Below are 48,358 nucleotides of genomic sequence, written 5' to 3'. Positions count from 1 at the left end.
CCACGCACACGGGGGCCCGGCCCCGGCGGGGCCGGGCCCGCCCTCCCCCGCACCCTCGCCCCCCACCCCACCCGCGCCGCCCGGCCCCCCGCCGGGCGGCGCGGCGCGTGCGCCGGCCACCCCACCCCGGCGCTCGGCTCTTCCTACTCCCTTGGCGCAGCCGGCCAGTTCGTGAGCGGGCAGGGTGCGGAAGTCCGCGCCCTCCGCGTCGAGCGCCACCCGCGACAGCGGCCCGTGTGCCCGCCGTCAGGCGCCGGCGACGAAGGCGTCCTCGCCCATCCCCCCGCGTACCACCGTCAGTTCCTCGGCGACGACGGCGCGCACCACCTGGGTCCTCACCTCTACGCCGTCCTCCAGGACGACCCCGGCGTTGACCCGTCGCCAGAGCCGCGAGCGGGAGCTCTCGGCGGTGGCCACCTCCGTCACGAGCCCGAAGACGGCCACGGTGCCCGCCCCGCCCAGCCGCGCCTGGATGGGACGCGGCCCCACCCGTACCGCGCCCCGCTCGCTCCGCCACCGGCCGGGCGAGCGTCACGGGTTGTGCCGAGTGGGTGACGCGGCGCCGGATCGCGGTCGATGATGGCTGCCATGACACAACGGCAACGGGTGTGGGCCTGGGGTGGCGTGGCGCTCGGCGCGCTGGTGGCCCTTGGGCTGGTCGTGCTCGTCGTGGTGGCCGACCTGGACACGGCGGGTCAGGTCGCGGGCATCGTCGGCACGATCGCGGGGCTGGCCGCACTGGGCGTCTCGGTGTACGCGCTGCGCCAGCCGCCACCCGCACCCGCGCCCGCTCCGGCGGGCCCCACCGTCACCGCCGGCGGGCCCCGGTCCGTCGCCACGGGCGGCGCGGTCGCCGGCACCGTCTCCACCGGCGACGGCCCCGCCCCCGCATCACCGGCACCTCGGCCACCCGGCGCCCACCCGACAGGGCCCACGCCCGCCGGCCCCACCCCGCCCGCTCCGGCGCCGTCCGGAGCGCCCCCGGCCGTCCCGGGCGGCGCGACGCACGCCACCGGCGAGCGGTCGGTGGCGGTCGGCGGGGACCTCACCGGCACCGTCTCCACCGGCGACACCAGCACCGCCGACGGTGACCGCCCATGACCCCCTGGCCCCGCCGCCGGACCGAGCGACCGGTCACGCCCCCGGCCCCCGCCGTCAAGGCGGCCCCCACCCTCACCCCGACCGTCCCCGTCGCCCCGCCGGCGACCCCCGTCACCCCCGTACCGGCCACGGCCACGACCGCCGCACACGCCGAACGCTCCCTGGCCGTCGGCGGGAACATCGCGGGCATCGCCTCCAGCGGTGACCACGCCACCAACCTCCAGATACACCTGCCGCCCGAGGCCTTCCGCCCGATGCGCGAGCTGGCCGCCCCGGCCGGGCTGGTCCGACTGCCGCCGACCCTGGACCGGTTCGTCGGCCGCGCCCGCGACCTGGACCGCCTCGACGCGTCCCTGGCCGGGCCGGGCGGGGTGGTGGTCCAGGCGCTGCACGGCCTGGGCGGTATCGGCAAGAGCACCCTGGCCGCGCACTGGGCCGCCACCCGCGCGGCGGACCACTACCCGATCTGGTGGATCACCGCCGACAGCCCGGCCGCCCTGGACGCCGGCCTGGAGGCGCTGGCCACCGCGCTCCAACCCGAACTGTCCGGCCTGCTACCGCTGAAGGCCCTGCGCGAGCGGGCGGTGCAGTGGCTGGCCGCGCACGACGGCTGGCTGGTCATCCTGGACAACGTCAACGACCCGGCCGACATCCGCCCCCTGCTGGAGCGCACCCGCGGCGGCCGGTTCCTGGTCACCAGCCGTCGCACCGTCGGCTGGCGCGGCCTGGCCACCCCCGTCCCCGTGGACGTCCTGGACCCCGCCGAGGCCGTGGACCTGCTCACCCGCATCCTGCCCGGCACCGCCGACCCGGACGGCGCGGACGCGCTCTGCGCGGAACTGGGCTGTCTGCCGCTGGCCGTGGAACAGGCCGGGGCCTACATCGCCGAGGCCGGCATCACCCCGCGCGCCTACCTCGACCTGCTGGCCGCCTACCCCGCCGCCATGTACCAGCACAGCGCCGAGGGCACCGACCCCGCCCGCAGCATCGCCCGCGTCTGGCACGTCACCCTGGACCGGCTGGCCGGCGACCCCCTCACCGGCACCCTGCTGCGCACCCTGGCCTGGTACGCCCCCGACGATCTCCCACGCCACCTGCTCGACGGCATCGCCACCCCGCCCGAACTCACCCGCGCCCTGGGCCGCCTGGCCGCCTACGGCCTGCTCACCCTCCACCACGACACGGCGACCCTCAGCGTGCACCGCCTCGTCCAGGCCGTCGCACGCACCCCCGACCCCGAGGACCCGCACCGCCAACCCCGCGACGTCGACGCCGCCCGCCACCAGGCCACCCGCCAGCTCTTCCGCGCCACCCCCGCGTCCTGGGACGAGCCGACCCACTGGCCCGCCTGGCGCGCCCTGCTCCCACACGTCGAGGCGCTCATCGAGCACACGCCCCCCGACGCCGACACCCTGCACACCGCCAACCTCCTCAACCGCACCGGCCTCTACCTCAAGAGCCAGGGCGCCCTGGCCCGCGCCATCCGCTACTACCAGCGGGGCCTGGCCGACCTGACGAAGCTGCTGGGCGCCGACCACCGGGCCACCCTGGCCCACCAGAACAACCTGGCCAGCGCGTACAAGGCGGCGGGCGACCCGTGGCACGCGGTGGAGCTGCACGAGCGCAACCTCGCGGACCGCATCCGCGTCCTGCGCGCGGACCACCCCGAGATCTTCAACTCCCGCAACAACCTGGCCAGCGCGTACAAGGCGGCTGGCGAACCCCTGCGGGCCATCGCCCTGCACCGGCGCAACCTGGCGGACCGCGAACGGGTGCTGGGCGCGGACCACCCCGACACCCTCACCTCGCGCAACAACCTGGCCAGCGCCTACAAGTCGGCCGGCCAACCGCGACGGGCGGCCACGCTGCACGAACGCAACCTGGCCGACCGGGTACGGGTGCTCGGACAGCGGCACCCCTCCACGCTGATCTCGCGGAACAACCTGGCCGAGGCGTACCGGTCGATGGGGGAGGTGGGGCGATCCGTGGGGTTGCACGAGAGCAACCTCGTCGACCGCGAACGGGTGCTCGGCGCGGACCACCCCGCGACGCTGATCTCGCGCAACAACCTGGCCGAGGCGTACGCGGAGATGGGCGAGCCGCGACGGGCGGCCGAGCTGCACGAACGCAACCTGGCCGACCGGGTACGGGTGCTCGGGGAGGGGCACCCCTCCACGCTGATCTCGCGGAACAACCTGGCCGAGGCGTACGCGGGGATGGGTGAGCCACGGCGGGCGGCCGAGCTGCACGAGCGCAACCTCGCGAGCCGCTCGCGCCTGCTCGGCGAGGACCACCGATCCACCGTGACCTCCCGTGTCCACCTGGCCGAGGCGTACCGGGCGGCCGGCGATCTCCGGGGCGCCGCCGACCACTTCGAGCGGGCGCTGAGCGACGCGCGGCAGGTGTGGGACGCGGACCACCCCCGGATCGCCGCGATCGCCCGCGCGCTGAGCGCCCTACGCGCGGCCGGCCCGCCCTCCGACGACGGCCCCGCCCCCGGCCGGCGCTGACGGCGCCCGGCCGTAGCGGCGGCCGGCCCGACCGGTGGGTGGGCCCTCCCGTGTCCGTCAGCGCTCGGGGTCGAGCAGGCGCAGGTCGGCCGGGGTGTCGATGTCCGCGCACGAGGCGATGTCCGCGCACTCCACCAGCGTGAGCCGGGCCGCGTGCGCGCGCAGGAAGTCCCGCGCCCCGTGGTCGCCGTGGGCGCTGGCAGCCACCCGCGCCCAGTGCTCGCGCGCGAACAACACCGGATGCCCGCGCCGCCCCGCGTACGCGGCGGCCACCAGGTCCGCGCCCGCCCGGTGCGCGGCGAGCACCCGCGCCACCGCGCCCGCGCCCACCCCCGGCTGGTCCACCAGCAGCACCAGCACCGCCGACCGTACCCCGGCGGGCGGCCCCTGGCCCGTGTGCGGCCCGACGGTCGCGGCCGCCCGCACCGAGGCCAGGCCCGCGCGCAGCGAGGAGCCCATGCCGGTGGGCCAGTCGGGGTTGTCGCTCACCACACAGCCCGCCAGGTCGGCCCGCTCGCGCACCCGTTCGGCCGCCGCCCCGAGCACCACATGCACCGTGGGCGCGCAGCCCCCGGCGCGCGCCGCCCGCACCGCGCGCTCCACCAACGGCCGCCCGCCGTGGTCGAGCAGCGCCTTGGGGCGGCCGCCCAGCCGCCGCCCGCCCCCCGCCGCGAGTACCAGCGCGGTCACCGTGGACCGCGCCCCGCCACCAGCGGCTTCGCCTGTCGATGCCATGCCCCCTGCCTACCGCACGGCCCCCGCCGCGCGCGGGCACGCGCGGGTGGCGCGCCGGGCGGGCGCGGTGGCGCGCCGGGCGAACCACCCGCGCTCGCGCCCGCGCTCCGGGGCGCTGTCGGCCCGGTCCACCAGCGGGGTCTGCCGGCGCGGGTGCTCGGTTAAGGTCGGGGCGTGCGCAGGTGAAACGGGGAGGTCGAAGGTGGCTGAGGTCTTCAAGGCGCTGGGGGAGAAGGACCCGCGCCAGATCGCGGGCTACCGGCTTGCCGCCAGGCTCGGCTCGGGCGGCATGGGCAAGGTCTACCTCTCGTACACACCCGCCGGCCGACCGGTGGCGATCAAGGTGGTACGGCCCGACCTGAGCGAGGACCCGGAGTTCCGGGGCCGGTTCCGTCGCGAGGTGGCGGCGGCCCGGCGTGTCCACGGCCTGTACACCGCGCCGGTCATCGACGCCGAGACCGAGGGCGACACCCCCTGGCTGGCGACCGCGTACGTGCCGGGCCCCTCGCTCCAGGCGGTGGTCGCCGAGCACGGGCCGCTGCCCGTGCCCACCGTGCTGCTGCTCATCGCCGGGATGGCCGAGGCGCTGGCCGCCGTCCACGAGGCGGGCATCGTGCACCGCGACTTCAAGCCCTCGAACGTGATCCTGGCCGCCGACGGGCCGCGCGTCATCGACTTCGGCATCTCCCGTGCCACCGACTCCAGCTCGCTGACCGGCAGCGGCATGACCATCGGCACCCCCGCCTTCATGGCACCCGAACAGGCCGAGGCCACCGACATCACCACCGCCACCGACATCTTCGCGCTCGGTCAGGTCGCCTGCTTCGCGGCCTCGGGCACCCCGGCGTTCGGCGACGGCACCCCGCACGGCGTGCTCTACCGGGTCGTCCACAAGGAGCCCGACCTCGGCGGCGTGCCCGGGGAACTGCGCCCGCTGATCGCCCGCTGTCTGGCGAAGGAGGCCGCCGACCGGCCGAGCCCGGCGCAGATCATCGCCATGTGTCGGGCCGTCGCCCCCGGGGCGGAACTGCGCCGCGCGGAGGACTGGCTGCCCACCGTGGTCGCCGCCGACGTCGGCAGCCGCGCCGCCAGCCCCGCACCGCCTCCCGCGCCCCCACGCGACCAGACCCTGGCCGGCCTGCGGGTGAGGACAGCCGGCACCCCGGCCCCCGCGACGGGCGCGGGCCCCGCCAACGCGGCCGGGAGGCCGGCCGGGACAGCCGGGTCGACCGGTGGCGCGGCCGAAGGCGGCGCGGCGGGCGGCGCGTTCGGCCCCTCGCCGCAGGTGCCCCCCGGCGCCGACGTGCCCCGCCCCGGGCCACCGGCCGCCTCCGCCGACCGCTCCGCCGCCCCCGACCCGGCCGCCACGCCGGGCGACGCCGGGCCCCGTAGGCGCGCCGGTCGGCAGACGGCCGTCCTGGTGGCAGCCGCCGTGCTCGTGGTGGGCGCCGGCGCCGGCGCCGCGTACTACCTCGGTACGGACGACGGTGGTGCCACGCGGGAGGCGGGCCGGTCGAGCGCCCCGCGCACACCCGACGGCAAGCCCCAGGGCAAGCCCTCCCGCGACGCCTCCGACCCGGCCGGCGACGGGTCCGAGCCCACCGGCCTACCGAGCGGCTCGGGTGGCCAGGTGCCGGGCGGGACCAGCCCCAAGGGCGTCGACTACGACGACGTGTCGCTGCCCGACGGCTACCACCTCACGCTGGCCACCGCCCCGCTGCGGCCCGACGACTCCCCGGCCACGGCGGCCGACTTCCTCTACCGCAACCCGGCGATGCCCGGCGGCGGCAGCGTGCGCGCCGGCGCCGGCGGGAAGCTGGTGCTGCTGCGGGCCGACGAGTACGGCTCCGCCACCTCCTGCCGCGACACCACCCGGTTCACCTCCGAGGTCACCCTGGACCAGCTCGCCCCGGGCTCCCGGGTCTGCGTGCTGGCGGCCTCCGGCGACCTGGCCCTGATCACCTACCGGGGCGCGGCTCCGCCGGGCGATCCCAGTGACTATCTGAGCCTCGACGTGACGGTGTGGCGGGCCGCTTCGCCGCGTACGTGAAGGAGTCGGGGCGACCCCGTCAGCGGCGGTGGCGCCCATGGCGACTTCCGATAGGGTCACCGCTGTCACATGCACGCTTGAGGGGCAGCCCTGACGGGGCCGGGGGACGATAGGTCATGAACAGTGTGGATTCCGCGGGGGTCTTCAAGCCACTTGAGGGCGACGATCCGACCACGATGGCGGGCTATCGGCTGAGCGCCAAGCTGGGTTCCGGGGGGATGGGCAAGGTCTACCTCTCCTACACCCTCGGCGGTCGGGCCGTGGCCATCAAGGTGATCCGCCCGGAGTTCAGCGGGGACGCGGAGTTCCGCCGCCGCTTCCGGCAGGAGGTGAAGGCGGCCCAGCGCGTGCAGGGTCTGTACACCGCGCCGGTCATCGACGCCGACCCCGAGGGCCCCACCCCCTGGCTGGCCACCGCCTACGTGCCCGGCCCCTCGCTCGCCGAGTCGGTGGCCCAGCACGGCAAGCTCCCGGTCTCCACCGTGCTCTTCCTGGTCGCGGGCATCGCCGAGGCGCTCCAGGTCATCCACGGCGCGGGCATCGTGCACCGCGACCTGAAGCCCTCCAACGTGCTGCTCGCCGACGACGGCCCGCGCGTCATCGACTTCGGCATCGCCCGCGCCGCCGACGCGACCGCGCTCACCGGCAGCGGCGTGACCATCGGCACGCCCACCTTCATGGCCCCCGAGCAGGCCGCCGGTGGCAACGTCACCTCGGCCACCGACATCTTCGCGCTGGGCCAGGTCGCGGCGTACGCGGCGATCGGCGCCCCGGCCTTCGGTGAGGGCACCTCGCACGGCGTGCTCTACCGCATCGTGCACGAGGAGCCCGACCTGACGGCGCTGCCGGCCGAGTTGGCGGACCTGGTCGGCAGGTGTCTGCGCAAGGACCCGGCCGCCCGGCCCGCGCTCGCCGAGATCCTCCAACTGTGCCAACAGGCTTCGCCACACACCCAGTTGCGGCGCCCCGAGGACTGGTTGCCGGGTGCCGTGGCCGCCGACATCACCGGCCGCGTGCCGGCGCCGGCCCCGCGTCAGGTCCCCGCGCCGCCCTCCGTCGCGCCGGTGGCGGGCGCGGCCCCCGCCGCCCCGCCCGTGCCGCACCAGGCCCCCGCCGCCGCCTACCCGGCCCACCCGCCGCAGACCCCCGCGACGCCGCCGGCCCAGCCGCCGGCCCCGGCCGGTCCTCCCACGCCCGCCCAGCCGCCGACCCCCGCCGCCGCGCCGGCCACGCCCCCGTCGGCGCCGACCCCGCCGCCCGTCGTGCAGCAGCCCCTCGCACAGCAGCCGTACGGCTACCCGCAGGCCCAGGGCGCCGCGGCGGCACCGCCGTACGGCTACCCCCAGCAGCAGGCCGGCGGCCAGCAGGCGTACGGCTATCCGCAGTCGGGCGAGGTCGCCGGGCAGGGCGGGTACGGGCCGCCGGAGTTCGCCACCGCCGCCCTGTCCGCCCCCGCGCCCGGCGCCGGGTCGACCACGTCCGGGACCACCGTGCTGGGCCCGTCCGACGGGGGCGGCTCGACACCGGGCAGGCGTGGCCGGGGCAGGGTCGCCGTGCTGGGCGCGGTGGGGCTGCTGGTGTTCGCCGCCGCGGGCGGGGTCACCACGTACGTGCTGTTCAAGGACAAGGACGACGACAAGAAGACGTCGCAGGCCACCGAGAAGACGCCCCGGGAGTCGGCGGGCGCCTCGTCCCGGGAGCCCACCGACCAGGCCACCACGCCGTCCGACGACCAACCCTCGGACGACGCCTCTCCCTCCGAGTCGGCGCCCACCGTCGTCCCCGACCCCAAGCCGGTGACGTACAAGGGGATCAACCTCTCGGACGGCTACCACCTGTTCTTCGCCTCCGACCCCATCCAGCCCGAGCAGGGCAGCTCCGACAACGACCTGACCTACAACAACAGCTTCGGCGACCGGCAGCTCAGCACCTCCTCCAACGACAGCAAACTGGTCCTGCTGAACAACGCGCAGGAGGGCTCGCTCGACACCTGCCGCAACGAGACGCGCTTCGCCACCACGATCAACTTCGCCCAGTTGTCCAAGGGTTCGCGGATCTGCGTCCGCACCGGCTCCGGGCACATCGGACTGGTCACCTTCAACGGCCTCGCGCCTCAGACCGATCCGAGCGACTACGTCAAGCTCGACGTCACCGTCTGGCGCAACGCACTGGACGTCGCCACCGAGGACGGCTCCTGACCCGACCGCGTCCCCCGGCCGTTTTAGCCGGCTTTGGCGGCCAGATTTCGCCCTGTGTATAGCGCACCGTGCGGAGAGTGGCGTTAACTGAGCCGCGTCCTCCGCGCGTACTGGGACGCGGAGGGCCACGGGCGGACGCGGGAGATGAGGAGGCGGTCAGTGTTGCCAAGCGATGAAGCGCGGTGCGGTCAGCCATCCGACGTCTTGGTTGTGGAGGGCATCGTCACCGTGGGGCCCCGGCGGCCCGTCAGCACCGAGAGAGACCCGAAGGCGTCGGAGCTGGCGCGCGCGGTCTCGCAGCTGCGGTGCGAACTGGCGGCCTATCCGGTCGAGTTGCCGGACCGGTCGGTGGCCGACGAGGAGCTGAGGGCCGTGGAGGCCATGGTGCGCGAAGGGCGGGCGGAGGTGCTCCTGCTGCGGCGCTCGCTGCTGCTGATAGCGAGTTCGCTGGGCTCGGTGAGCGCGCTCGGCCCCTCGGTGTCGGCGGTCAAGGCGGCGATCGACGAGTTCGGTGCCGCACCACGCCACTGGGAGTATGCGACAGACCACTGAGTCCCACGACGGGCCGCCCCACCCCCGGGGCGGCCCGATGCGCGTGCCCGCGCGCGGTGGGCGTCAGGCGGGACCGGTGGCGGCCAGGGCCGTCGAGAGGTCGCGCGCGACCTCCTTGAGGAGCGGGACGATGCGGACCGTGGCCGCCTCCGTCACCCGGCCGGCCGGCCCCGAGATCGAGATCGCCGCGGCCGTGGGGGAGTTGGGCACGCTGACGGCCAGGCAGCGCACGCCGATCTCCTGCTCGTTGTCGTCCACCGCGTACCCCGTGCTGCGCACGGTCTCCAGCGCGGCCACGAACCCGTCCGGTGTCGTGATGGTCTTCTCGGTGGCGGCGGGCATCCCCGTACGAGCGAGCAGCGCGCGTACCTCCTCGTCGGGAACGGGCGCCAGCAGCGCCTTGCCCACACCCGTGGAGTGCGGCAGCACCCGCCGGCCGACCTCGGTGAACATCCGCACGGAGTGCCGGGAGGGCACCTGCGCGACGTAGACCACCTCGTCGCCGTCCAGCAGCGCCATGTTGGCCGTCTCGCCGGTCTCCTCCACCAGCCGCGCCAGATACGGCCGGGCCCAGGTGCCAAGGAGCCGGGAGGCGCTCTCGCCCAGCCGGATCAGCCGCGGACCCAGCGAGTACCGGCGGTTGGGCTGCTGGCGTACGTAGCCGGCGGCGACCAGGGTGCGCATCAGCCGGTGGATGGTGGGCAGCGGCAGGCCGCTGCTGGTGGCCAACTCGCTCAGCCCGACCTCGCCGCCGGCATCAGCCATGCGCTCCAGCAGGTCGAAGGCGCGCTCAAGGGACTGGACGCCACCCGAGGGTGCGGTGGCGGCGGGCGTGGACCGGGCGGACGACGGCACGTCGGCTTCCTTTCGGGGCGGAGATGGTCGGCTGGCGCGCCGTGCGGCGGGGCGGCCGACCGGCCATCGGCAGCCTACCCGCCGCCGAAGTTCCGCACCGAGCCGTCCACATGCTGCGATCGCCGGTAGCAACGGGTTTGTCCACGCCCCGCACGGGGCGCCGCCGGCACCGGACGACGGGCCCCGCTCCCGGCGTACGGAATCCGGCTTCCGCCGTGGTGTGTGACGGAGCCCGTGGTGGGTCGGGGTCGCGGCGTGCGGACGGTGACGTCCACGGGGCGCCACCCAAACCGCGGGCCCGACCCGACCGCGCCACCACCAACCCGGTCACCGCCTACGCCGGGCGCACCCTGCGGACCCTCGCGCGCTCCATGTGGCCGCGCGGCACATGGAGCGCCGAGGCCGGCGAACCGGGCGCTCTCACCGGCCGGTTGCTCACCCGCCCCTCAGCGCCGCTCCGACGGGGGTGGCCCGGTCGTGCGCCCGCCCGCCGTGCGAGGCGCGGCGCTACTTGGCGCCCAGGTGGAAGAGCAGGAACAGGAAGGCCGCGAAGATGTGCACGCCCACCAGGTAGAAGGTGACCCGGATGGTCAGGCCCCAGGGCGCGCGGTCCTCTTCGTTCATGACCGACCCTCCGGCGCGCTCCGCGCCGCCCTCCGCCGCGCCGGCGCCGGGTGGCGTGGCGGCCTCTGGGGTGGCGGTCTCGGGGGCGTCGGGGCCCGTCGCGCGCGCGGGGCGGGGCTCGGCGGTGGCGGGGCGGGGCGTCGCGTCCTCGGGCGGCGCCGACGGCGTCGGCTCCCCGGGGCGCGGGGTGCGCTCACTCATGCTCGACCAGTCCTTCCGATGACGCGGTGGTCGCGGTCGCCCAGACACAGGTCGGCGGCGCCGCTCTGCAACAGCGTGTGCACGAACAACAGCTCCGCGCCGCCGGCGGAGGCGGCGGCGATGCGGTGCGGGGTCATCGAGTCGAAGTGGGCGGCGTCGCCGGCGGCCAGCCGGTGCACGGCGTCGCCCAGCGCCAGCCGCAGCGAACCCGTGAGGACGTACAGCCACTCCTCCCCGGGGTGTACCCGCACCAGCTCGTCCTGGACGCCGCTGTGCGGCACGTGCACGCGCAGCGCCTGCATGGCCCGCCCGGAGCCGCCCGCGCGCCAGTACGTCCAGCCGCCGGCCGGCGACGCCTCCATCCGCTCGGCCCGCACGATCGGGTCCTGCTCGGCCGGGACCTCACCGAGGAGGTCGGATACCGTGATGCCGTACGTACGTGCCAGTGCGAGCAGCATCGGCAGCGAGGGCTGGCGACGCCCGGTCTCCAGTCGCGAGAGGTGCGCGGGGGACAGGCCGGCCCGCTGGGCGGCCGTCTCCAGGGTCAGCCCGGAGCGTCGCCGCAGGTCGCGCAGGCGAGGCGCGACCGTGGGCAGCTCCGCGGCGGGCTCGTCGGGGGGCGTGGTCATACGTCCGGTATAGCCCCACCATGCCCCGGGGGCAAAAGTTTTGCCTCAGAGGCAAAGAGCTCCCACGGCGACCGAGGGGACTGGTCCACACCCCGTGAACTCCTGGGAAACTTCCGTTACTTGTCGTTGACATGTCACGGTCTACGCGCGTCATGCTAGGGGTCATGAGGATTCCCCCACGCATCGCCCGCATCGGCGCTCTCGGCGCCCTCGCCTCGACCCTTCTCCTCGGTGGCCCGGCCGTCGCGGCCACCCCGACGATCGACACCGCGACCCCCGCCGCGTCGGCGACCCTCACCCGCGCGGCCGTCGGCAAGATCTGCGCCTCGAACCTGCCCGCGCAGGCCCACGACACCCTGCGCCTGATCGCCAAGGGCGGCCCGTTCCCGTATCCGCAGGACGGCACCGTCTTCCAGAACCGCGAGAACCTGCTGCCCCAGCACCCGCGCGGCTACTACCACGAGTACACCGTGAAGACCCCCGGCTCCTCCGACCGTGGTGCGCGGCGCATCGTGACCGGTGAGCGCGACCAGGAGGACTACTACACCTCCGACCACTACCGGTCGTTCAAGCTGGTCAACCACGGCTGCTGACGCCGCCGGCGCCCGTGGACCCACGGGCCCGTGACCGAAGCGGCGGTCGGCCCCACCCCCGACCGCCGCTTCACCTCCCGCCCGGCCCTTCGCCCCGCCCTCACCCGCCGCGTCTCCCTCTCGACGTGCCCGGCCCCGTGCTCCCGCCGCGTCCACGCCGCGCTCCCGCCGCGTTCATGCCGTGGCGTCCGCCCCGTTCGCCGTCCCGCGCCACCGCGTGCGCGCCGGCCCGGGTCCGGACCGGGGCGTCCCCGCGCGATGCCCGCCCCGTGCGAACGGCCCTCGCCCCGCGCGTCCCGACACCGTCGGCTCCACCGCTTCCGCCGGCCGCCCGGTCGCCGACCCGGCCGTCGCGCCCGGTGGCGTACGTCCCACGCGGGGCCGCCTGCCGGCGCTGGTCGGCCCCGTGACCTCGCCCGCCGCGTCCGTATGCCGCCCGTAGGGGGCCGACCCCGGCCGCCGCGCGCGAGCGGGTGCGATCCGGGTCGAGCTCCGCCGCCTGGCCGGAACGCACCTGGCGAGGGCGCCCCCGTGGCCGTGCCGGGGCCCGGCCATCGCGCCCGTCGAGCCGCGCCCGGTCGCGCCTGGTCGACCCGCCCTCGCCCTTGCCCCCGCTCTCGCGTCTCGCGGCGACCCCGGCGCCCGGTGCCCGCCGCCCGGCGCCACCTCGGCGCGCGGCGGCCGGGCGTACGCCGCGACCCGCCCGCGAGCGGCGTCCCGGACAGGGGAGTGGCGCGCGGGCGGGGCGACGGGGCGCACGGGCGGGGGTGGGCCGACGATGGAGGCGTTCGTCCGGTCGCGGGCGACGCCGGGCTCGCCAGTGTGTCGGTCGGCGGCCGGTCGGCGTACGTCAGACGCCCGGGGAGGGCGCGACAGTTGGCGCAGGTGTGTGGGTGTCGAGGGCGGCCGGTCCGGCGTGCCGGTTCGCCGCGCGCCGTCGGCCAGGGGCGGTGGGGGTCGCTGGGGCGGATGGCGCGTCCTGTCGGCGTACGGCGAGGCGGAGCGGGGCGACGTGGGGAGCGCGCACGCTTCCGATGGGAGCCGAGTGCGCCCCCGCGGGTTCGGATGTCAGTGCCAACCGATAGCGTTTCGGTAGAAAAACGTTCGAGGGGGCGTCAAGGACGTAAGGAGGAGGCATCGGTGACATATGGCCCGGGGGCGACCGATCCCGAGGTGGTCACGTGTGGTGAGGCCATGCTGCTGATGCTGGCCGAGCCGGGTGTACCGCTGGATCGGGCCACCCACTTCCGCCGCTCCGTCGCGGGGGCCGAGTCCAATGTGGCGGTCGGTCTGGCCCGGCTCGGGCACCGCGTGCGCTGGCTCGGCCGGGTCGGCGCGGACGCCGCCGGCTCGGCGGTCCTGAGCGAGCTGCGGGCGGACGGCGTGGACGTCAGTCAGGTGGACGTGGACGAACAGGCGCCCACCGGCCTGCTGCTGCGTGACTGTCACCCCGCCCGCGCCATCGACGTGCAGTACGTGCGCGCGGGCTCGGCCGCCTCCCACCTGGAGCCGGCGCACCTCCACCCCGCCGCGCTCGACGGCGCGCGGCTGTTGCACCTGTCGGGCATCACACCGATGCTCTCGCCCACCGCGGCGGACGCGACCCGCCGCCTGGTCGAGCTGGCCCGCGCGGCGGGCGCGCTGATCTCCTTCGACCCCAACGTGCGGCGCAAGCTGGGCGGCGCGGCCCAGTGGGCACAGATCGTGGGTCCCCTCCTCGCCGAGGCAGACCTGCTCTTCGCGGGCGAGGACGAGCTGGAGCTGCTGACCGCGCGGCCCGCCGACGAGGCCGCGGCCGACCTGGTCAAGGGTCGGGCGCGGGTGGTGGTCGTCAAGCGCGCGGACCACTCGGCCACGGCGTACACCGGCGCGGGCCGCTGGGACCAGGCCGCGTTCGCGGTCCCGGTGGTGGACCCGGTCGGCGCGGGCGACGCCTTCGCCGCGGGGTACCTCTCCGGCTGGCTGCGCGGCCTGCCCGAGCCGAGCGCGCTCGCCGAGGCGGCCTGTGTCGCCGCGCTGGCCATCCAGTCCCCGACGGACACGGCCGGGCTGCCCAGCCGGGCCACCCGCGACCTGGCGCTGGCCGGCCACACGGACGGGCGCGACATCGTGCACCGTTGAGCGCCGGCCGCCCGGGCCCGCCGGGCGCGCGGCCCCGGCGCACTCCGTTCGGCGAGCGCGGCACGCCAAACGGGGACCGTCATCCGTGAACGATCACCGTTCCTCGCACGTTGGAGCCGTTGGTGAGCTGTGTCGGGTCCCCGCGCGAGCGGGTACGGACGTATCAGGTCCCGCCGGCTCACCACGGTCCCGCCAGCGGGGCACAAGACCGACGCAGGACGATGCGAGATCTCCGCGAGCGGCGCACCGCCGCCGTCGGTGGTCCGCACTCCGGCCCGGCCCCGTGCCCCGTCCGGCGCGCCCCGCACCACCCCGACGCTCCGCGTGTCACCCGTCCCGTCCGCTGTCTACCCGTGTCCACCCGCCGCGCCGGCGCCTCCGGTGCCCGCGCGCCGCGGCGCCGTCACCCCCTCGTCCCGCTTGTCTCCTCACTCTCTGTCCCTACTCTCTGTCTCCTGTCCGTGTTGCCTGTCCATGTCCACGACACATCGAAGAAGGGCGGCGAACTGCCGTGTACCGCTGGGAGATCACCCGGGCCGCGCTCGAACAGCGGGTCTTCGCCATCATCCGCAGCGAGAGCTACGACCAGGCCGCGGCGACGGCCGACACCCTGCTCTCGGCCGGGATCACCAGCATGGAGATCTCGCTGACCACGCCGTTCGCGCTGGAGGCCATCACCACCCTCACCCGCGAGGTCGGCAGCGACGCGGTGATCGGCGCGGGCACCGTGCTGGACGCCCAGGCGGCGCGGATGGCGGTGGAGGCCGGGGCCATGTACCTGGTCTCGCCGAGCCTGGACGCCGAGGTCATCAGCACCGGACACCGGTACGGGCTGCCGGTCTTCCCGGGCGTGGCCACGCCCACCGAGATGGTGCGCGCGCTGGAGCTGGGCGCGGACGCGCTCAAGCTCTTCCCCGCCTCGGCGTACGGGCCCCGCTGGCTGCGGGACGTGTGCGCCGCGCTCCCGCAGGCGCCCGTGCTGCCCACGGGCGGCGTGAGCCTGGAGGCCGCGCCGGAGTGGATCGCCGCGGGCGCGGTGGCCTGCGGCATGGGCGCCGCGCTGGCCCAGGGCGACCGGGACGTGGTGGCCAAGCGCGCCGCGGACCTGCTGACGCGCCTGGCCGACGCCAGGGAGTAGCCGGCGTACGACACAGCACGCGGGCGCCCCCGCACCGTCCCCAGCGGCCCACCCACCCCGACCCTGGTCCAAGGCGCGGCCCGGGCCGGGCCCGTCCCGCGCCCGGCGTGAGCGTGGCGGGTGACCCCGCGCCCACCACCCGCCCGGCCGGCGTCGTGGCCTCGGGATCGCGACGGACCGGGCTTTGTCCGGACAATCGGACTTCACGACTTCCCGTCAACTGTCGGTGCGGATACCCTCGGCCCGTGGCGAAGCAAGCAGACGCACCGGGCGAACGCCGTGCCGCGGCGGCCGTGTCGTTCCGCGTGGATCGCGGCAGCCCCGTCCCGCTGTACTTCCAGCTCGCGCAGCAGCTCGAAGCCGCCATCGAGCACGGCCAGCTCGCCCCGGGCAGCCTGCTGGGCAACGAGATCGATCTCGCCGGCCGGCTCGGCCTCTCCCGCCCCACGGTCCGCCAGGCGATCCAGTCGCTGGTGGACAAGGGCCTCCTGGTGCGCCGGCGCGGTGTGGGCACCCAGGTCGTCCACAGCCAGGTCAAGCGCCCGCTGGAGCTGAGCAGCCTCTACGACGACCTGGAGGCCGCCGGCCAGCGGCCCGCCACCCGGGTCCTGCGGCACACCGTCCAGCCCGCCACCGCCGAGGTGGCCGCCGCCCTCGGACTGCCCGAGGGCGCGGAGGTGGTGCTGGTGGAGCGGCTGCGGCTGGCGCACGGCGAGCCCATGGCGCACCTGCGCAACCACCTGCCGGGCGGGCTGCTGGCACTGGAGAGCGCGGCGCTGGAGGAGACCGGGCTCTACCGGCTGCTGCGCGGGGCCGGCATCACGCTGCACAGCGCCCGGCAGTCCATCGGCGCCCGCGCGGCCACCACCGAGGAGGCCGAGCGCCTGACCGAGCCGGCGGGCGCGCCGCTGCTCACGATGGAGCGGACCACCTTCGACGACACCGGACGCGCGGTCGAGTTCGGCTCGCACACCTACCGGGCCTCGCGCTACGCCTTCGAGTTCCAGCTCCTGGTCCGCCCCTGACCCGCCGCCCGCACGGCGCCGCCCCGGCCGCCCGGGTGTGCCGGCCGCGCGGGCGGGTGTGCCGGAGCGGGCTCCACGACGTACGCTGGCCGGCCGCGTCCGGGGTCGGGCGCCGCCGCACCGGCGAAGATCGATTCGTCAGGATGTTCTGACATGGCATTGACGGTGGGCGGCGCACGCCGTTACAACTCCTCCAACCGCTCTCGCGGGCGCGCCGAAGGCGCGGGAGTACGCCGCTCACGGGACCCGCTGGACCCGCGCCGAGCAGCGGTGACGGATACTTGGGCGGCCGGGGCGGGTGAACGACACCCGGCCGCACCGTGACATCCAGTGGAGAAGGGCAAGTCCTCGTGGCAAGGGTTCGGACAGGGGTACGCGCCGTGAGCGCCGTGCTGGCAGCGGTGGTCGGCGCGACCCTGGCGGGATGCAGCAGTACGGGCGGCAAGCGTGCGGAGGAGCGGGCGGCCACGTCGGCGCACGGGCGCGCGGCGGTCGACACGCCGCGCTGGACCGTCGCGATGGTCACCCACTCGGGCGATGGCGACTCCTTCTGGGACATCGTGCGCAGCGGTGCCCAGCAGGCGGCGGTCAAGGACAACATCAAGCTCCTCTACGCGCACAGCGACGAGGGCCAGCAGCAGAGCGAGCAGGTGCAGAGCTACATCGACCAGAAGGTCGACGGCCTGATCGTCACGCTCGCCAAGCCCGACGCGATGAAGGCCGTCGTCGCCAAGGCCCGCAAGGCCGGCATCCCGGTGATCACGGTGAACTCCGGGTCGGCCGAGTCCAAGGAGTTCGGCGCCCTCACCCACATCGGCCAGGACGAGGTCATCGCCGGCGAGGCGGTCGGCGACGAACTGACCCGGCGCGGCAAGAAGCGCGCCCTGTGCGTCCTGCACGAACAGGGCAACGTCGGTCACGAGCAGCGCTGCGACGGCGCCCGCAAGACCTTCAAGGGCAAGCTGGAGAACCTCTACGTCGAGGGCACCAACATGCCCGACGTGCTCTCCGCCCTGGAGGCCAAGCTCCAGTCCGACGACTTCGACGCCGTCCTCACCCTCGGCGCGCCCTTCGCCGACACGGCCGTCAAGGCCAAGAAGCAGGCCGGCAGCGACGCGGAGATCGACACCTTCGACCTGAGCAAGCAGGTCGCCCAGGGGCTGGCCAGCGGTGACCTCGGCTTCGCGGTGGACCAGCAGCCCTACCTCCAGGGCTACCAGGCCGTCGACCTGCTGTGGCTGTACAAGTACAACGCCGACGTGCTCGGCGGCGGCCAGCCGGTGTTCACCGGCCCGCAGATCGTCACCAAGGACGAGGCGGACGAGCTGGCCCGGTACGCGGAGCGGGGCACCCGGTGAGCGGTTCCCTGGCCCACCCGGGTCCCCCGGCCGACCTGCCCGAGCCGGACGAGCGGCTGCTGCACCGCTCGCTGCCCCGTCGGTTGCTGGGCCGCCCCGAGCTGGGCGCGGTGGTCGGCGCCCTCGCCGTCTTCGTCTTCTTCTCGCTGGTCGCCGACAGCTTCCTGCAGCTCTCCAGCCTCTCCACGGTGCTCTACGCGTCCTCGACGATCGGCATCATGGCCGTCCCGGTGGCGCTGCTGATGATCGGCGGCGAGTTCGACCTGTCCACCGGCGTGGCGGTCACCACCTCCGCGCTGGTCTCGTCGATGTTCAGCTACCAGATGACGGCCAACGTGTGGGTCGGCGTCGGGGTGTCCCTGCTGACGAGCCTGGCGATCGGCTTCTTCAACGGGATCGTGCTGGTCCGCACCGGCCTGCCGAGCTTCATCATCACCCTGGCCACCTTCCTCATGCTGACCGGCATGAACCTCGGCTTCACCAAGCTGATCAGCGGCAAGGTCTCCACCAAGACCATCGGGGACATGGAGGGCTTCGAGTCGGCCCGCAAGATCTTCGCCTCACAGCACACCATCGGCGACGTGAACATCAAGGTCACCATCCTGTGGTGGCTGGGCCTGGTCGCCGTGGCCACCTGGATCCTGCTGCGCACCCGCGCCGGCAACTGGATCTTCGCCGCCGGCGGCAACGCGCACGCGGCCCGCGCGGTGGGCGTCCCGGTCGCCCGGACCAAGATCGCCCTGTACATGGGGACCGGGTTCGGCGCCTGGGTGCTCGGACAGCACCTGCTGTTCTCGTTCGACTCCGTACAGTCCGGCGAGGGCGTGGGCAACGAACTGCTGTACATCATCGCGGCCGTCATCGGCGGCTGCCTGATGACCGGCGGCTACGGCTCGGCGATCGGCGCCGCCGTGGGCGCGCTGATCTTCGGCATGACGAACAAGGGCATCGTGTACGCGCAGTGGGACGCCGACTGGTTCAAGTTCTTCCTCGGCGCGATGCTCCTGCTGGCCACGCTGCTCAACGCGTGGGTACGCAAGCGGGCGGAGGCGAGCAAGTGAGCGGGCGCGAGCGGCGGGCGCAGGGCCCCGACCAGGACGCGCACCGGGACCAGCGCCGGGAGCGGCCCACCGAGACCACGGGCACGGGCGCCGGCGCGAGCCCCGACCCGGGCCCGGCCGACGCGCCGCTGGTCGAGCTGGTCGACGTCAGCAAGTACTACGGCAACATCAAGGCGCTGGAGGGCGTCTCGCTCGACGTGCGGGCGGGGGAGATCAGCTGCGTCCTGGGCGACAACGGGGCGGGCAAGTCGACCCTCATCAAGATCATCTCCGGGTTGCACCAGCACGACGCCGGCACCTTCCGCGTCGACGGCGAGGTCACCCGGCTCGGCTCCCCCCGCGAGGCCCTGGACCGTGGCATCGCCACCGTGTACCAGGACCTGGCCGTGGTGCCGCTGATGCCGGTGTGGCGCAACTTCTTCCTCGGCTCCGAACCCACCAAGGGACGCGGCCCGCTGCGCCGCCTGGACACCGCCGCCATGCGCGAGACCACCCGCACGGAGCTGCTGCGGATGGGCATCGACCTGCGGGACGTGGACCAGCCGATCGGCACGCTCTCCGGCGGCGAGCGGCAGTGCGTGGCGATCGCGCGGGCCGTCTACTTCGGCGCCAAGGTGCTGGTCCTGGACGAGCCGACGGCCGCGCTGGGCGTCAAGCAGTCCGGCGTGGTCCTCAAGTACGTCGCCGCCGCCCGCGACGCGGGCCTGGGCGTCGTGCTGATCACGCACAACCCGCACCACGCGTACCTGGTCGGCGACCGCTTCGTCCTCCTCAAGCGGGGCGCGATGGCCGGCAGCCACGCCAAGGCGGACATCACGCTCGACGAGCTGACCCGCCAGATGGCCGGCGGCAGCGAGCTGGAGGAACTCAGTCACGAGCTGGCCCGCACCGCCACGCCCGACCTGCGCCCCGGAGCGGCCACGGCCGAGTGACCCGCCCGCCACCCGCGCCCCCCCCGCGCGGGTGGCGCGGGCGGGATTCCTGCCGGGTCCTGTCAGGTAACCCGCCCGTCGCCGCGTCCTTCGTCGTGTGCCACCGTGGCGGTGGTCGAGCGGCCTTCGGCGGCCAAGCGGGGCATCCGGCGCGTACCACCCCGCGCGGCCGAGGACAGCCGCTCCACCATGCGCCACGCGGCGCGAGTGAGGCACAATCGCCACGGCGGGCCACGCCCGTCACGCCCGACCGCACGCCCGAGGCCGCTGGCCTCTCACGAGACCCGCAGGGACGACGACTCTTGCGCGCACGCACCCGCAGCGACCGAACCCGCAGCGACCGAACCCCGGCACGACGCGGAGCTGCCGCCGCCCCCCACACCGGCGAGAGGGACGGCCGATGAGTCTGTACCGCGAGCGAGTGCACCGGGGCTCCGCCCGAGCCACCGTGCTGCGCACCGTCGGCACCCGCGAGCGACGCTCGCACCTGACCGCGCCCCGGGTGCCCACCGTCGGCATCGACATCGGCGGGACCAAGGTGGCGGCGGGCGTCGTGGACGCCGACGGGAACATACTGGAGCGGCTGCGCACCGAGACCCCGGACAAGTCCAAGAGCCCCAAGGTCGTCGAGGACACCATCGTCGAGCTCGTACTCGACCTCTCCGACCGGCACGACGTGCACGCGGTGGGCATCGGCGCGGCCGGCTGGGTGGACGCCGACCGCTCCCGGGTGCTCTTCGCGCCCCACCTGGCCTGGCGCGACGAACCGCTGCGGGACCGGCTCGCCGGACGCCTCGCGGTGCCGGTCATGGTCGACAACGACGCCAACACCGCCGCCTGGGCGGAGTGGCGGTTCGGCGCCGGGCGCGGCGAGGACCACCTGGTGATGATCACGCTCGGTACCGGCATCGGCGGCGCCATCCTGGAGGACGGCCAGGTCAAGCGGGGCAAGTACGGGGTCGCCGGCGAGTTCGGGCACATGCAGGTGGTGCCCGCCGGCCACCGCTGCCCGTGCGGCAACCGGGGCTGCTGGGAGCAGTACAGCTCGGGCAACGCGCTGGTCCGCGAGGCCAGGGAGCTGGCGGCGGCCGACTCGCCGGTCGCGTACGGGATCATCGACCGGGTCGGTGGCAACGTCCAGGAGATCACCGGCCCGATCATCACCGAGCTCGCCCGTGACGGCGACGCCATGTGTGTGGAGCTCCTCCAGGACATCGGCCAGTGGCTCGGCGTCGGCATCGCCAACCTCGCCGCCGCGCTCGACCCGTCCTGCTTCGTCATCGGCGGCGGCGTCAGCGCCGCCGACGACCTGCTCATCGGGCCCGCCCGGGACGCGTTCCGGCGTACGCTCACCGGGCGCGGGTACCGGCCCGAGGCCCGCATCATCAAGGCCCAGCTCGGCAACGAGGCGGGGCTGGTCGGCGCGGCCGACCTGGCCCGCCTGGTGGCCCGCAGGTTCCGGCGCGCCAACCGGCGCCGGGTCGAGCGGTACGAGCGCTACGCACAGGCAGGACGGCGATGAGTCAGCCCGAGACCGGCCACAGTCCGCGCGAGCGGCGCCCCTGGCGGCGCAACGTGAGCCTGTTCCTGCTGGTCGCCATCCCGGCCGGGTACATGGCCATCTCGGCCCAGAAGAGCCGGGGCAGCGGCGAGGACAAGCAGGAGAACGCGGCGGCCGTCGGACTCACCCAGGGCTGGCCGAGCAAGGTCCAGCGGCGCATCTACGACACGCCGATCCCGGCGTACTCCAAGAGCGTCGCCTTCTACGAGACCAACTCGTGGAAGACGAGCCGGATGTACGTCCAGTTCGTCACCAACCCCAGGGGGTTGGACAAGTTCCTCACCCGGCTCGGCGCCGACCGTGGTGTCCTCAACGACGGTCGCGTCACCATCGACGCCGATACGGCGGGCGTCGTCGGGTGGAAGCTGGACGCCGACCGGAAGTGGGCGGGCGGCGTCATCGACCAGCAGGACCCCGAGCCCACGCTCGACATCACGGTCGACCTCGACAACCCGGACCACCCCAGGGTGTACGTGGTCTCCACCGTCACGCCCTGAGCGCCGCCCGAACCCGACACCGCCCGCACCGGGCGGGGCCGGGCCCGGGCGCCGGTGGCTACAGCACGATGACCGATTCCGTGGAGCCGGTGCGCAACAGGTGGTCGACGTGGACCTGGTGGGCGATGAAACGCCCGTTGTCGACATTGGCCGCGATGGCCACCGGCGCCAGCGAGTCCCCGTCCGGCAGCCCCGCGTAGTAAAGCCCCGGCAACGCTCCGAGCAGGCCCTTCTCATGGACGGGCGCTCCGCGCTCGTCCAGCGCCGCGGCCGGCAGCACCCCGTAGTCGGGCCCGAACCCGGTGCACCACAGGACCGTCGTGATGGCGTGCTCCGTCAGGTCCAGGCGCGTGCCGAAGTCGCGCAGGTCCGCCAGGTCGACCCCGGGGGCCGGCCGCTGCTCGGGCACCGCGAAGCCCCGGCGCCGTATCCCCGCGTCGATGGTGTCGATGACCCGCTGGTAGGCACGGGCGGACCGCTCCGCCACGGCCAGCACGTTGTCCGCCAGGACCAGGGCGTGGCGCTCGGCCGCGCGGGCGGAGCCGACGAGGGTGACGCCCTTGCGCGCCAGCGTGCCCAGGTTCAGGTCGCCGCCGTCGGTCACGGCGGTCACCGGCAGGCCGGGCAGTACGTCGGGGCCGCCCGTGTTCTGGGTGACGAAGTCCCCGTACAGCCCGAGGGCGAAGATCCACTCGTGCAGACCGCGTCCGCGGTAGCGGCGCGGCCAGGCGCGGTGGCGGCCGACCGAGAGGAAGACGCGGCGCCCGGCGTCGGCGAGTTCGTCGGCGATCTGCTGGCCGCTGATGCCGGCACCCACCACGAGCACGGCTCCCTCGGGCAGGGCGGCGGGGTTGCGGTAGGCGTGCGAGTGCAGTTGGTGGACGGCCGGGTCGAGGTCGCCGGCCAGCGCGGGGGTGTGGGGCGCCGCGTAGCCGCCGACCGCCGCGACGAGGTTGCGGGACTCGACCACGTCGCCGGTGGACAGGCGGGTCCGGAAGCGCACCGCCGCGTCGGTGGCGGCGCCCGGCGGGCACTCGACGCGCTCGACGGGGGTGTGCTGTCGCACCGGGAGCCCGCGCTCCGCCGCGTACCGGCGCAGGTGGCCGGCCAGTTCCGGGCCGGACAGGGTGCCGCTCGGGTCCCTGTCGGGATAGTCCCAGCCGGGGAAGCGGACCGACCGGTTCCCGCTGCCCACGAGCAGGTTGTCCCACCGCTCGTGCGCCCACGCCTGGCCGATCTCGCCCCGCTCCAGCACGAGGCAGGGGCGGTCCAGGTCCTGTAAGGAGGCGGCCACACCGCACCCCTGTTGGCCGGCGCCGATGATGACGGTCTCCACGTACTCGGTGGTGCTCACGGTCGAACCTCTCTCTGGTCGTGCGGGTGGGAACACCCCGCCGTGTCCGGCTGGACCCGCTGTGTCCTGCCGGCGGGCGCGTCGGTGCCGCCGGGGCGGGGTGCGGGTGGGTGGGGGCATCGCGGGTGGGGCCGCGGGGCGTGCCGGGGTGGCGTCGCGGGGGTGCCGGCCCCGTGCCGTACGCGGACGGGGCCGGCGGGGCGCGTCGTGGCGCGGTCGACCCACGTGACGACGGCCACTTAGGCTTGCCTTAGTTAGATCTTGTCTGGTGAAGCCGACGTGATGTCAACTGGCTTCGTGACCCCTCACGCAGTCTCCATCGGTCAAGCGGCGGCGCTCTACGGCCTCGCGCCGTCCACGGTGCGGTGGTGGGAGCGCCAGGGCGTGCTGACCCCGCCCGCCCGGAACGGCGGTCGGCGCCGCTACGACGACCGCGACCTGCGCCGTATCGGCGTCGCCTATCTGTGCCGCGTGGTTGGGCGGATGCCGCTGGAGCAGGCCGCCGTCGTCACCTCGGGACAGGCCACGCTGGACGCCTGGCAGCGCACCGTCGCCGACCAGATCACCGCCCTCGACCAGCAGGTCGAGCGCCTTGAGGCCGCGCGGGCGTACCTGCGTCACCTGCTGAGATGCGAGGACGACGACATGGCGCGGTGTCCCGTCCTGGAGGGCGAGTTGACCCGGCACACCCCGCGTGGGCGGCTGTCCGACCTCGACCTCGTCACCGCCGCCCGCGCCGCCCACGCCGGCACGCGCCCCCTCGCCCGTGACGAGACCTCGCCGGACACCCTCGCCCGTGACGAAACTCCGTCCGACCCGCGCACGCGTGACGAAACCCCGCCGGCCGGGCCCGCGCGTACCGCGCCCCCGACGCGCTGCGCCGCCTGCCGGGCCCCGCTCCCGCACGCCCCCCGGGGCCGCCCCCGCACCTACTGCTCCCGCGCGTGCCAGCAGCGCGCGTACCGCGCCCGCCGCGCGGCCGGCGGGACCGGGCGCGGCCCCGACCGCCCCGACGCGGGGTGCGAACGGGACCTTTCCGGCGGGGCCAACGGCCGCCATGGGCAGGCGAGTAGGCCCGAAGGCGCCCGGTCCCACCCGTGGGGGTTCCGCGCTTCCGGTTCTGCCGTGGCGGGGGCGGGGGAGCCGCTAGGTTCGGACCAGTGATGTGTGATTTTGTGATACGTGAGAGGGTCTGACGGGTGAGCAAGACAGCACCGAACACCCTGCAATACCGCCTCGACGGGCCGGAGGACGGCCCCGTCCTGATCCTGGGACCCTCGCTGGGGACCACGTGGCACATGTGGGACCGCCAGGTCCCCGAGCTGAGCCGCCGCTGGCGCGTCCTGCGGTACGACCTGCCGGGGCACGGCGGCGCTCCCGCTCACCCGGCCTCGGCGGTCGGAGACCTCGCGGACCGGCTCGTCGCCACGCTCGACCAGGTGGGCATCGACCAGTTCAGCTACGCGGGCTGCGCGATCGGCGGCGCCATCGGTGCCGACCTGGCGCTCAGACACCCGCACCGCGTCGCCTCGCTCGCCCTGATCTCCTCCTCGCCCAGGTTCGGCACCGCCGACGCCTGGCGTCAGCGCGGCGTCGTCATCCGCACCAACGGGCTCGACCCCATCGCCCGCACGGCGCCCGAGCGCTGGTTCACCTCCGGCTTCGCCACCGCGCAACCGGCCATCGTGGAGTGGTCCGTCCAGATGGTGCGCACCACCGATCCGGGCTGCTACATCGCCGCCTGCGAGGCGCTCGCCGCGTTCGACATCCGCTCCCAGCTCGGCCAGATAGGCGTGCCGACCCTGGTCCTCGTCGGCGCCGACGACCAGGTGGCGCCGCCCGCCGACGCCCGGGTCCTGGTCGCCGGCATCCCCGACGCGCGGCTCGCGCTGGTGCCCGGCACCTCGCACCTGACCCCCGTCGAACAGCCGGCGGCCGTCACCGACCTGCTCGTACGGCACTTCGCCAGCTCGGGCCAGTCCACCCACACCACCGGCATGACCGCCATCACGGCGGCGGCGCCCAAGCCGGTGCTGCCCCCGCCGCCCGCGGCCCCCGCCGCGCCCATCGCCGAGATCGCCCCCGCCGGGCAGCCCGCCCAGATGCCCGCCGGCGCCCTCGACGCCCGGGCGCAGGGCACGAAGGTGCGCCGCGAGGTGTTGGGCGACGCCCACGTGGACGCGGCCGAGGCGGTCGCGGACGAGTTCAGCGCCGACTTCCACGACCTGGCCACCCGCTACGCCTGGGGCGAGGTCTGGAGCCGCCCGGCGCTGGACCGGCACGCCCGCAGCGTGGTCACCCTCACCGCGCTCACCGCCGGCGGCCATCTCGACGACCTCGCCCTGCACACCCGCGCCGCGCTGCGCAACGGTCTGACACCGGCCGAGATCAAGGAGGTGCTCATGCACACCGCCGTCTACTGCGGGCTGCCCGCGGCGGGCGCCGCGTTCGCGGTGGCCCAGCGGGTCATCCAGGAGGAGACCCGCCCCGAGTCGTAACGGCCGCCCGCCCGCTCCGGACACCGCCGCCCCTCCGGGCGCCGGGGCCCGGCCGCGCGCCCAACCGGGCGCCCGGCCTGGGTGGAGCGGCCGGGACGCCGTGGTGCCGCGCCGGGAGCGGCCACGGCGCGCGCGTAACGTGACGTACGCGATGACGGAGCGCCCCGCGCGGCACCAGGGGTGACGCGCGGTGCGCGTGGAGAGGAGCGGTTGGTCATGCGGCTCACCAAGCAGGGGCACTCCTGCGTCCGGCTGGAGAAGGACGGCCGGACGCTGGTGATCGACCCCGGGGCGTTCAGCGCGCGGGACGCGGCGCTGGGCGCCGAGGCGATCCTGGTCACCCACGAACACGTCGACCACTTCGACGCGGAGCGGCTGCGGATCGCCCTGGAGGCCGACCCGGCCACCCAGGTGTGGACCCTGCGCAGCGTCGCCGAGCAGATCGCGCCCGCCTTCCCGGGCCGGGTGCACACCGTCGGCGAGGGCGACACCTTCCGCGCCGCCGGTTTCGACGTCGAGGTGCACGGGCAGCTGCACGCCGTCATCCACCCGGACATTCCGCGCGTCACCAACGTCGGGTACGTCCTGGACGGCGCGGTCTTCCACCCCGGCGACGCCCTGACGGTGCCCGACCGCCCGGTGGAGACCCTGCTGCTGCCGGTGCAGGCGCCGTGGAACAAGGTCGGCGAGATCATCGACTACGTGCGCGCCGTGCGGCCGACCCGCGCCCTCGACGTCCACGACGGCCTCCTGACCGACCAGGCCCGCCCCGTCTACGACCGCATGCTGGGCCCGGCCGGGCCGGGCGTGGCCGGCGCCGACCACACCCGGCTCGCGGTGGGGCAGACCCTGGACCTGTGAGGCCCGTGGGCGGCTCGCGGCCGGTTGTCAGTGGTGGGCGGTAGGTTGGCGGCCATGCGCATCGCGACCTGGAACGTCAACTCGATCACCGCCCGCCTGCCGCGACTGCTGGCCTGGTTGGAGAGCTCCGGCACGGACGTGCTGTGCGTGCAGGAGACCAAGTGCTCCCTTGAGCAGTTCCCCTTCGACGAGCTGCGGGAGCTGGGGTACGAGGCGGCGGTCAACGCCACGGGCCGGTGGAACGGGGTGGCGTTGCTCTCCCGCGTCGGCCTGAGCGACGTCGTCACCGGGCTGCCCGGCGGCCCGGAGTACGAGGGGGCCCAGGAGCCCCGCGCGGTCTCGGCGACCTGTGGCCCGGTCCGCGTCTGGTCGGTGTACGTGCCCAACGGCCGCGAAGTCGACCACGACCACTACGCGTACAAGCTGCGCTGGTTCGAGTCGCTGCGCGCGGCGGTCGCCGAGGACGCGGCGGGGCCCCGCCCCTTCGCCGTGCTCGGGGACTTCAACGTGGCCCCCACCGACGAGGACGTGTGGGACATTGCTCCCTTCGAGGGCGCCACGCACGTCACGCCCGCCGAGCGCGCCGCGCTGGCCGCGCTGCGCGAGACGGGGCTGTCCGACGTGGTGCCCCGCCCGCTGAAGTACGACCGCCCCTACACGTACTGGGACTACCGTCAGCTCGGCTTCCCGAAGAACAAGGGCATGCGCATCGACCTGGTGTACGGCAACGCGCCGTTCGCGAAGGCGGTCGGCGACGCGTACGTGGACCGTGAGGAGCGCAAGGGCAAGGGCGCCTCCGACCACGCCCCGGTCGTGGTGGACCTGGAGGTCTGAGCCCGGGCGCACTACCGGCCGGCCCCGGCGTGTGTCCGGGGGCGCCCCGCGCCCGGAGGCGCCCCCGGCCGTGACCCGCCCGTGGCGCGTCGTCTCCGTGGCCGGCGCCGTGTTCTCACGGGGACAGCAGGCGCAGGTCGACGGAGTCGCCGAGGGCGCGTAGGCCCGCCTCGTTCGGGTGCAGGTGGTCGCCGCTGTCGTAGCCGGGGAGCAGGCGGCGCGGTCGGTCCGGGTCGCGCAGGACGGCGTCGAAGTCCAGGACGGCGTCGAAGGTGCCACGGTGGCGGCGGACGAAGGCGTTGACCGCCTCGCGTCGCGCGTCCACCGCCGGCGTGCAGTCGGCGAACCCCTCGCAGGGGGCCAGGGTCGCGGCGAGCACCCGCAGCCCCCGCCCGTGGGCCCGGTCGGCGATGGCGCGCAGCCCGGCGGTGACGGCGTCGGTCGTGGTGCCCGAGCGCACGTCGTTGACGCCCTCGAAGACGATCACGGCGCGCACGCCGGTCTGGGCGAGCACGTCGCGCTCCAACCGGTGCTGGGCGCTGACCCCGCCCACGTCGGCGCTCACGCCGTCGCCGGGATAGCGGTCGGTGACGACGCGGTTGGCGGCGATGCCGTGACCGAGCACCCCGTAGCGCGGCCCGGTCGGCCGGCCGAGCAGGCGGCGGGCCAGCACGTCGGGCCAGCGCCGGTTGGCCCCGGGCGTCGATCTCTCCCCGTCGGTGATCGAGTCGCCGAGCGCCACCACCGAGCCCGGCCCGCCCGCGACGTCCACGCCGGTCAGGTAGGGCCAGGTGGTGAGGGAGGCGGTGAAGGCCGGGCCGACGCGGTCGCCCGTGTGGTCGCCGCTGTCGGCGGGGCTGAGGTAGGAGCGCTGGTTGGCCTGCGCGTGCACCGGGGCGGCGGTGACGGCGCCGGGCAGGTGCAGGCTCACCAGCAGGTCGGCCTCCGGCGGCACGGCGAGGTCCACCGGGTCGCTGAACACCTGGGCGCCGGCCGCGATCCGCGCCTCGGGCCGGCCGTCGAACGTCAGCGGCACGGGTTCGGCCGCCGCCGTGGCCCCGGCCTCGCGCACCGCGAGGCTGGCGTGCGCGACGTCCACCGGGGTCGCGGCGAAGGTGTTGGCCAGCCTGATCCTGGCCCGTGGGCCGCCGAGGCTGGTGTGCACCACCAGGCGCAGCGTGCGGTTCCGCCACCCGCCACCCGGTTCCTCGCCGGGGCGCACCGGCGGCAGTCCGGAGGTGCTGGCCGCCCAGGTGCCGCTCCACTCGGTGGCCGTCTGACGCACCGCGAGGGCGAAGACGTGCAGGTCGGCGCCAGGGCCCGGGTCGGTGGGCAGGATGACGGCGGCGACCTCCTCGCCCGGCGTGAGCGGCACGCTCACGGCGTACAGCAGGGCTGGTTCCGCCCGCTGTCCGGTGGGCGAGTTGAGGTGGGGCAGGGCGAGCGCCCTGGTGGCGAGCGACCCGCCGCGCCAGTCGGGCGCGGTGAGGTCGTATCTCTGGTGCGAGCCGTCGCGGTAGCGCACCGTTCCGACGCCACCGGCGCCCGGGCCGGCGCTGCCCGGGGTGCTGCCGGTGACCAGGAAGGTGAGGGCGTCGCCGCGCCCGGTCAGCGCCACGGTCTGGCCGTCGGCCCGTACGTTGTCGGGGCTGCCGGGCACCGAACGCGGCCAGGTCAGCCGGGTCGCGTCCAGGGTCAACACCGCTCCGGGCGACCAGCCGGCCGCCGCCAGGTCCCGGGCCGACAGGGAGTGCCCCGCGCCGTCCAGGTCGGCCGCGCCGGGCCGGGCGTCGTCGCTGACGCCCACGTTGTCGAAGAGCCGCTCCAGGGGCGCGGGGGCCTCCCCCCGGCCGGCCGGGCGGCCCAGGCCCGAGGCCGGGGCGGTGGTGGCGCGGGCCGCCCGGGCGGGCCGGGTGGGCCGCGAGGTGGTCGCGAGGGCGTACGGCCGGGCGGCGGCCGTCCCGCCCCACGCGTCGGTGCCGGGGGCCGGACCGCCGGGGGGATGGTCGGCGTGCGCGGGGGCCGCGTACGGGCGGGTGCGGGGGAGCGGGGCGGGGTGCGCGAGGACGGTGGGGGCCGGGCCGGCGGGAGGCCGGGCGGCGGCCTGCGGAGGGGTGGCGTGGGTGGCGGCGTGCGCCGGGGCGCCGTGCGCAGCGGTGGCGTACGTGAGGGCGGCGGGAGGTGGGCCGGCGTGGGGCGGGGCGGGTTCGGCGCGGGCGGTGGCGCGAGGCGGGGCCAGGGCCAGTACCAGGGCCAGCGCCATCGCGCCCGCCAGCGCGGCGGCGGGGGAGCGGCGCCCGGCGCGGGCGCCCCGGCCGTGCCCGGGCTCGGGCGGCCGTCCGCCCGGGAGTCGGGTACCGCACACACGCGTCCCCTCTCGTCGTCGACGGGCGGCCACCGGCCGCGCGGTGCGGGGGACGGTGGCCGGCCCCACGGAGTGGCGGGCTCCGCGTCGCCCGGGGTGGGCCAGGGGTCGGGGGAGCGTGAGGGTCCCGGTGGCCGAGCGTGGCGCGCCGCCGCGCGCCTGTGGTGCGTACCCCCGGGTGAGTGCGACGCTGAGTGCTATGAACATCTCTTTCCTGGGCCCCTGGCGCAAGCGGCACGGCGCGGCGAGCGAAGCGGAACCGCCGCCCTCCGGGCCGGCCCAGGAAGGGTTGGCCGAACTGCTCGCGGAATGTGAACTGCTGCGGGCCCGTGCCGAGTCGGAGAACGTCGCGCTGGACGACACCCCGGCCTCCCTCGAAGCGCTCGACCAGTTGCAGCCGCGCTGGCGGGACGACCCGGAGGAGCTGCCCTGGCTCGGCAACGACGCGGGCCTCTACCTGGGCACGGTCATCGTGCGCACCGTCTCGGGCGCGCGGTGGGGCCTGGCCTCGGACGGCACCCCGCTGGTCGTGCTCGACAGCGGCCGGGAGATCGACGTGGCCGCGGCCGGCCTGACCTGGGCCGAGGACGGCGCGCCCGAGCTCTCCCAGCTCTACGCCGAGGTCGACGAGGGCTGACGACGGCCGCTCGCGCTCCCCCGTACCGCCCTGCCACCGCCTCCGCCGACGTCGCGAGCCGAGGGCGCCCCCCCCCGCCCGGCGCGCGCTCCGCGTTCCACGGGAGGCGCGGGTCGCCGGCGCGCTCTCAACTCCGCCGCGCCCTCAACCCCACTGCGGGTGGCGTGCCCGCAACACGCCTCGTGAGGGAGCATCAATGGCCCACATGATGCGTGTCATCCGCAAAGCCCCCTATGCGCGTGTATAGGTTGCTTTGACTGCGACACGCCTGAGAGTGGGTAGGGCTGCATATGGCCGTCGATCCTCTGATCGAACTGCGCGACGTCAACAAGTACTACGGGAAGCTGCATGTGCTGCGGGACATCGACCTGACCGTGGGGCGCGGGGAGGTCGTGGTCGTCATCGGCCCCTCCGGGTCCGGCAAGTCGACGCTGTGCCGCACGATCAACCGGCTGGAGAGCATCGAGTCCGGCACCATCACCCTCAGCGGCACGCCGCTGCCGGCCGAGGGGAAGGCGCTGGCCCAGCTCCGGGCCGAGGTCGGCATGGTCTTCCAGTCGTTCAACCTCTTCGCGCACAAGACCGTGCTGGCCAACGTGTCGCTGGCGCAGATCAAGGTGCGCGGGCGCGGGCGGGAGCGGGCCGACGCGCGTTCGCGCGAGCTGCTGGAGCGGGTGGGCCTGGTCGAGCACGCCGACAAGTACCCGGCCCAGCTCTCCGGTGGCCAGCAACAACGCGTGGCCATCGCGCGAGCGCTGGCGATGGACCCGCAGGCGATGCTCTTCGACGAGCCGACGTCCGCCCTCGACCCGGAGATGATCAACGAGGTCCTGGAGGTGATGCGACAGCTGGCCCAGGAGGGGATGACGATGGTGGTCGTCACCCACGAGATGGGCTTCGCGCGCTCGGCCGCGAACCGGGTGGTGTTCATGGCCGACGGCGCGATCGTGGAGGACCGCCCGCCCGAGGAGTTCTTCAACGCGCCGCGCAGCGAACGCGCCAGGGACTTCCTCTCCAAGATCCTCAAGCACTGAGCGGGCGGGCACCGACATGCGCAAGCTTCCCCCGGGCCGGGGACCGGCCCCCCGCGTGACCCGTCGTCGGCGCGCGCTGGCCGCGACCGTGCTGGCCGCGCTCGCCCTGGCCACGGCCGCCTGCGGCAAGGAGGGCAGCCCGCCGGCGAAGGGGCCGCGCCCCGAGGCGCTGCCCCGCTACCGCGTCGCCCAGGACGTCGAGCTGACCAACTCGGCGACCTGGCGGGGGGCCAAGCGGCGCGGGCGCCTGGTGGTCGGCGCCAAGGAGGACCAGCCGTACATGGGTGAGAAGGACCCGGCCACCGGCCGCTACAGCGGGTTCGACATCGAGATCGCCAAGATGATGGCCGCCTCGCTCGGCTTCGACCCGGGCCGCGTCAGCTTCCGTACCGTCGCCTCCGCCAACCGTGAGACCGCGCTCCAGAACGGCCAGATCGACTACTACGTCGGCACCTACACCATCAACGCCCTCCGCAAGCGCCAGGTCGGCTTCGCCGGCCCCTACTACCAGGCCGGACAGTCACTGCTGGTGCGCGACGACGAGGACGACATCCACGGCCCGGACGACCTGGCCGGCAAGAAGGTGTGCTCGGCGGCCGGCTCGACGCCCCTGCAACGCATCGAGGCCGACTACCCCAAGGCCGACCCGGTCTCCTACGACGCGTACTCGATCTGCGTCGACAACCTGCTGACCTACCAGGTGGACGCGGTCACCACCGACGACACGATCCTGATGGGCTACGCCGCGAAGGCGCCCGACGAACTCAAGCTCGCCGGGCGGCCGTTCTCCAAGGAGCCGTACGGCATCGGCGTACCCAAGAGCGACAACGCGCTCCGTCTCGCGCTCGACGACGCCATCGTCGCGCACCAGCGAAACGGCGACTGGAAGAAGGCGTACGACGCGACGCTCGGCCTCTCCGGCGTGCCCGCCCCGAAGCCGCCGCCCGTCGACCGCTACCCGGCGGGCTGAGAAAGGCGGCGCCATGGACGTGTTGACCGAGAACTTCTCCCTCTACGGCAAGGGCCTGCTCGGCACGGTGGAACTCACCGGGTACGCCTCGCTGCTGGCCCTGGGCCTGGGCATCCTGATGGCCTCCTTCCGGGTCGCGCCGGTCGGCTCGCTGCGGGTCTTCGGCACCGTGTGGGTGACGGTGTTGCGCAACACCCCGCTGACCCTGCTGTTCTTCGCCGTGTTGCTGGGCCTGCCGCGCTTCGGACTGGTGCTGCCCTTCACCACCTTCGCCGTGCTCGCGCTCGGCTGCTACACCTCGGCGTTCATCTGCGAGGCGGTGCGCTCGGGCATCAACACCGTGCCGGTGGGGCAGGGCGAGGCGGCGCGCAGCCTGGGCATGACCTTCGCGCAGACGCTGGGCGCCGTGGTGATGCCGCAGGCGTTCCGCGCGGTGATCCCGCCGATCGGCTCCACGCTGATCGCGCTGGCCAAGAACTCCGCCATCGCCGGGTCGTTCAGCGTCACCGAACTCCTGGGCACCTACAAGACGCTCAACGAACTGGGCTACAGCATCATCTGGTCCTTCGTCTGGATCGCCGCCGGCTATCTGATCGTGACCCTGACCATCAGCGCGCTGTTCAACGTGCTGGAAGCGCGCTGGGGAGTGCCGCGATGACCCACACCGCCCTCTACGACGTCCCGGGCCCACGCACCCGCCGCCGGCACCGGATCTACGGCGTGGTCTCCACCGTGGTGATCCTGGCGCTGCTGGCCTGGTTCGGCTACCTGCTCTACGACACGGGCCAGTTCGAGGCCCAGAAGTGGCGGCCGTTCCAGTACCAGGGCATCCAGGAACTGCTGCTACGGGGCCTGGGCAACACCCTGAAGGCGTTCGCGTACGCCGCCGTCCTCTCGCTCGCGCTGGGCGCGGTGCTCGCCGCCGGCCGGCTGTCCGACCACCGCCCCGTGCGCTGGCTGGCCACGCTCCTGGTGGAGTTCTTCCGGGCCATGCCCGTCCTGGTGATGATCTTCTTCGTCTTCGTGGCGCTCAAGGTCCAGCCGCTGCCCGCGCTGGTCACCGGCCTGACGCTGTACAACGGCTCGGTGCTGGCCGAGGTCTTCCGCACCGGTGTGCACTCCGTCGAACGCGGCCAGCGCGAGGCCGCGTACTCGCTGGGCATGCGCAAGACGCAGGTCATGACGTACGTCCTGGTGCCGCAGGGGGTGCGGGCCATGCTGCCGGCGATCATCAGCCAGCTCGTGGTGGCCCTCAAGGACACCTCGCTCGGCTTCCTGATCACCTACGAGGAGTTCCTGCACGCCGGCAAGCTCATCGCCGGCAACCTCGACTACGACCTGCCGTTCATCCCCGTCGTGTTGATCATCTCGCCGATCTACATCGGCATGTGCATGCTGCTGTCCTGGCTGGCCAACTGGGTCGCCCGGCGGCAGCGCCGCAACCCGAAGGTCGGGACCACGGAGATCGCCGAGCCGGAGCCGGGCACCCTGCTCCCGGGCGCCGGCGGCCCGGGCGCGGGCGGTGGCGCGGGCGGCGGGCAGCGCTGAACGCGCCGGCGTCGGCCGGACGGCTACGCCTCGCCCCGCGTCGCCCGGTGCCCCGTGGACCCGCCGGGCGAAAGCGCCGCCTTCGTGACGTCGGCCACCAGCTCCACCATGTCCGGGCCGTACGCCTGTGAGTTGACGACCTTGAGCAGGACGCAGAAGGAGCCGTCGAAGCCGCGCCCGGGCCCCCGCGCGAGCGTGGCCCGGTGCCGGACCAGGTGGCGCACGGCGGCCCGGTGGGCGACCGGGCGCTGCCCCGCCGCGAGGAAGACCGGCCGATCGCCGCCGCCCGCCGTCAGCCGGGCCAGCAGGACGTACTCCACCGCTCCCGGCTCCATCCGGTAGGCCGTGCCGCCGATGGTGAACGTGGCCCGGTCCGCGCCGTCCTCCCCGCCCGGGTGGACGCTGACGCCGGGCAGCAGGTTGGCCAGGTGGGCGGCCAGTCGGCGGTGCGATATCGGATCGCCGACGCAGAACTCGGTCCGCGCGCCGACCCCCTGGAGCCCGGTGTCGTGCGGGGCGACCTCCGCGTGCGCCCCGCAGTTCTCCACCACCGAGGCGAGGCCGAGCAGCGCCAGCGCGTCGTGTCGGGGGATGCTCCACTGGCTGGCGGCCGTGGTGTCCCGGTGGGTGACCAGCACGCACTCCGCCCCCTTCGGCAGTCCGAAGAAGGCGCGTTCGCGGCCGATCCGCCGTCGGCCGGCCGCCGCGTGCGCCAGCCAACCCAGCGTCAGGCCCACGACCAGGACGGCGCCCGTGGCGATCAGGTCGGACTCCGCGCCACCGCCTCCCAGGGCCAGACCGGCGGGGTGCCATGTCGGTGTGGTCTCCGTCATGGCCGCGCATCGTAGCCCCCGTTCGGCTGCGTGTTCGAGTCGTCTCGGAGTTCGCGACCGAAAACCGGGGTGACTTGCTCCGGTAGGTGGCTTATGCCGCTCCGGTCGGTGGGGCCGGCCCGGAGCGAGGGGTTCCACGGGCCGGTGGGCGCGTCGCGCGGGTGAACGGGGAACACCCGTACCGGCCGCGTACTGTCCTCCGCTCGTGTGCGCGAGTAGGCTCCGGCCGCTGCCGCCCGCTTTCCGCTTGGAGGTCAGGATGGTCCGCCCTGTCGCGTCGCTTCGCTCGGCCGCTCTCGCGCCGGGACTCCCGCCGCCAGGTGCCGGCCGCGCCCGAGGCGGCGCCCGCGCCCGCCGCTGGGCGGCCGTGGCCGCGACGGCGGCGCTGCTCACCACGCTGGCCTCGGTACCGGCCACCGCCGACGGGTCGCCCGCGCCGGGCCGGGCCGCCGACGGGGCGGCCCCGGGCCACCCGACGTCGGGGCAGCCCGCCAAGAGCCCGGTGGCCGTCGGCTACGGCGGCGCCGTCTCCAGCGTCGACCAGGACGCCTCGGCCGCCGGCATCGAGGTGCTGCGACGCGGCGGCAACGCCGTGGACGCGGCGGTCGCCACCGCCGCGGCCCTGGGCGTCACCGAGCCGTACTCGGCGGGCGTGGGCGGCGGCGGGTACTTCGTGTACTACGACGCCCAGCGGAACCGGGTCTCCACCATCGACGGCCGCGAGACCGCGCCCCGCAGCGCCGGCAGTGACCTGTTCCTGGAGAACGGCAAGCCGATCCCGTTCGAGGACGCGATCACCAGCGGGCTCGGCGTCGGCACCCCCGGCACCGCCGCCACCTGGGACTCCGCGCTCGACCGGTGGGGCACCAAGTCGCTGGCGCAGGTGCTGCGGCCCGCCCAGCGGCTGGCCCGCGAGGGGTTCACGGTGGACGAGACGTTCCGCTCGCAGACCGCCGACAACGCCGCGCGCTTCGCCGACTTCCCGGCCAGCGCCGACCTGTTCCTACCCGGCGGGAAGCCGCCCGTGGTCGGCAGCACGCTGACCAACCCCGACCTGGCCGACACCTACGACGTGCTGGCCCGACACGGCGTCGACGCCCTCTACCGTGGCGAGATCGGCCGCGACATCGTCCGCACGGTGCGCCGGCCCCCGGTCGCCGAGACCGCCCACCGCACGGTGCGCCCCGGTGACCTGACCCTGGCCGACCTGCGCGGGTACACCCCGCGCGCACAGGCTCCCAGCCACTCCCGCTACCGGGGCCTTGACCTGTACGGCATGGCGCCGTCCTCCTCGGGCGGCACCACCGTCGGCCAGGCGCTGAACATCCTGGAGAGCCTGGAGCGCGGCACCCCGGACCGGGGCGCGAGCCCGGACCGTGACGCCGGCCAGGGCCCCCGGTCGAGTCAGGCCGACTTCCTGCACCGCTACATCGAGGCCAGCCGGGTCGCCTTCGCCGACCGGGGCCGCTGGGTGGGCGACCCGAGGTTCGAGGACGTTCCCACCCGGCAGTTGCTCAGCGAGCGCTTCGCCGCCGCGCGGGCCTGCCTGATCAGCGACGACAAGGCGCTCACCAGCCCGCTGCCGGCCGGCGACCCGCGCCACCCCCGGTCCTGCGACACCTCGGGCACCGCCAGCCCCACCCCGTACGAGGGGCGCGACACCACCCACCTGACGGTCGCCGACCGGTGGGGCAACGTCGTCGCCTACAACCTGACCATTGAGCAGACCGGCGGCAGCGGCATCACGGTCCCCGGTCGCGGGTTCCTGCTCAACAACGAGCTGACGGACTTCTCCTTCGCGCCCATCACCCCCGGGGTGCACGACCCCAACCTGCCCGGCCCCGGCAAGCGCCCGCGCTCCTCGATGGCGCCGACCATCGTCTTCGACGACGGCCGTCCGCTGGTCGCGCTCGGCTCGCCCGGCGGCGCCACCATCATCACCACGGTGTTGCAGACCCTGCTCAACCACCTCGACCGGGGCCTGCCGCTGGTGGACGCCATCGCCGCGCCACGCGCCAGCCAGCGCAACACCGTGGCCACCGACCTCGAACCGGGCCTGTGGAACAGCCCCGTACGCGCCCAGCTCGAAGCCCTGGGGCACCGGTTCACCCAGAACCGGGAGATCGGTGCCGCCACCGGCGTCCAACGGCTGCCCGACGGGCGCTGGTTGGCCGCCGCCGAGACGACCCGGCGCGGTGGCGGCTCGGCCCAGGTGGTCTTCCCGCACGGAGCGCCGCCCACCGGGAGCTGACCTCCGGCCCCGTACGCGCGGGGCGCCGGCCACCCGCGCCGGCGCCCCGCGCGAGCGCCGTACGACGTGGTCGCCCCAGGCCAGGGGCCGTGGCGTGACGGCCGCGTCGGCCGGGGGCGGGCGACCGCCTCGCCCCGCGCGGCCCGGCGCGCCCGGCGTTCCCGTCACCGGCGCACCGCGCGGCCCCGCCGACGTACCCACCCCGCCCGTCGCCACCCCGGCCCACCCCGTGACCGCCCCCGCGCCCGCGCTCACCCCCATGCCCGCGCCGACGTCCGCCCCCGTACCCACCCCCGGCCCCGAAGGCGCCGGCCCGCATCCCCCGCCGCCCGCCGATCCGCTGGTCGACCCGCTCGCGGACCCGGGCGCTGATCCGCTGGCCGAGCGGCGCGCGGTGGCCGGGGCCGTGACGCGGATCGCCGGGCTCCGGGAGGCCAGGCGCGGCGGCGAGGCGCACGCCGTTGTGTGCGAGAGCGCCGGCTGGCCGGCGCGCCGGCTCCCGCCGCTGGTGGCGGCGTTGGAACGGGAGGGGCTCGGCGCGGAGGTGACGACGCCGCTGTGGGAGGTCGCCTCCCTGCCGCTGCCTCGCCTCGCCGCCGCCGTGGACGCGCTGGAGGCGGCCGGCCGCGACCGGGACTGTCGGTCGCTACCGCGCCAGGGCATCGCGCGGCCCGTCACGGAGGTGGTCGAGCTGGCGCACGCGCCGGCCGCCACCCGCTGGCGGTCGCGCTGCTGGCCGCGCTCGTCCGCGCCCGGGGCAGCGCGGAGGCGGCCCGGCTGGTGGGCGAGGGCGCCGGCGCGCTGGTGCCGCCGCTGCTGGAGGCCGCCCGTACGGTCTCCGCGCGGCACCACCGCGACACCGTGCACGCCCTGCGGACAGCCGGCGCCAGGAGCATCCCCGACATCACCCGATGAGACCCGTAATGTGATCGACTTCGTCGCTCACCGCCGATGGCCTTGCCACCGTCCGTGACGAGCCTTACGGTCGCATCCTCACGCGATCTACGCGTGTGGAGCACTGGCTCGCGGTTGGCTGACGGCTCGACGAGGGAGCAGCTCATGGCCACTGTTGTACGTGCCGCGCTGGTTCAGGCGACCTGGACGGGCGACACCGAATCGATGATCGCCAAGCACGAGGAGCACGCGCGGACGGCTGCCGCCCGAGGCGCCCGGGTGATCGGCTTCCAGGAGGTGTTCAACGCCCCGTACTTCTGCCAGGTACAGGAGCCCGAGCACTACCGGTGGGCGGAGCCCGTGCCCGAGGGGCCGACCGTCAGCCGGATGCGGGAACTCGCCCGACAGGCCGGCCTGGTGATGGTGGTGCCCGTCTTCGAGATCGAGCAACCCGGCGTCTACTACAACACCGCCGCCGTCATCGACGCCGACGGCAAGTATCTCGGCAAGTACCGCAAGCACCACATCCCGCAGCTCAGCGGCTTCTGGGAGAAGTACTACTTCAGGCCGGGCAACCTGGGCTGGCCCGTCTTCGACACCGCCGTCGGCCGGGTCGGCGTCACCATCTGCTACGACCGGCACTTCCCCGAGGGCTGGCGGGAACTGGGACTGGCCGGGGCGCAGCTCGTCTACAACCCCTCCGCCACCGCGCGCGGCCTCTCCGCCCACCTGTGGCGGCTCGAACAGCCCGCCGCCGCCGTCGCCAACGCGTACTTCGTCGCCGCCATCAACCGCGTCGGTGTCGAGGAGTACGGCGACGACGACTTCTACGGCACCTCCTACTTCGCCGACCCGCGCGGCCAGCTGGTCGGCGCGCCCGCCAGCGACACGGCGGAGGAACTCCTCGTACGCGACCTGGACTTCGACCTCATCGACGAGGTGCGCCAGCAGTGGGCGTTCTACCGGGACCGCCGCCCGGACGCGTACGCGGGACTGGTGCGCCCGTGAGCGGGTACGTCGGGGCCCCGGGCGCCCGCCCGCCCGGCACCCACACGGCCCTCCTGGCCCGGCACCGGGCGGTGCTGCCCGCCTGGCTCGCGCTCAACTACGAGCGGCCCATCGAGCTCACCCACGGCACGGGCCGGCACGTCTGGGACGCCGAGGGGCGGCGTTACCTGGACTTCTTCGGCGGCATCCTCACCACCATGACCGCGCACGCGCTGCCCGAGGTGACCCGGGCCGTCAGCGAACAGGTCGCCCGCATCGCGCACACCTCCACGCTCTACCTGAGCCGGCCCATGGTGGAGCTGGCCGAGCGCGTCGCCCGGCTGTCCGGCATCCCCGACGCCCGGGTCTTCCTCACCACCTCGGGCACCGAGGCCAATGACACGGCCCTGCTGCTGGCGACCGTGGCGCGCGGCTCCCAGCAGGTGCTGGCCATGCGCAACGGCTACCACGGCCGGTCCTTCTCCTCCGTCGGCGTCACCGGCAACCGCGCCTGGTCACCCACCGGCGCCTCCCCGCTGCACACCCTGTTCACGCACGGCGGGGTACGCACCCGGGGCCCGTTCGCCGCGCTGAGCGACGAGCACTTCATCCAGGCGTGCGTGGCGGACCTGAGGGACCTGCTGGGCCAGGTGCACGGCACGGTCGCGGCGCTGATCGCCGAACCCGTCCAGGGCGTGGGCGGCTTCACCTCGCCGCCCGACGGGCTGTACGCCGCCTTCCGCGAGGTGCTCGACCAGCACGGCATCCTGTGGATCAGCGACGAGGTGCAGACCGGCTGGGGCCGGACCGGCGACCACTTCTGGGGCTGGCAGGCACACGCCGCCAACGGCCCGCCCGACCTGCTCACCTTCGCCAAGGGCATCGGCAACGGCATGTCCGTGGGCGGCGTCGTGGCCCGCGCCGAGATCATGAACTGCCTGGACGCCAACTCCCTCTCCACCTTCGGCGGCAGCCCGGTCACCATGGCCGCCGCCCTCGCCAACCTCGACTACCTCCTGGCCCACGACCTCCAGGCCAACGCCCGCCACGTCGGCGGCCTGCTCATCGAACGGCTACGGGCCGCCGCGGCCGACGTGGACCTGGTGCGCGAGGTGCGCGGACGCGGCCTGATGATCGGCGTCGAGCTGGCCCACCCCGAGGACGGCGCGCCCCACCCACGGGCCGCCGCCGCCGTCCTGGAGGCCGCGCGCGAGGGCGGGTTGCTGGTCGGCAGGGGCGGTGGTCACCTGGGCAGCGTGCTGCGGATCGCGCCGCCGCTGACCCTGACCGTCGCCGAGGCCGAGGAGGGCGCGGCGATCCTGGCGGCGGCGCTGCGCGCGGCGGCCTCCCTGGTCGGCGCCCCCGACGGCCCACCCGACCCGACCGGAGGCCGACGATGAGCCGCGACACCCGGACCGTCATCCGGGGCGGCCTGGTCCTGACGGCGGCCGAGGAGACGTACGCCGACGTGCTGGTCGAGGACGGCCGGGTGGTCGCCGTCGCCGCCTCGGACAGCGCGTACGCGGCGAGTTGGAGCGCCGGGCGCGTCCTGGACGCGCGGGACAGGTACGTCATCCCGGGCGGCGTGGACGTCCACACACACCTGGAGTTCCCCTTCGGCGGCACGTTCTCCAGCGACACCTTCGCCTCCGGCACCAGCGCGGCGGCCTGGGGCGGCACGACCACCCTGGTCGACTTCGCCGTCCAGGCCCGGGGCCACACGCTGCGCGAGGGCCTGGACGCCTGGCACGCCAAGGCAGAGGGCGACTGCGCCGTCGACTACGCCTTCCACATGATCGTCTCCGACGTCACCGAGCAGTCCCTGGCGGAGCTGGACCTCCTGGTCGCCGAGGGCGTCACCTCGTTCAAGCTGTTCATGGCCTACCCCGGCGTGTTCTACAGCGACGACGGCCAGATCCTGCGCGCCATGCGGCGCGCCGCCGGCAACGGCGGGCTGATCATGACGCACGCCGAGAACGGCCCGGCCATCGACGTCCTGGTCGAGCAGGCGCTGGCCGCCGGCCGCACCGACCCGCGCCACCACGGGGAGGTCCGCCGGGCCCTGCTGGAGGCCGAGGCCACCCACCGGGCCATCGCGCTGGCCCGCGTCGCCGAGTGCCCGCTGTACGTGGTGCACGTCTCGGCGGCCGAGGCGCTCGCCGAACTGACCCGGGCCCGGGACGAGGGGCTGCCGGTCTTCGGCGAGACCTGCCCGCAGTACCTGTTCCTGTCCACCGACAACCTGGCCGAGCCGGGCTTCGAGGGCGCCAAGTACGTGTGCAGCACGCCGCTACGGCCCCGCGAGCACCAGGCGGCGCTGTGGCGGGGCCTGCGCACCGACGACCTCCAGGTCGTCTCCACCGACCACTGCCCGTTCTGCTTCACCGGCCAGAAGGAACTGGGCCGGGGCGACTTCTCGAAGATCCCCAACGGACTGCCCGGCGTGGAGAACCGCATGGACCTGCTGCACCAGGCCGTGATCGACGGCCACATCTCGCGCCGGCGCTGGATCGACATCGCCTGCGCGAGTCCGGCCCGCGTGTTCGGCCTCTACCCCCGCAAGGGCACCATCGCCCCCGGCTCCGACGCGGACCTGGTCATCTACGACCCGTACGCCAGCCAGGTGCTCTCCGCCCGCACCCACCACATGAACGTGGACTACTCGGCGTACGAGGGCCAGCGGGTCACCGGCCAGGCCGAGACCGTCCTCTCGCGCGGCGAGGTCGTCATCGACCGGCGCACCTTCACCGGCCGCGCGGGCCACGGCCGCTACGTACCGCGTGGCATCGGCACGTACGCGCGCTAGCACAGCCCCGGGCCCCGCGCACCGGGGCGCGGGGCCGCCCCACCCCCGTCCCACCAGGAGGGCCATCGTGGACTTCGGCCTCGTCTTGCAACTCGACCCACCCGCCGCGCGGACCGTCGCCCTGATGCGGCGCGCCGAACGCAACGGCTTCCGCTACGGCTGGACGTTCGACTCCGCCGTGCTGTGGCAGGAGCCGTTCGTCATCCACAGCCAGATCCTCGAACACACCGAACGGCTCGTCGTGGGCCCCATGGTGACCAACCCGGGCACCCGCGCCTGGGAGGTGACGGCCTCCACCTTCGCCACGCTCAACGAGATGTACGGCAACCGCACCGTGTGCGGCATCGGCCGAGGCGACTCGGCCCTGCGCGTCGCCGGCCGCCGCCCCTACAGCCTGGCCACCCTCGGCACCTGCATCGACGCCCTGCGCGATCTGGCCGAGGGCCGCGAGGCGGTGGTGGACGGCGCCACGGTGCGCCTGCCGTGGGTACGCGGGGGACGGCTGCCGGTGTGGATGGCGGCGTACGGGCCCAGAGCGCTGGCCCTGGTCGGGCAGAAGGCCGACGGGTTCATCCTGCAACTGGCCGACCCGCTGCTGACGGAGTGGATGGTCACGGCGGTGCGCCAGGCGGCGGCGGACGCCGGCCGCGACCCGGCCGACGTACGGATCTGCGTCGCCGCGCCCGCCTACCTGTGCGAGGACACCCCGCAGGCGCTGGCCCACGCCAGGGAGCAGTGCCGGTGGTTCGGCGGCATGGTCGGCAACCACGTCGCCGACCTCGTCACACGCTACGGCGAACACTCCGACCAGATCCCCGAGGAACTCACCGGCTACATCGCCCGGCGCGCGGGTTACGACTACGCCCACCACGGCCGCCCCGACAACCCCGACACGGAGTTCGTCCCCGACGAGATCGTGGACCGCTTCTGCCTGCTGGGCCCGCCGCGCGCCCACATCGCCAGGCTGGCCGCCCTGCGTGAGCTGGGTGTGGACCAGTTCGCGGTCTACGCCATGCACGACGCGCGCGAGCGACTCATCGACGGCTACGGCCAGGAGGTCATCCCGGGCCTCGCGACCCGGTGAGCGACCGCCCGGCGCGGGCCTTACCGGTGGTCAACACGGTGTGCGCCGGCGGGCGTTGAGGGAGGCTGGCCGGTCGGTGCCGGCCGGTCCCGGGAGTACCGTTCTGGGTGTCGATGTCAGAACGGAGTCCAGGATGCCCGAACACAGCGACACCCCGCCGCCCCAGACGTTCGGACAGCGTGTCCGTGAAGCGCGCGAGAACACGGGGCGCACCCGCCCGGTCGTCGGCGGACTGGTCGGCCGCAGCCCGGAGTGGGTCAAGGCCATCGAGACCGGCCGGCTCGGCATTCCCCGCCTTCCTCTCCTGCTCCGCCTCGCCGACGTGCTCGACGTCGAGATGGCGGACCTGACCGGTGACGAACGCCTGGCCACCTCCTCCTACACCAAGGGCGCTCACCGCTCGCTGCCCCTGGTCAGGGCGGCGCTGACCCGGTACCACCTCGCCCCTACCACCGAACCCGAAGCCGTGAGCGTCCTGCGCGCCAGGGTGCGTCGAGCCTGGGCCACCTGGCACGCCGCCGGCGAGCACCGGACGGCCGTCGCCGAGATCCTGCCGGCCTTGTTGACCGACCTTCAGAAGGCGGCACGCGCCTACGACGGTACGGACCGCCGCCGCGTGCTCGTCGCGCTGACCGAGGCCCTGCACCTGGCCCAGCTCTTCCTCGCCTTCCAACCGGCCCCGGAGCTGGTGATGTTGGCCAGCGACCGGGCGATGACCGTCGCCCAGGACGCCGACAGCCCGCGCGCCATGGCCAGCGCGGCCTGGTACATGGGGCACACGTTCCGGGGTACCGGCGATCGGCACGAGGCCCGCGTCGATCTCGCGATGCAAGCCGCCGGCCTCCTGCGAGGGGGCACCGACCCCGAGGACGTGGCGCGTAAAGGACTGCTTCAGCTCGCGGTGGCCCTCTCCTACGCGAAGCTCGGGAGGCGCGGCGACGCCGAACGGCACTGGGATCGGGCTGGCGAGGCGGCGAAGCGCCTCGGCGACGGCTACGCGCACCCGTACCTCATCTTCGGCCGGGGCATGGTGGACGCGTACGCGATCACCCTCTACGCCGACCTGCCGCACGGGCGTGAGGCGGTTCGGGCGGCGGAGGCAGTGGACCTGGGGCCCGTACCGTCCGCGACGCGTCGGTCGTTCCACATGATCGAGACGGCCCGCGCCTACAGTCTCCAGCGGGAACCGGTCGCCACTGTTCACATGCTCAAGCGGGCGTATCACGAGTCGCCGGAGACCGCGCGCTTCAACGCGTTCACCCGGTCCGCGGTGACCGACCTCGCCGAGACGGGGCCGGCTCTGATCCGGGAAGAAGCGCGATCCCTTCGACTGAAGCTGGGGCTACTGCCGGCCGCGTGACACGGCGGGTACGTTCTGTACCCCTCCGCAAGGGGGTACAGAACATACCTCTCGCTCAGTCACGACCCGCATACGGTCGGTCATCGTTGTGTCGTCGATGACATCCGGAGGCCGCCCCATGCCGACCGAAGCCGAATTCACCACGCCCTCGCCTTACGACTGGGTGCCGCCTGGCGGCGGCATGGCCTGGGTGCGTGTCGGCGCCCTCGGCTGGCACACGCTCACGTTGCCACTCCATCTCGGCGAGCCCGTCCTGGCCTCCCTAGGGGACTCCAGTGGGGCGGTAGTCCAGGAGGATCTGGACCGGCGAGTCAGCTGGCTGATCGAGCCGAAGGCGCCGGCTGTTCAACACCTGCGTGAGCGGAGTGAGGTCACGCTCTCAGGCGACGACGGATCGTTCATCTTCGTGCCCGGCATGGCCCGCGCCCACCTGGTCTGGTGGCGCGTTCCGCCGACCCGTGACCGACTCCTCACCCACGCCGACGACTTGGCCTACGCCATCGCGACCCAGCGGCCGGGGTGGTCGCGGTGACGGCTCTCGACTGGGCGCCGCCGCCCGTGGCGGGGACCGTGCTGCTGCCGACCGGTCGGTACTGGGACGCCGTGCGCACGTCGGTGGATGTCGCGGACCGGGCGCTCGCGGTCCTGGACGGGCTGGGGGTGCCCGCCGCCGCGATCGTCGACCCCCGCGCGCGTACCGCGATCTGGCTCGTCCCGCCAGGTGGAGTGCCGCACGCCCCGTGGTGGCAGTGGGACCGACTCCGCCCCACGTCGCGGTGTTGCCCACGCCACCGGCCGGTCTGGCCTACGTCGGCGTACCACCCGCCGACCGGCAGGCCGGCCCGGGCATCCACTGGCGCGTGCCGCCGCACTGGACGGGGCGCTACGTCACCGACGCCGACCGCTTGGCCGAGGTGCTGGCGCCGGCCGCCACCGCCGTCCACGGACCCACCGCCCTCGCGCTCCAGTGCCGCATCTGCTGGGACACCGTTCCCCGCGCGCACGCGGTGACCGCCCACGGCCGACTCACCGCCGCCGACCGTTACCCGCGACGACTGACCGCCCACCGCGCCTGCGCTCGTCACATGGTCATCGACGAGGAGGAGCGGTGAGTCGCGGTAGGCACCGCTACGTCGAGATGCGCCTGGCCCCCGACCCGCAAGCCGCGTCGTACGTCGTGCGCGCCACGTGCGTCACCTGCGGACAGCACTCTCCAACCCCCAACCCCGACGCGTCGATCACCGGCCAGCACCACCAGGCCCAACGCTGGTGCACCGCCCACGCCGCCCGCGACCACCCCGACGGCCGCCACGTGCGCTACGCCGCCACCACCACGGTCCACTGGCGCATCACCCCGGCCCAGGACATCGGCCCCGAAGCACCGTGAGGCCGTCGCGGGCCGGCGCCGGCGCCGGCCTCCAACCCACCCTCGGCGAGCAAAAGTTGGCGCGTCCCCCCGTCCGGGACCGTCCCCCTGGATGACGCCCAACGCCTCGCAAGGCGTCCCCACCCGCCCGTTCCGCCAGCCCGCGAGGCAAGGACCTTCGCGACTCCGCCCTTACGTTCAACCCCAGGTAGGGTCAGCGTCCGTGGCTGGAGCCAGCGCGGGCGACTCCAACACTCGACACGTCAGAAAGAGACTCTGTGGGCAACTTGCCAGACTTGCGCGATAGGTCGCGATCAGCGAAAGTTGCAAAAAACCGGCCCCCCGCCGGATAAACCCGCAGGTCAATTACTCTGCTCCCCGCGCACGCGGGGATGGACCCCGCCCTTGGCGGTGGCCTTGATGGCGGCCAGGCTGCTCCCCGCGCACGCGGGGATGGACCCGCGACCGCTACGCCGCCGGCCACCGCCGCGTACTGCTCCCCGCGCACGCGGGGATGGACCCTGCCTGGGTATCGCGTTCACTCATGTCGGCAGCTGCTCCCCGCGCACGCGGGGATGGACCCGCTCCCTGACGAAGTGCAGAACCAGCTCAGCTCTGCTCCCCGCGCACGCGGGGATGGACCCCGCCGGCCCGGCCCGCTGGCCGCGCTGAGCCCCTGCTCCCCGCGCACGCGGGGATGGACCCATCGCTGAGGAGACCCAAAGCGGGATCTACCAGCTGCTCCCCGCGCACGCGGGGATGGACCCACCGCGGTCGGGTACTCCCCGGTGAAGGTGACCTGCTCCCCGCGCACGCGGGGATGGACCTACGGCGTGACACAGTTCCTCGACATCACCCCCCTGCTCCCCGCGCACGCGGGGATGGACCCGGGGCGGGTTTCGAGGGGGCCGGGGCGGCGGTCTGCTCCCCGCGCACGCGGGGATGGACCCCTTCCGAGGGCGGTTCTTCCCCGACCCCGAGTCTGCTCCCCGCGCACGCGGGGATGGACCCCTGCTCTCCGACAACGCGGAGTCGATGGAGACCTGCTCCCCGCGCACGCGGGGATGGACCCAACATCGCCACCGAGTTGAACGTGGCGCCCACCCTGCTCCCCGCGCACGCGGGGATGGACCCCCGGCGCTGGAAGCCAGTGATTGCATTCGTGTCTGCTCCCCGCGCACGCGGGGATGGACCCCGCGTGAACTGCTTGATCTGCGCGAGCTTGCCGCTGCTCCCCGCGCACGCGGGGATGGACCCGCCTCCACACACGCCGCGATCGACCGCGGCGCCTGCTCCCCGCGCACGCGGGGATGGCCCTCCGAAAACCCACCGGCCGGGCGGGGCGCTCCGCGCCCCGCCCCGTTGCCCTCAAACCCACACGCGAAGCGCAGACCTGGCACGGGCCCCGTGTCTAAGATGACCCGCATGGCTGACACCGCGCGCTCTGTGCCGCGCCTCTGTTGTTGTTGTCGCTGACGCCTGCCTCGCTTCCCCCGCCGCGCCCCGCGCGCCGCCCTCTCCCCGTCCCGCCCCGCGCTGCCGCGCGCCCCCCCTTTCGAGGTGTTCCGCGATGACCTCCGCTTCCGCTCGTCGTACCGTGCTCAAGCTGCTCGCCGCCGCGCCTGTCGCCGCCCAGGTGGCCGGCGTTGCCACCCCGGCCCTCGCCGCCCCGTCGCGGCTCGCCGCCGAGGCGTCCGGGGGCATCGTCAAGTCGTTGCCGCCCGAGTGGTTCACGCCGCGTGGTACCAACGCCGAGACCCGGCCATCCGCCTTGCGTGGCACCGGTTTCCACACGCCGAACGACCGGTTCTTCGTCCGTAACCACACCGCCACCCCGCTGCTGGACGCGCGTACCTGGCACCTGAGTGTGTGGGGGGACGGGCTGCGGGGTGGGCCCGCCCGGTTCAGTCTGGCCGACCTGCGCGCGCTGCCGGCCGTCACGCGTGATGTGGCCATCGAGTGCGCGGGCAACGGGCGGAGCTACTTCACCACCCAGCAGCAGGAGAGCGTCGCGGGCACCGCCTGGACGCTGGGCGCCATCGGCGTGGCCCGCTGGCGCGGGGTGCGGCTGGCCGACGTGCTGCGCCGGGCGGGGCTCGGCGGGAACGCCGTGGACGTCATGCCGCGCGGGCTGGACGCGGAGTACGTCACCGGCGGTGCGAACCTGGGCCGCGTACGCCGCCCGCTGCCGATCGCCAAGGCGCTGGACGACGTGATCCTGGCGTACGAGATGAACGGCGAGCCGCTGCCGCCGGACCACGGCTTCCCGGTGCGCGTGGTCGTGCCGTCCTGGATCGGCATAGCGTCCGTCAAGTGGCTGGGCGACATCGAGGTCGCCGCCCGGCCGCTGCACTCGCCGTGGAACACCGACTACTACCGGCTGTTCGGCCCCGGCCACCCGCCGCAGGGCAGCGCCCCGCTGACCCGACAGACCATCAAGTCCACCTTCGAACTCGACCACGGCGCCACCCTCACCGCGCGCCGCACCCACCACGTCACCGGCCGCTCCTGGTCCGGTCACGCGCCGGTGGTCGGTGTGGAGGTGAGCACCGACGGCGGCGGGCGCTGGCGGCGGGCCCATCTCCAGGACCCGCCGCGCCGGGGCGGCTGGGTGCGCTGGTCGACGCCGTGGCGCCCGCACACCACCGGCCCGGCCACGCTGCTGGCCAGGGCCACCGACGCGGCGGGCCACACCCAGCCCGAGCGCACCGCGCCCAACACGCAGGGCTACCTGTTCGACGCGGTGGTCCGCCTGCCGGTCACCGTCGCCTGACCCTCTCGAACACACCCGCCCGCCCCGTGCCCCGGCGGCCCACCGGGCGCCCGACCCCCACCGGTCGGGCGCCCGACCACCGCGCCGACCGCGCACCCGACACGCCGAGCCCACCCGTTCGGCTCGCCGACCAGCCGGGCCCCCACCACCCACATATACACC

At 74.7% G+C, this 48,358-nt stretch carries 42 protein-coding genes and 1 CRISPR repeat array; of the genes, 34 read left to right on the top strand and 8 right to left on the bottom strand.

What is annotated here, in order from left to right; all coding sequences use genetic code 11:
* Positions 1 to 246: 246 nt before the first annotated feature.
* The gene (locus ACFVFR_RS29540) at positions 247 to 489 is read right to left on the bottom strand and encodes a hypothetical protein (protein WP_383707245.1); all 243 of its coding nucleotides are present in this window, start codon (positions 487 to 489) and stop codon (positions 247 to 249) included.
* A 99-nt stretch (positions 490 to 588) separates the two neighbouring features.
* Between ACFVFR_RS29540 and ACFVFR_RS29535 the strand changes: the two genes are divergently transcribed.
* Together ACFVFR_RS29535 and ACFVFR_RS29530 are read left to right on the top strand one after the other, a co-directional pair.
* A complete protein-coding gene (locus tag ACFVFR_RS29535; RefSeq protein WP_383707243.1) occupies positions 589 to 1,101 on the top strand; it encodes a hypothetical protein in 513 nt (170 codons plus the stop codon).
* Positions 1,098 to 3,611: a tetratricopeptide repeat protein gene (locus ACFVFR_RS29530; RefSeq protein WP_383707241.1), complete on the top strand. Its 2,514-nt coding sequence runs from the start codon at positions 1,098 to 1,100 to the stop codon at positions 3,609 to 3,611. The genes ACFVFR_RS29535 and ACFVFR_RS29530 overlap by 4 nt, the downstream gene beginning before the upstream one ends.
* 57 nt (positions 3,612 to 3,668) lie before the next feature.
* On the opposite strand, the gene ACFVFR_RS29525 is transcribed toward ACFVFR_RS29530, so the two are convergent.
* Positions 3,669 to 4,346, bottom strand: coding sequence for an NTP transferase domain-containing protein (locus ACFVFR_RS29525; RefSeq protein ID WP_383707239.1), 678 nt, complete (start codon positions 4,344 to 4,346; stop codon positions 3,669 to 3,671).
* Between the two features lie 202 nt (positions 4,347 to 4,548).
* On the opposite strand from ACFVFR_RS29525, the gene ACFVFR_RS29520 reads away from it, so the two are divergent.
* The 3 genes from ACFVFR_RS29520 (at position 4,549) to ACFVFR_RS29510 (ending at position 9,146) form a co-directional block, all read left to right on the top strand.
* A complete protein-coding gene (locus ACFVFR_RS29520) occupies positions 4,549 to 6,396 on the top strand; it encodes a protein kinase (RefSeq protein ID WP_383707237.1) in 1,848 nt (615 codons plus the stop codon).
* A gap of 116 nt (positions 6,397 to 6,512) precedes the next feature.
* Positions 6,513 to 8,594: a serine/threonine-protein kinase gene (locus ACFVFR_RS29515; protein ID WP_383707235.1), complete on the top strand. Its 2,082-nt coding sequence runs from the start codon at positions 6,513 to 6,515 to the stop codon at positions 8,592 to 8,594.
* A 159-nt stretch (positions 8,595 to 8,753) separates the two neighbouring features.
* Positions 8,754 to 9,146, top strand: coding sequence for a DUF5955 family protein (locus tag ACFVFR_RS29510; protein WP_383707233.1), 393 nt, complete (start codon positions 8,754 to 8,756; stop codon positions 9,144 to 9,146).
* 63 nt (positions 9,147 to 9,209) lie between these two features.
* On the opposite strand, the gene ACFVFR_RS29505 is transcribed toward ACFVFR_RS29510, so the two are convergent.
* From ACFVFR_RS29505 to ACFVFR_RS29495, 3 genes are all read right to left on the bottom strand, one after another.
* The gene (locus ACFVFR_RS29505) at positions 9,210 to 10,001 is read right to left on the bottom strand and encodes an IclR family transcriptional regulator (RefSeq protein ID WP_383707231.1); all 792 of its coding nucleotides are present in this window, start codon (positions 9,999 to 10,001) and stop codon (positions 9,210 to 9,212) included.
* Positions 10,002 to 10,508: 507 nt separating this feature from the next.
* Positions 10,509 to 10,826 (bottom strand): DUF6126 family protein, encoded by a 318-nt coding sequence (locus tag ACFVFR_RS29500; protein WP_383707228.1) that lies wholly within the window; start codon positions 10,824 to 10,826, stop codon positions 10,509 to 10,511.
* Positions 10,823 to 11,455, bottom strand: coding sequence for a helix-turn-helix domain-containing protein (locus tag ACFVFR_RS29495; protein ID WP_383707226.1), 633 nt, complete (start codon positions 11,453 to 11,455; stop codon positions 10,823 to 10,825). Before ACFVFR_RS29495 ends, ACFVFR_RS29500 begins: the two co-directional genes overlap by 4 nt.
* 164 nt (positions 11,456 to 11,619) lie before the next feature.
* On the opposite strand from ACFVFR_RS29495, the gene ACFVFR_RS29490 reads away from it, so the two are divergent.
* The 9 genes from ACFVFR_RS29490 to ACFVFR_RS29450 all read left to right on the top strand — a co-directional run bounded on the left by ACFVFR_RS29490 (position 11,620) and on the right by ACFVFR_RS29450 (position 21,741).
* Positions 11,620 to 12,048, top strand: a complete 429-nt coding sequence (locus ACFVFR_RS29490; protein ID WP_383707224.1) for a ribonuclease domain-containing protein — start codon at positions 11,620 to 11,622, stop codon at positions 12,046 to 12,048.
* 1,140 nt (positions 12,049 to 13,188) lie between these two features.
* Positions 13,189 to 14,169 carry a sugar kinase gene (locus ACFVFR_RS29485; RefSeq protein ID WP_383707222.1) on the top strand — a complete coding sequence of 327 codons (981 nt, stop codon included), beginning with the start codon at positions 13,189 to 13,191 and terminating at the stop codon, positions 14,167 to 14,169.
* Positions 14,170 to 14,680: 511 nt separating this feature from the next.
* The gene (locus ACFVFR_RS29480; protein WP_383707220.1) at positions 14,681 to 15,307 is read left to right on the top strand and encodes a bifunctional 4-hydroxy-2-oxoglutarate aldolase/2-dehydro-3-deoxy-phosphogluconate aldolase; all 627 of its coding nucleotides are present in this window, start codon (positions 14,681 to 14,683) and stop codon (positions 15,305 to 15,307) included.
* 305 nt (positions 15,308 to 15,612) lie between these two features.
* On the top strand, positions 15,613 to 16,332 hold the full coding sequence (locus ACFVFR_RS29475; protein WP_383707250.1) for a GntR family transcriptional regulator: 720 nt from the start codon (positions 15,613 to 15,615) through the stop codon (positions 16,330 to 16,332).
* Positions 16,333 to 16,682: 350 nt separating this feature from the next.
* The gene (locus ACFVFR_RS29470; RefSeq protein ID WP_383707218.1) at positions 16,683 to 17,690 is read left to right on the top strand and encodes a sugar ABC transporter substrate-binding protein; all 1,008 of its coding nucleotides are present in this window, start codon (positions 16,683 to 16,685) and stop codon (positions 17,688 to 17,690) included.
* Positions 17,687 to 18,751, top strand: a complete 1,065-nt coding sequence (locus ACFVFR_RS29465; protein ID WP_383707216.1) for an ABC transporter permease — start codon at positions 17,687 to 17,689, stop codon at positions 18,749 to 18,751. Before ACFVFR_RS29470 ends, ACFVFR_RS29465 begins: the two co-directional genes overlap by 4 nt.
* A gap of 128 nt (positions 18,752 to 18,879) precedes the next feature.
* Positions 18,880 to 19,683, top strand: coding sequence for an ATP-binding cassette domain-containing protein (locus ACFVFR_RS29460; protein ID WP_383707248.1), 804 nt, complete (start codon positions 18,880 to 18,882; stop codon positions 19,681 to 19,683).
* Between the two features lie 400 nt (positions 19,684 to 20,083).
* Positions 20,084 to 21,205, top strand: coding sequence for an ROK family glucokinase (locus ACFVFR_RS29455; protein WP_176164725.1), 1,122 nt, complete (start codon positions 20,084 to 20,086; stop codon positions 21,203 to 21,205).
* On the top strand, positions 21,202 to 21,741 hold the full coding sequence (locus ACFVFR_RS29450) for a hypothetical protein (protein ID WP_383707213.1): 540 nt from the start codon (positions 21,202 to 21,204) through the stop codon (positions 21,739 to 21,741). The genes ACFVFR_RS29455 and ACFVFR_RS29450 overlap by 4 nt, the downstream gene beginning before the upstream one ends.
* Before the next feature lie 58 nt (positions 21,742 to 21,799).
* Here ACFVFR_RS29450 and ACFVFR_RS29445 read toward each other — a convergent pair whose 3' ends face one another.
* Positions 21,800 to 23,095: a flavin-containing monooxygenase gene (locus ACFVFR_RS29445; protein WP_383707211.1), complete on the bottom strand. Its 1,296-nt coding sequence runs from the start codon at positions 23,093 to 23,095 to the stop codon at positions 21,800 to 21,802.
* A 297-nt stretch (positions 23,096 to 23,392) separates the two neighbouring features.
* On the opposite strand from ACFVFR_RS29445, the gene ACFVFR_RS29440 reads away from it, so the two are divergent.
* From ACFVFR_RS29440 to ACFVFR_RS29425, 4 genes are all read left to right on the top strand, one after another.
* A complete protein-coding gene (locus ACFVFR_RS29440; protein ID WP_383707209.1) occupies positions 23,393 to 24,259 on the top strand; it encodes a MerR family transcriptional regulator in 867 nt (288 codons plus the stop codon).
* A 35-nt stretch (positions 24,260 to 24,294) separates the two neighbouring features.
* Positions 24,295 to 25,593 carry an alpha/beta fold hydrolase gene (locus ACFVFR_RS29435; protein WP_383707207.1) on the top strand — a complete coding sequence of 433 codons (1,299 nt, stop codon included), beginning with the start codon at positions 24,295 to 24,297 and terminating at the stop codon, positions 25,591 to 25,593.
* A 216-nt stretch (positions 25,594 to 25,809) separates the two neighbouring features.
* Positions 25,810 to 26,454 (top strand): MBL fold metallo-hydrolase, encoded by a 645-nt coding sequence (locus ACFVFR_RS29430; protein ID WP_383707205.1) that lies wholly within the window; start codon positions 25,810 to 25,812, stop codon positions 26,452 to 26,454.
* Positions 26,455 to 26,508: 54 nt separating this feature from the next.
* Positions 26,509 to 27,288 carry an exodeoxyribonuclease III gene (locus ACFVFR_RS29425; protein ID WP_383707203.1) on the top strand — a complete coding sequence of 260 codons (780 nt, stop codon included), beginning with the start codon at positions 26,509 to 26,511 and terminating at the stop codon, positions 27,286 to 27,288.
* 115 nt (positions 27,289 to 27,403) lie between these two features.
* Here the strand turns inward: ACFVFR_RS29425 and ACFVFR_RS29420 are convergent, their stop codons facing one another.
* A complete protein-coding gene (locus ACFVFR_RS29420; protein WP_383707202.1) occupies positions 27,404 to 29,653 on the bottom strand; it encodes a GDSL-type esterase/lipase family protein in 2,250 nt (749 codons plus the stop codon).
* Positions 29,654 to 29,852: 199 nt separating this feature from the next.
* Between ACFVFR_RS29420 and ACFVFR_RS29415 the strand changes: the two genes are divergently transcribed.
* From ACFVFR_RS29415 to ACFVFR_RS29395, 5 genes are all read left to right on the top strand, one after another.
* Complete coding sequence (locus tag ACFVFR_RS29415; protein WP_383707200.1) at positions 29,853 to 30,290, top strand: DUF6278 family protein; 438 nt, start codon at positions 29,853 to 29,855, stop codon at positions 30,288 to 30,290.
* A 290-nt stretch (positions 30,291 to 30,580) separates the two neighbouring features.
* The gene (locus ACFVFR_RS29410) at positions 30,581 to 31,324 is read left to right on the top strand and encodes an amino acid ABC transporter ATP-binding protein (protein ID WP_383707198.1); all 744 of its coding nucleotides are present in this window, start codon (positions 30,581 to 30,583) and stop codon (positions 31,322 to 31,324) included.
* Between the two features lie 16 nt (positions 31,325 to 31,340).
* A complete protein-coding gene (locus ACFVFR_RS29405; RefSeq protein ID WP_383707196.1) occupies positions 31,341 to 32,294 on the top strand; it encodes a glutamate ABC transporter substrate-binding protein in 954 nt (317 codons plus the stop codon).
* Between the two features lie 13 nt (positions 32,295 to 32,307).
* Positions 32,308 to 32,952, top strand: a complete 645-nt coding sequence (locus tag ACFVFR_RS29400) for an amino acid ABC transporter permease (RefSeq protein ID WP_383707194.1) — start codon at positions 32,308 to 32,310, stop codon at positions 32,950 to 32,952.
* On the top strand, positions 32,949 to 33,842 hold the full coding sequence (locus ACFVFR_RS29395) for an amino acid ABC transporter permease (RefSeq protein WP_383707192.1): 894 nt from the start codon (positions 32,949 to 32,951) through the stop codon (positions 33,840 to 33,842). The genes ACFVFR_RS29400 and ACFVFR_RS29395 overlap by 4 nt, the downstream gene beginning before the upstream one ends.
* 23 nt (positions 33,843 to 33,865) lie before the next feature.
* Here ACFVFR_RS29395 and ACFVFR_RS29390 read toward each other — a convergent pair whose 3' ends face one another.
* Positions 33,866 to 34,675: a hypothetical protein gene (locus tag ACFVFR_RS29390; RefSeq protein WP_383707190.1), complete on the bottom strand. Its 810-nt coding sequence runs from the start codon at positions 34,673 to 34,675 to the stop codon at positions 33,866 to 33,868.
* A 259-nt stretch (positions 34,676 to 34,934) separates the two neighbouring features.
* On the opposite strand from ACFVFR_RS29390, the gene ggt reads away from it, so the two are divergent.
* The 11 genes from ggt to ACFVFR_RS29335 all read left to right on the top strand — a co-directional run bounded on the left by ggt (position 34,935) and on the right by ACFVFR_RS29335 (position 48,196).
* Entirely contained in the window at positions 34,935 to 36,926 is a 1,992-nt protein-coding gene (gene ggt, locus ACFVFR_RS29385; RefSeq protein ID WP_383707187.1) for a gamma-glutamyltransferase, read from the top strand.
* 780 nt (positions 36,927 to 37,706) lie between these two features.
* Positions 37,707 to 37,841, top strand: a complete 135-nt coding sequence (locus tag ACFVFR_RS29380; RefSeq protein WP_383707185.1) for a hypothetical protein — start codon at positions 37,707 to 37,709, stop codon at positions 37,839 to 37,841.
* A 144-nt stretch (positions 37,842 to 37,985) separates the two neighbouring features.
* Positions 37,986 to 38,828 (top strand): nitrilase-related carbon-nitrogen hydrolase, encoded by an 843-nt coding sequence (locus ACFVFR_RS29375; protein ID WP_383707183.1) that lies wholly within the window; start codon positions 37,986 to 37,988, stop codon positions 38,826 to 38,828.
* The gene (locus ACFVFR_RS29370; protein ID WP_383707181.1) at positions 38,825 to 40,207 is read left to right on the top strand and encodes an aspartate aminotransferase family protein; all 1,383 of its coding nucleotides are present in this window, start codon (positions 38,825 to 38,827) and stop codon (positions 40,205 to 40,207) included. The genes ACFVFR_RS29375 and ACFVFR_RS29370 overlap by 4 nt, the downstream gene beginning before the upstream one ends.
* A complete protein-coding gene (gene hydA / locus ACFVFR_RS29365) occupies positions 40,204 to 41,613 on the top strand; it encodes a dihydropyrimidinase (protein ID WP_383707179.1) in 1,410 nt (469 codons plus the stop codon). The genes ACFVFR_RS29370 and hydA overlap by 4 nt, the downstream gene beginning before the upstream one ends.
* A gap of 67 nt (positions 41,614 to 41,680) precedes the next feature.
* On the top strand, positions 41,681 to 42,697 hold the full coding sequence (locus tag ACFVFR_RS29360) for a TIGR03842 family LLM class F420-dependent oxidoreductase (RefSeq protein ID WP_383707177.1): 1,017 nt from the start codon (positions 41,681 to 41,683) through the stop codon (positions 42,695 to 42,697).
* 133 nt (positions 42,698 to 42,830) lie between these two features.
* Complete coding sequence (locus ACFVFR_RS29355; RefSeq protein WP_383707175.1) at positions 42,831 to 44,057, top strand: multiprotein-bridging factor 1 family protein; 1,227 nt, start codon at positions 42,831 to 42,833, stop codon at positions 44,055 to 44,057.
* Positions 44,058 to 44,175: 118 nt separating this feature from the next.
* Positions 44,176 to 44,589 (top strand): hypothetical protein, encoded by a 414-nt coding sequence (locus tag ACFVFR_RS29350; protein WP_383707173.1) that lies wholly within the window; start codon positions 44,176 to 44,178, stop codon positions 44,587 to 44,589.
* 217 nt (positions 44,590 to 44,806) lie between these two features.
* Positions 44,807 to 45,169 (top strand): hypothetical protein, encoded by a 363-nt coding sequence (locus ACFVFR_RS29345; RefSeq protein WP_383707171.1) that lies wholly within the window; start codon positions 44,807 to 44,809, stop codon positions 45,167 to 45,169.
* Entirely contained in the window at positions 45,166 to 45,444 is a 279-nt protein-coding gene (locus tag ACFVFR_RS29340; protein ID WP_383707169.1) for a hypothetical protein, read from the top strand. Before ACFVFR_RS29345 ends, ACFVFR_RS29340 begins: the two co-directional genes overlap by 4 nt.
* 350 nt (positions 45,445 to 45,794) lie before the next feature.
* Positions 45,795 to 46,741: direct repeats of the CRISPR family, unit length 28 nt; unit sequence CTGCTCCCCGCGCACGCGGGGATGGACC.
* A gap of 252 nt (positions 46,742 to 46,993) precedes the next feature.
* Positions 46,994 to 48,196 carry a sulfite oxidase gene (locus ACFVFR_RS29335; RefSeq protein WP_383707167.1) on the top strand — a complete coding sequence of 401 codons (1,203 nt, stop codon included), beginning with the start codon at positions 46,994 to 46,996 and terminating at the stop codon, positions 48,194 to 48,196.
* The last annotated feature ends 162 nt before the right edge of the window (positions 48,197 to 48,358 follow it).

Source organism: Streptomyces sp. NPDC057702 (assembly GCF_042799315.1).
In the GTDB taxonomy this organism is placed as follows: Bacteria; Actinomycetota; Actinomycetes; order Streptomycetales; family Streptomycetaceae; genus Streptomyces.
Note: the sequence above shows the minus strand (reverse complement) of the source record. Positions and strands in the feature narration are given on the sequence as shown.

What these genes read in the sequence shown, in the direction of transcription:
- ACFVFR_RS29430 (WP_383707205.1), top strand. Translation starts at nt 25,810, where the DNA reads ATGCGGCTCACCAAGCAGGGGCACTCCTGCGTCCGGCTGGAGAAGGAC.
- ACFVFR_RS29450 (WP_383707213.1), top strand. Translation starts at nt 21,202, where the DNA reads ATGAGTCAGCCCGAGACCGGCCACAGTCCGCGCGAGCGGCGCCCCTGG.
- ACFVFR_RS29515 (WP_383707235.1), top strand. Translation starts at nt 6,513, where the DNA reads ATGAACAGTGTGGATTCCGCGGGGGTCTTCAAGCCACTTGAGGGCGAC.
- ACFVFR_RS29490 (WP_383707224.1), top strand. Translation starts at nt 11,620, where the DNA reads ATGAGGATTCCCCCACGCATCGCCCGCATCGGCGCTCTCGGCGCCCTC.
- ACFVFR_RS29425 (WP_383707203.1), top strand. Translation starts at nt 26,509, where the DNA reads ATGCGCATCGCGACCTGGAACGTCAACTCGATCACCGCCCGCCTGCCG.
- ggt (WP_383707187.1), top strand. Translation starts at nt 34,935, where the DNA reads ATGGTCCGCCCTGTCGCGTCGCTTCGCTCGGCCGCTCTCGCGCCGGGA.
- ACFVFR_RS29350 (WP_383707173.1), top strand. Translation starts at nt 44,176, where the DNA reads ATGCCGACCGAAGCCGAATTCACCACGCCCTCGCCTTACGACTGGGTG.
- ACFVFR_RS29335 (WP_383707167.1), top strand. Translation starts at nt 46,994, where the DNA reads ATGACCTCCGCTTCCGCTCGTCGTACCGTGCTCAAGCTGCTCGCCGCC.
- ACFVFR_RS29500 (WP_383707228.1), bottom strand. Translation starts at nt 10,826, where the DNA reads ATGAGTGAGCGCACCCCGCGCCCCGGGGAGCCGACGCCGTCGGCGCCG.
- ACFVFR_RS29405 (WP_383707196.1), top strand. Translation starts at nt 31,341, where the DNA reads ATGCGCAAGCTTCCCCCGGGCCGGGGACCGGCCCCCCGCGTGACCCGT.
- hydA (WP_383707179.1), top strand. Translation starts at nt 40,204, where the DNA reads ATGAGCCGCGACACCCGGACCGTCATCCGGGGCGGCCTGGTCCTGACG.
- ACFVFR_RS29375 (WP_383707183.1), top strand. Translation starts at nt 37,986, where the DNA reads ATGGCCACTGTTGTACGTGCCGCGCTGGTTCAGGCGACCTGGACGGGC.
- ACFVFR_RS29525 (WP_383707239.1), bottom strand. Translation starts at nt 4,346, where the DNA reads ATGGCATCGACAGGCGAAGCCGCTGGTGGCGGGGCGCGGTCCACGGTG.
- ACFVFR_RS29400 (WP_383707194.1), top strand. Translation starts at nt 32,308, where the DNA reads ATGGACGTGTTGACCGAGAACTTCTCCCTCTACGGCAAGGGCCTGCTC.
- ACFVFR_RS29495 (WP_383707226.1), bottom strand. Translation starts at nt 11,455, where the DNA reads ATGACCACGCCCCCCGACGAGCCCGCCGCGGAGCTGCCCACGGTCGCG.
- ACFVFR_RS29455 (WP_176164725.1), top strand. Translation starts at nt 20,084, where the DNA reads ATGAGTCTGTACCGCGAGCGAGTGCACCGGGGCTCCGCCCGAGCCACC.
- ACFVFR_RS29355 (WP_383707175.1), top strand. Translation starts at nt 42,831, where the DNA reads ATGCCCGAACACAGCGACACCCCGCCGCCCCAGACGTTCGGACAGCGT.
- ACFVFR_RS29530 (WP_383707241.1), top strand. Translation starts at nt 1,098, where the DNA reads ATGACCCCCTGGCCCCGCCGCCGGACCGAGCGACCGGTCACGCCCCCG.
- ACFVFR_RS29535 (WP_383707243.1), top strand. Translation starts at nt 589, where the DNA reads ATGACACAACGGCAACGGGTGTGGGCCTGGGGTGGCGTGGCGCTCGGC.
- ACFVFR_RS29390 (WP_383707190.1), bottom strand. Translation starts at nt 34,675, where the DNA reads ATGACGGAGACCACACCGACATGGCACCCCGCCGGTCTGGCCCTGGGA.
- ACFVFR_RS29395 (WP_383707192.1), top strand. Translation starts at nt 32,949, where the DNA reads ATGACCCACACCGCCCTCTACGACGTCCCGGGCCCACGCACCCGCCGC.
- ACFVFR_RS29415 (WP_383707200.1), top strand. Translation starts at nt 29,853, where the DNA reads ATGAACATCTCTTTCCTGGGCCCCTGGCGCAAGCGGCACGGCGCGGCG.
- ACFVFR_RS29410 (WP_383707198.1), top strand. Translation starts at nt 30,581, where the DNA reads ATGGCCGTCGATCCTCTGATCGAACTGCGCGACGTCAACAAGTACTAC.